Raw genomic sequence first — 52,207 nt, forward strand, 5'->3', positions numbered from 1 at the left:
CGTGGTCATGGACAATCTGCCGGTCCACAAGATCAGCGGCGTGCGCGAGGCGATCGAGAAGGCCGGTGCGCGGCTTCTGTTCCTCCCGCCATACTCGCCCGACTTCAACCCCATCGAGATGGCCTTCTCCAAGCTCAAGGCCCTGCTCAGAAAGGCCGCCGCCAGAACCGTCGACGAACTCTGGTCCGTCGTTGCCGATTGCCTGCCAGCCTTCACCGCCGAGGAATGCCGCCACTATTTCAAGGCCGCCGGGTATGACCCGGATTAAGTCGAATCTGCTCTAGGAGACAGGCGCGTTTCGCCGCAATACGCAGACTTACGTAGAAGCCGGCCGCGGCGCCGCCGAGCCGCCCCCGGCCTCCTCTTCGAAAAGGTTGTGAGCAACGCCCCCGTTGGAAGGGGGAGCGTTCGGCCGGTCCACCGCTTCGCGTTTGAGACGGCACCAACTCCAGCCGGGGCTCAAGACACGCTCGTGCGAACGCGCAAAGCGGCCCCAGCCCGCGCCGCTTCGCGTTTGAAACGGCACCGCCTCCAGCCGGGGCTCAAGACACGCTCGTGCGAACGCGCAAAGCGGCGCGGATATGGGCGCGCGCGGCGCGCTCTGCGTCCTCGGCGCGCTTTTCGCGTATCGCCGCCAGGATCGTGGCGTGCGCCTCTTTCGCCTGCCGATGCCGTGTCTCGCCTGGAGCTCGCACGGCTCCCCGTCGAGGACGCCGCGAACGCCTCAGCCCGCCAGCACCTTGCGGAAACGCGCCAGCACCACCGTCAGCGCCACCGCCGCCATCAGCGCCATGGCGACGAGGCTGCCGGCGACGAGATGAAGGCCGCTGCCGCGGTAGAGCACGGCTTGCGCGAAGGCCACGAAATGCGGCGAGGGGCTGATGATGCGCATCATCGTGCGCAGCCAGTCCGGCATCGATTCCAGCGGCGTCATGCCGCCCGAAAGCAGGAACATCACGATGATGACCGGAATGACCAGGAGGCCGAACTGCCCCATATTCGAGGTGAAGCTGGCAAGCAGCAGGCCGATGCTCGCCACCGCGATCACATAGATGCCGGCCCCCAGAAGATAGAGCCATAAAGAGCCCGTCACCGGCACGCCGATCAGGCCCTGGACGACGAAGACGAGGCTGAGCGCGGAGGCGGCGATGATGACGGCGCCGGTGGCGAGGATCTTCGACACGACCACCTCGTAGGGACGCACCGGCATCACCAGGACGTGCTCGATGGTCCCGTGCTCGCGCTCGCGGATCATCGAGGAGCCGGCCAGGATCAGCGTCAGGATGGTGACGTTGTTCATCAGCTGCATCACCGCGGTGAACCAGCTCGCCTGAAGATTGGGATTGAACCTGGCGCGAAACACCACGTCGACAGGTGCCGCGGCGCTCTCGCCCGGCGCCATGTAGGCGGCGATTTCTTCGTTCAGGAGACGGCTCAGGAAGGCGGCGCCGTTGCCTGCCTGGGCCACCGCGGTGGCATCGACCAGGATCATCAGCGAGGCCGTTCTGCCGGCCCGCAGATCGCGTTCGAAATCGGGTGGGATGCTGACGACGAGAACATAGGCGCCCTGGCTCTGCGCCTCGGCGGCCTGCGTCGGCGACAACAGCACGGGCGGATCGAAGAGCGGTGGCTGGATCGCGTCCGTCAGCCGGTGGGAGAGGGGGCTGCGGTCTTCGTCGACCACCGCCACGGAGAGGTCGCGGACCTCGGTGGTCACCGCGTTCGCCACCAGCCAGATGGCGGCGGTGAACACATAGACCATCAGCGCCAGCATCACCTTGTCCCGGCGAAGGGCGCGCAGCTCCTTGACGGTGAGGCGGCCGATGTTGCGCAGCGTCTGCATTTCAGCGTTCCTGCTTGCGCAGCGCCAGGGAGCCGGCAACGAGATAGGCGAGGCAGAACCCCGCGATGGCGAGGGCTTGCGCGGAGACCTCTGGCCAGCCGAAGCCCTTGACGAAGGTCCCCACCGATACCGGCTGGAACCACGCGCCGGGAAAGGCGAGACCGATGATGCGGCCGGCTTCGCTCATGGAGGAGACCGGGACGATGAGGCCGGAGAAGTTGACGGTCGGAATGATGGAGATGATCGCCGTGGCGAAGACCGCGGCGACCTGCGTCGCGGTGAAGCTGGAGACGAGTTGCCCGAATCCCGTCGACGCCACCACGTAGAGGAGCGACACCGCGGCAAGAGCCGAAAGGCTGCCCATGAACGGCACGTCGAAGAGCCACCGCCCGATCGCGAACAGCACCCAGAAGGAGAACCAGGCGATGGCGACATAGGGCAGTTGCTTGCCGATGAGGAATTCCGATTGCCGCACCGGCGTGGCACGGAAATTGGCGATGGTGCCGGTTTCCTTCTCGCGCACCACGCTGACGGCCGACATGATCGCGGGGATCACCATCAAGATGAGCATGATGGTGGAGGGCACCATGGCGTTGGCGCTCTTGAAGGCTTGATTGAAGCGGAAACGCGTCTCCACCTCGACCAAGGGTGCCGCGCCTTGCCCGTGCTCGGCGGCGTAGCGCGCGGCGTAGGCTTGCAGCACGCCGAGAGCGTAGGCTCGCGCGGTCTCGGCCCGGAAGGGCATGGCGCCGTCGATCCACAGTGACGCTTCCGGCACGTCGCCGCGCCTCAGCGCCCGTCCGTAGCCTTCCGGGATCTCCAGCGCCAGGGTCAGCTCGCCCCTGCCCATCCTCTCGTCGAGCCTCTCGCGTGTGGACCATGAGACAAGCTCCTGGAACTGCGGGATTTCGACGAATTCGGCGATCAAGCCGCGACTTTCCGGCGTGCGGTCCTGGTCGTTGACGGCAAAGCTCAGCCGCTCCACGTCGAAGGTGATGCCGTATCCCATCGTCAGAAGAAGCAGGGGCGGTCCCACCAGCGCGAAGAACAGCCTGATCGGATCGCGCATCAACTCCAGCGATTCACGCCAGCAATAGGCCCACAGCCGGGTGAGCCGCTGGTTGCGTGGCGAGCGCGGCCGGCTCTCTGCGTCGTAGACAGGCGCGCCCTCCTGCGCGTCCTCCTCGCCCCCTTCCTCTTCCAGGCAGTCGATGAAGGCTTCCTCCAGCGACGCCACCTGGCGCCGCGCGACGATGTCGGACGGTGCGCCCACTTCCAGCACCCGGCCGGCATGCATGAGCGAGATGCGGTCGCAGCGCTCCGCCTCGTTCATGAAATGGGTGGAGATGAAGATCGTCACCCCATCCTCGCGCGACAGCCGAATGAGCTTGCGCCAGAAATCGTCGCGGGCGATCGGATCGACGCCCGAGGTGGGCTCGTCGAGGATGAGAATGCGCGGCTGGTGGATGACCGCGACGGCGAGCTGCAGCCGCTGGCGGATGCCGAGCGGCAAGCCGGCCGGCAACATCTCGCCCACCTCCGCAAGCTCGAACTCCTCCAGAACCTCGCGCACCCGCGCCTCGCGGCGGCTGGCCGCGATGCCGTAGAGCGCGGCGTGCAGGCGCAGGTTCTGCAGCACGGTGAGCTCCGAATAGAGCGAGAAGCCCTGCGACATGTAGCCGATTTCAAGCCGCGCCTTGATGTCGGAGCTGGCCAGATGCGCGCCGAACAGCCTCGTCTCGCCCTCGCTCGGCTCCAACAGGCCGGTGAGCATCTTCATCGTCGTCGTCTTGCCACAGCCATTGGAGCCCAGAAATCCGAAGATCTCCCCCTCCGCGATGGTGAAGCTGACATTGTCGACGGCGGTGAAGTCGCCGAAGCGCTTGGTGAGGCCCTCCGCCTCGATGGCAGGCGTCAGATCCTGCGTCTCCGCGCGTGGCGGCAGGTAGACCGGCTCTTGCTTCTCGCCATGCGGCAGGAGGCGGATGAAGGCCGTCTCCAGCGTCTCGGCGCCGGTGCGGCTGCGCAGCTCCTTCGGGCTGCCTTCGGCGATGACGCGGCCCTCGTTCATGGCCGCGAGCCAGTGGAAGCGTTCCGCCTCCTCCATATAGGCGGTGGCGACGACGACGCTCATGCCGGGCAGGTGGTCGCGGATGCGATCGATGAGCTCCCAGAACTGCCGCCGCGACAAGGGGTCGACCCCGGTGGTGGGTTCGTCGAGGACGAGCAGGTCCGGATCGTGGATGAGCGCCGAGCACAGGCTGAGCTTCTGCTTCATGCCGCCCGACAGCTTGCCCGCCGGCCGGTCGTAAAACGGCGCAAGGCCCGTGGCTTCCAGCAGCATGTCGATGCGCGCGGCGCGTTCGGCTGCCCTCTGGCCGAAGAGCCGTCCGAAGAAATGAAGGTTCTCGCGCACCGACAATGTCGGATAAAGATTGCGCCCCAGTCCCTGGGGCATGTAGGCGAGCTGTGGCGCCAGGCGCCTTCGCGCCGCGCCCTTGCCGATATCCTCGCCGAGCGTGGAGACGCTGCCCTCCTGCAGGCGACGAACGCCGGCCAGGAGCGCCAGAAGCGTCGACTTGCCCACCCCGTCGGGGCCGATAAGCCCCGCCATGCAGCCCGCCGGCACCTTCAGCGTCACCTCTTGGAGCGCTGCCACGCGGCCGTAACGGTGGCTGACGCCGTTGAGTTCGGCGACGAAGCCCATGGCCTCACTCCGGCAGTTTGACGGCGAGGTCGGCGGGCCAGTCCTTTCCCGGCGCGGTGCGCACGAAGCCGAGGCCGCGCACGCCGGACTTCACGTATTGCTCGAAGCGCTGCAGCAGCTCGCGCGGGATGGTCAGCTTGACCCGGAACACCAGATCCTCGCGCTCCTCGGCGGTCTCCACGGTCTTGGGCGTGAATTGCGCCTCCGGCGAGATGAAGGTCACGCGCGCGGGGATGACGTATTGCGGGATCGGGTCGAGGACGATGCGCGCCTCGTCGTTGGCCGCCAGGACGCCCACCACGGGGGCGGGGAAATAGATCGTCATATAGACGTCGGTGAGGTCGAGCAGGGTGAAGAGCGCCGCCCCCGCCGGCACCACCTCGCCGGGCTCGTGCAGCCTGTAGAGCACACGGCCGCGGATAGGCGCGCGGATGGTCAGGTCCTCCACCGCGATTTTGAGCCTTTCCACATCCGCCTCGCCGGCGGCGATGGAAGCCTCCGCGTCGGCGATTTGCGCCTTGGCCATGGCGAGCGAAGCCTCCGCCGATTTGCGCGCATTCGTGGCGTCGTCGAGGACGCTCTGGCTGGCATGGCCCTTGGCGTTCAGCTGCACCATGCGCTCGTAGGTCGTCTGGGCGAGGTCCAGCCCGCTTTCCGCTTGCATCACCGACGCCTCGGCGACCTGCTTGGCGGCGCGCGCACGCTGCACGGCCGCCTGCGCGGCCAGAAGCTCGGCGCGGGTTTGGCGGTCGTCGATCTGGGCGAGGACGGCTCCCGCCTCCACGATCTCCCCCTCCAGGGCGTTCACCTCGGTCAAGCGGCCGGCGTACTTGGTGGCCACGTCGACGCTCTGCGCCTCGATGCGGCCATTGGAGCTGGCGACATCCTCATAGCGGTTCTTGCCGCCGAAGCGCTCAAGCAAAGCCTCAAACGTGGATTGCGCCTTGAGCGGCGTCACGGTCAGGACGATGGCGCAGGCCATCAACGGCGCCAGGAGGCGGGTTCGCAGAAAAGGAGACAAGGGCGGGCGCTCTTTGGCGGTTCAAACTGAAGGCAGGACGAGACCTAGCAAGATAGCGCAAGATAGCGCTCGCTTGCGGTGAGACCATGACGGCGCCGATCCGACACGAAAAAGACGCATCGGCCGAAGGTTTCCATCCGAGCGGAGAACGGGAAGCCCTCGCCCGCCGCCGGCGCGTGGCGAGCGATCCGCATAGGACCTGCGACAAAAAGTATCGATAAGCGCAGATTTCGGATAGAATTGCTCTAGATACGGACAATGAGACAGGGAGGCACCCATGACCGCAGGCCCACGGGTACTCCGCCGCCGGCTGCTTCTCGTCCTGTTTTTTCTTTCCGTTCTAGGCGTTTTCCTGGCGCCGTTACCGGTAGCGACTGCGGCGGAGGCAGACGATACGGCGACCGCCATGCGTCTCGCCGACCTGTTGCGCTCGGCGCGCACGGTGGTCTCGCGCAACCAGGACCTCATCAACGACCCTGCGGTGGGCGATAAGGGATTGAGTGGCGAGAAGGTGCTTGAGGACGCGCTCGCCCTCCATCAGGAGCGCACCGGCGAAGATCCGCGCGACAGCGATCCGCAGAGCCGCGAAGGCAGGCTCTTGCGCGCCCAGATGCAATCGATCGTGGAGGTGATGAGCGAGCACCAGGCGACCATCAACGCCAAGGATGTCGGCTTCAAGGGTTTCATCCCCGCCGTCTTCGCCCGCCTGGTCAATGAGAGGTTCGCCGACAAGGTCGGCGAGGAGGCTCGTGTGAAGGTGACGGCGCCGGAGCGGCTGGTGCGCAACCGCAAGGCTCGGCCCGACCAATGGGAGATTTCCGTCATCGAGGACGAGTTCGCCCAGGCCGACTGGCCGAAGGGGGAGCCCTTCAGCGAGGTGACGGAGGAGAACGGCAACGAGGCTTTCCGCATCCTCGTGCCGGAATACTACACGGCCTCCTGCCTTTCCTGCCACGGCGAGCCGGCCGGAGAGGTCGACATCACCGGCTATCCCAAGGAAGGCGGCCAAGAGGGCGATCTCGGCGCCGCGATCAGCATCACTCTGTTCAAATGACGCTGGCGGAGAAATCCGGCGTGGGGGCGGGCGGCGGCGCTGCCGAGCGCCCGCAGCGCTCCTCGCTGCTGTCGGCGCTGCGCCGACCCTCCATCCGCTTCCGCCTCGCGGCGATCGCCCTCCTCCTCGTCGGCGCGCTGGCGCTGACCAGCGGCCTCATCATTCGTGAACTCTATCGCAGCGCGCAGGCCAATATCGCCGCCACCCGCTATTTGGAGCAGATGGAGGCCGCCAGCGGCGCCAACGAGACCTTCGGCGACATCCGCTACTGGATGACGGATTTGGCCGTCAGCCAGCTCACCTTGTCGGAGCGCAACGCCAGGGAGGCGCGTCAGCGGCTCTCCCGCTACCTGCAGCGGCTCAGCGACTACGATCCGCAAGCCGCCGACGTCATCGGTCGCGAGACCGACGCTTATATGGCGATCGCCTCCGAGGCGGTCGACGCCTACACCGACAACAACCGCGTCATCGGCAACACGCTGCTTGCCCGGGCGCGCCAGCACAGCACCGTCGTCGATGAGCGGCTCAACGCGCTGACCGCCAGTCTGCACGCCGATTCCGCCGCCGCCCGCGATTCCGCCGTGGCGCGAGCGAACGGCGCCATCCGCACCTCGGTTTTGATCGTCGCCGGCGTCGGTCTCCTCGGCTTTCTCCTGACCCTTGTCGTCTTCCGCTCGATCGTCACGCCGCTGCGGCGCATCGACCGGGCGATGTCGGCGATGATTGAGGGCGATACCGACGTCGATATCCCGCCGGCCGGCCACGACGAGATCGGCACCATGGCGCGCACGCTCACCCTCTTTCGCGACAGCATCGCCGAGCGAACGCGCCTGGAGGAGAAGACGGAACGTCAGGCGCGGATGATGGAGACGGCGATTGAGACGATCTCCGAGGGCTTCGCCATCTTCGACGCGCAGGACCGTCTCATCATCGCCAACAGCCGCTACCGGAACATGTATGGCTCGCCCGCCGAGCCCGGCCAAAGCTTCGAGGAGATGCTGCAGAAGCTGATCTCGGACGGCATCGCCGAGATCAACGGCCTGCCCCGCGAGGAATGGCTGCGCCAGCGGCTGGAACGGCACCGTCGTGCCGAGGGCTTCTTCGAGCAGCGCTACGGCGAAGGCCGGTGGATGCGTGTCAGCGAGCGGCGCACGGCCGACGGGCACACGGTCGGCGTCTTCGCCGATATCACTGAGCTGAAGGATCGCCAGAGCGAACTGGAGGAGGCCAAGGAGGTCGCCGACGCCGCCAACAAGGCGAAGAGCCAGTTCGTCGCCAATATGAGCCATGAGCTGAGGACGCCGCTCAACGCCATCATCGGCTATAGCGAGATGCTGATCGAAGAGGCGGAAGACCTTGGCGAGAACGCCTTCGTTCCCGAACTTCAGAAGATCGGCGGCGCCGGACGCCACCTTCTCGGCCTCATCAACGACATTCTCGACTTCGCCAAAATAGAGGCGGGGCGGATGGACGTCCTCATCGAGCCTTTTCAGGTCGAGGGCCTGATCGAGGAGGTCGGCACCACCATCGCGCCCTTGATCGACAAGAAGGGCAACGTTCTGGAGATTGTCGCTGACGCCGATCTCGGCGAGATGCGTTCCGATGAGATGAAGATACGTCAGAGCCTGTTCAATCTGTTGAGCAACGCCTCCAAATTCACCGAGGCGGGGACGATCCGTCTCAACGTTCGCCCGGTCGTCGGCCCGGACGGTGCCGACTGGCTGGAGTTCGCGGTCTCCGATACCGGCATCGGCATGACGCCGGAGCAGAAGGGCCGGCTTTTCGAGGCCTTCACCCAGGCCGATGTCTCCACCTCGCGCAACTACGGCGGCACCGGCCTCGGCCTCACCATCACCCGCCAGTTCTGCCGTATGCTCGGAGGCGATGTCACCGTGGAGAGCGAACACGGCAAGGGCTCCACCTTCACGCTCTCTTTGCCGCGCCATGCCGAGATGCCGGTGGAGGAGGCCAAGCAGGCCGGCGAGAAGGGCGCCCTTGGCACCGTCCTCATCGTCGACGACGACACGGCGACCCGCGAGGCGCTCTCGCAAGTCTTTGCGGGCGAGGGCTACCGCGTGCTGACGGCGGCGGGCGGCAAGCAGGGGCTGCGCCTTGCCCGTGAGGAAAAGCCGACCGCCATCATCCTCGACATCATCATGCCCGATCCGGACGGCTGGACGGTGCTGCGTTCGCTGAAGCAGGATCCGGAGCTGCGCGACATCCCGGTGATCCTCGCCACCGTTCTTGGCGACCGCGATATGGGCCTTGCTCTGGGCGCGGCCGAGCACCTGACGAAGCCTGTCGATGCTTCCGAGTTGAAGCGGCTGCTCGGCCGGCTGGTGACGGAGGCGCAGGCCGCCGACGTGCTCGTCGTCGACGACGATCCCGGCACCCGCGATATGCTCCGCCGCGCCCTGACGCGCGAGGGCTGGAGCGTGCGCGAGGCGCAGGACGGCGTCGACGGCCTCGCGCAGGCGCTGCGGGCCCGCCCCGCCGTTATCCTCCTGGACCTGATGATGCCGCGCATGGATGGCTTTGAGCTGCTCGCCGCGCTCCGCCAGGAGGAGAGCACCCGCGACGTGCCCGTGGCGATCATCACCTCCAAGGACCTGACGCGCGAGGAACGGCGCTGGCTTGAAAGCAACACGCTGGAGGTCTTTCAGAAAGGAGCGTACAACCGTCTCACGCTGGTGGAGACGCTGAGGAACATGGTTGAGGCCGCGCGGCGGACACACGGCAAGGCAGAGCCGGCGTCCCGCGGGTCGCAATCGTAGCGAACGCGGTAGCGGAGGCGCCGGTGGCAAGAATTCTCTTGGTCGAGGACAACGAGATGAACCGGGACATGCTGACCCGCCGCCTGGCGCGCAGGGGTCACGAAGTCCTGACGGCGGCCGATGGCGCGGAGGGCCTGGCGAAGGTCGCCTCCGACCGCCCGGAACTCGTGCTCATGGATATGAGCCTGCCGGTGCTCGACGGCTGGGAAGCGACGCGCCGCTTGAAGGCTGACCCTACCACGGCCGGCATTCCCGTGATCGCGCTGACGGCGCATGCCATGGATTCCGATCGCGAGGAGGCGCTGGGCGCCGGTTGCGACGACTACGACACCAAGCCCATCGAGCTGCCGCGTCTGCTTGAGAAAATCTCGCGCCTGCTCGACAAGACAGCGCCCTCCGAGGCTTGAGGCACGGTGCGCGATGGAACGCCTGGCGACCGATCCCGACTTTGAGCGACGGGCAAGACTTGCCCTCGTCTGGGAGGATCTCGTCAATCCGGTCCGCGGCATCTCCGGCTACCAGGAGATCATCCTGGAGGAATGCCGCAAGCTGGGTGTCGATGAGCTCTCGTTCTTTTTCGAGAACGTTTTGAAGGCGGCGACGACGCTGTCGACGCTCGTCGACGGTCTGCGCGATCCCAAGCCTCGAGCCTCCGCCGCCGACATCAGGGCGCTCGCCGACGAGGAAGCCAAGCTCCGGCACGATCTGCGCACGCCGCTCAACGCCATCATCGGCTATACCGAGATGGCGGTGGAAGATATCGACGAATTCCCCGAGGCGGTCGACCTCTTGCCCGACATCGCCAAGCTCCTGCACGAGGCCCGCCAGCTCCTTGAGCGCGTCGACACCATCGTCGACCTCACCCGCGACGGCAGTGCCCCGGAGCCGGTGCCTGGCGCAGAAGGGGAGGCCGTCGTTGCCAAGCTTCTGAATACGCTTGCGCCGCAGGAAAGCCAGGCGCGGGTGCGCGAGGTCGGCCGCGTTCTCGTCGTCGACGACAATCAATCCAACCGCGATCTGCTTTCCCGCCGTCTGCGCCAGGATGGGCATGAGGTCACCTCCGTCGCCTCTGGCATGGAGGCGCTTGCCGTTCTCCAGGACGAGGCCTTCGACCTCATCCTCCTCGACCTTCTGATGCCGGGCATGAACGGGCTCGACGTGCTCCTGAGGCTGAAGGCGAACGAGCGCTGGTACCAGATACCGGTGATCGTCGTCTCCGGCCTCAACGAGACCGGGGCCGTGCTGAAATGCATCGAGGCGGGGGCCGACGACTACCTGCCGAAGCCGTGCGATATCGTGCTGCTGCGCGCCCGCATCAACGCCTGCCTGGAGCGCAAGCGGTGGCGCGAGCGCGAGCAGGCCTATCTGGTCCAGATCAGCGAGGAGAAGGCGAAATCCGACCGACTGCTGCGCAACATCCTGCCGGCGGCGATCGTGGAGCGGCTCAACGAGGGCGAGACCATCATCGCCGACCGCTTCGACGCCGTCTCCATCCTCTTTGCCGACATCGTCGGCTTCACGCCGGTCGCCGCCGCCATGACGCCGGCGCGTCTTGTCAACCGGCTCGACCGCATCTTCTCCGACTTCGACCTGCTGGCGGCCGACCTCGGTGTGGAGAAGATCAAGACCATCGGCGATGCCTACATGGCCGCCGCCGGCCTGCCGGAGCCGCGTCACGATCATGTCGAGGCGATGGCCGAATTCGCGCTCGGCATCCTGGAGAAGCTCCATAAGCTGAACCGCGATGGCGGTCTGGAACTGAGGGTGAGGATCGGCATCCATACGGGCCCGGTCGTGGCTGGCGTCATCGGCCGGCGCAAGTTCATCTACGACGTCTGGGGTGACACGGTGAACGTGGCCAGTCGCCTGGAGGCGAACGGGCTGCCGAACCGCATCCAGGTTTCGCCGGAGGTGCGCGAGGCGCTCGCCCACCGCTTCAGCTTCGAGGAGCGCGGCTTCATCACGCTGAAGGGCAAGGGCCGCACCACCGCCTTCTTCCTCTGTCGCTGAGCCGAAGCCGCGGCTCGGACGACGCCGGGCCGCTTCTTCGACGAAAGGATGAGGCCCTTGAACGGGCCGCCTTCATCTCACCGCCCGCAAGGCGAAGCGCGGCGAATATCCCGTTGATTTAGGTCAATTACCGTAATCGCGGGTTCGTGGCAGGAAACGTCTCCAAGAAATAAAAACTCTGGAAGAGTTGTATTCTAAGGGGAGGGGGGAGGCCATGTGGTCATGGAAGATGCCGGTGGCCGGCGTTTGCGCTGGCCTGGCGATGTTGCTTGCGGGTGGTGAGGCTTTCGCGGAGATCAAGATCGGCTCCGTGCTTTCCGTCACCGGTCCGGCCTCGTTTCTCGGCGATCCCGAGAAAAAGACTCTCGAAATGTATGTCGAGGCGATCAATGCGGCCGGCGGCGTCAATGGCGAGATGCTGGAACTCGTCGTCTACGACGATGCCGCCGATCCCAATGCCGCGCGCACCTTCGCGACCCGCCTGGTAGAGCAGGACGAGGTCGTCGCCGTCGTCGGCGGCAGCACCACCGGCTCAACGCTCGCCATGGCCCCCGTCTTCGAGGAGGCGGAGATCCCGTTCATCTCGCTCGCCGGTGCCATCCAGATCGTCGAGCCGGTGCGCCAATGGGTCTTCAAGACCCCGCATACCGACACCATGGCCTGCGAGAAGATCTTTACCGACCTGAAAGAGCGCGATCTGACCTCCGTTGCCCTCATCTCCGGCACCGGCGGCTTCGGCAAGTCGATGCATGCGCAATGCAAGAAAGTGGCGCCGGATCACGGCATCACCATCGTGCACGAGGAGACCTACGGGCCGCGCGACAGCGACATGACCCCGCAGCTCACCAATATCAAGAACGCCGATGGCGTTCAGGCGGTGGTTAATCCGGGCTTCGGCCAGGGGCCGGCCATCGTCACGCGCAACTACCGCCAGCTCGGCATTTCCCTGCCGCTCTATCAGAGCCATGGCGTTGCTTCCAAGCAGTTCATCGAGCTCGCCGGCGATGCCGCAGACGGCGTCAGGCTGCCCGCGGCGGCGCTTCTCATCGCCGACAAGCTGCCCGATGGCGACCCGCAGAAGCCGGTGGTGGTGAGCTACAAGCAGACCTACGAGGAAAAGACCGGCCAGGACGTCTCCACCTTCGGCGGCCACGCCTATGACGGGCTGATGATCCTGATCGAGGCGGCAAAGCGCGCCGGTGGCTTCGAGCCGGCCAAGGTTCGCGACGAGATCGAGAAGACCAGCGGCTTCGTCGGCACCGGTGGCGTCGTCAACATGTCGCCCAGCGATCATCTGGGGCTCGATCTCTCCGCCTTCCGCATGCTGGAGATTGAGAGCGGAGACTGGACGCTGGTGGAGTGAGCCGCGCCTTCCCCGGCGGGGAGGGCGCTGCCCGGCTCGTCGATGGAGCGGCGCGGCGAGGGTTGCATCGGATCGGCGGCATCTAGAGGCGCCGGCCGGGCCGATCCGTTCGGTCCGCCCGGTTGCGGGTTCCAATCGCTCGCGCCCGCCGCAGAAGCCCGCCGCAGAAGGATGAAGGTGACCATGGCGGAGAACCTGCAATTCGCCTTTTCGGGCCTAACCGTGGGCACCGTCTATGCGCTGGTGGCGCTCGGCTTCACCCTGATCTACAACGCCTCCGACGTCATCAACTTCGCCCAGGGCGAATTCGTCATGCTGGGCGGCATGACGACGGTGTTTCTCGCCATGGCGGGGCTGCCGCTGCCGCTGGCCGCGCTTGCCGCGATCGCCTCAACGGTCGTGGTCGGATTGGCGCTCCATCGTCTGGCGATCGAGCCGGCGCGCACCGCCAATCCCATCGTCCTCATCATGATCACCATCGGCGCGTCGATCTTCCTGCGCGGCCTCGCCCAGGTCGTCTTCGACAAGCGCTTCCACACCCTGCCGCCCATCTTCGGCAGCGAGCCGATCCGCATCGGCGGGGCCGCCATCCTGCCCCAGAGCCTGGTCGTGCTCGCCGGCGCCGTCGTCATCGTGGTGCTCTTGTGGGCCTTCGTCGACCGCACCTTGTTCGGAAAGGCCCTGATCGCCACCTCCGCCAACCGACTGGCGGCGCGCCTGGTCGGCATCGATACACGCCAGATCGTCGGCTTTTCCTTCGCCGTGTCGGCCGCCATCGGCGCGGCGGCGGGGATCCTGATTACGCCGATCACGCTGACCAGCTTCGACGTCGGCACCCTTTTGGCGCTGAAGGGTTTCGCCGCGGCCATGCTCGGTGGCATCGGCAGCGCCCTCGGCGCAGTGGTGGGCGGGCTGCTGCTCGGCCTCCTGGAGGCGTTTGCCGCCGGCTACCTCTCCTCCCAATACAAGGACGCCGTCGCTTTTCTCGTCATCCTCGCCGTCCTGTTCGCCATGCCGCAAGGTCTGTTCGGCAAGACGAGGGTGGAACGGGTCTAGGTCGTGCAGGACGAAACCCTCACGCCGGCCGCGCGCCCCATCCGCAGCCGCCTCGCCTCGCTGCGGCGGCACCCGCTCGCGCTGCCTGCGGCGCTGACGGTGCTTGTCGCCGTGACGCCCCTCTTCCTCGCCTCCAGCTATCATTACCGCATCGCCGCCCTGGTGCTGATCTTTGCGCTGGCCTGCCTCGGCCTCAACCTTCTCATGGGCTATGCCGGACAGATCAGCCTCGGGCATGCCGGCTTCATGGGCATCGGCGCCTATGCAGTGGCCATCGGCCCGGCGCATCTGGGCCTGCCATCCTGGCTTTCCCTTCTGGCCGGCGCGGCGCTATCGGCCCTTGTCGCTTTCATCGTCGGGCGCCCGATCCTGCGGCTGAAGCGGCACTATCTCGCCGTCGCCACCCTCGGTTTCGGGCTCTTGATCGCCATCGTCCTGACCAACGAAGCCGAGTTCACCGGCGGCCCGGACGGGATGGCGGTGGAGCGCATGCAGCTCTTCGGCTGGACGGCGAAGGGAACGGTGACCTGGTACTGGATTTCCGCCATCACCTTTCTCCTCGGGGCGAAGCTGGCGCTGAACCTCATCGACAGCCCGACCGGACGGGCGCTGCGGGCCATCCATGACGGCGAGGTGGCGGCGAGCGTGCTCGGCGTCGATGTGGCGCGAAAGAAGCTCGCCGCCTTCGTTCTCGCCGCGGTCTACGCCTCCGTGGCGGGCTCCTATCTGGCGCTGTTCAATGGCCATATCACGCCGGATGTGGCCGGTTTCCTGCGCTCCATAGAACTGGTCGCCATGGTGGTTTTGGGCGGCATGGGATCGATCCTGGGCTCGCTCGTCGGCACGGCGGTCCTCGTGGTGCTGCCGCAGACGCTGACGGTTCTGCACGACTACGAGCACATGGTGCTCGGCCTCATCATCATCTGCATTATGATCTTCCTGCGCGAGGGCATCGTGCCGACCCTTGCCGCGGCCCTCGGTGCGAGGCGGTCATGATCGTGCTGTCGACCGATCGGCTGTCGATCTCCTTCGGTGCGCTGCGCGCCGTCGACAGGGTGAGCCTTGAAGTCGAGGAGGGCCTCGTCTTCTCCATCATCGGGCCGAACGGCGCCGGCAAGACGACGCTTTTCAACGTCATTTCCGGCCTCTACGTGGCCGATGAGGGGCGCGTCCTCATCGCCGGCGAGGACGTGACCGCTCTGCCGCCGGACAAGCTCGCCCGGCGCGGCCTGTCGCGCACCTTCCAGAACCTGCAGATATTCTTCCGCATGACGGCGCTGGAGAACGTGATGGTCGGCTGCCATCGCCACGAGGCGACCGGCCTCATCGCCGATCTGTTGCATCTGCCGGCGGTCTTGCAGCAGAACCGCCGCAGCCGCGAAAGGGCCATGGCGGCCCTGGCGCGTGTCGGCCTTGCTTCCATGGCCGACCAGCCTGCCGGCGGCATGTCCTATGGCGCCCTCAAGCGCCTGGAGATCGCCCGGGCGCTCGCCAGCGAGCCGAGGCTTCTCCTGCTCGACGAGCCGGCCGCCGGCTGCAACGCCGTGGAGACGGAAGAGATCAAGGCGATCATCCGCGCGCTCGCCGCCGACGGCGTCACCGTGGTGCTGGTGGAGCACGACATGCGGCTGGTGATGAACGTCTCCGACTGCATTCATGTCCTCGCCGACGGCCATACGCTGGCCGAGGGCGCGGCCGCCGAGGTGCGCAATAATCCGGCGGTGATTGAGGCCTATCTCGGCGTGCACGGGACGCGGGAGGCGGCCCTTGCTGTCGGTTGAGGACCTGAAGAGCTGCTACGGGCGCATCGAGGCGCTGCACGGCGTCTCGGTCGAGGTCAGGGCCGGCGAGATCGTCTCCCTCATCGGCGCCAACGGCGCCGGCAAGACGACCTTGCTGCGCGCCATTTCCGGCGTCCAGGCGGTTTCCGCCGGCCGTATCGTCTTCGAGGATCGTCCGATCGAGGCGCTTGCCGCGCATAAGCGCGTGGCGCTCGGCATCGCGCAGGTGCCGGAGGGCCGGCAATTGTTCGAGCCGATCTCGGTGGAGGACAATCTCAAGCTCGGCGCCTGGACCCGGCGAGACGTCGATTTCAAGGCGGAGCTCGATCCCGTCTACGAGCTGTTTCCGGTGCTGTTCCAACGCCGCCATGCCGCCGCCGGTACCTTGTCGGGCGGCCAGCAGCAGATGCTGGCGATCGGCCGCGCCCTGATGGCGGGGCCTCGCCTCCTCCTTCTCGACGAGCCTTCGATGGGGCTCGCGCCGATTCTGGTGGAGCAGATCTTGGGTGCCGTCCAACGTCTGAAGCAAACCGGCCTGACGGTGCTCCTGGTGGAGCAGAACGCCAGCGCCGCGCTGGCCATTGCCGATCGCGGATACGTCGTTGAGACCGGGCGCGTCGTGGCGAGCGGCGCCGCCGCGGAGCTGCTGGCCGACAAGCGGGTGCGGGCCGCCTATCTCGGCGTGTGACGGGCCGATGCGGATATCGAGGCGGGGGATCGAGCGCTTTGAAGAAAATCCGCGATCCGGGCGCCTCGCGGCAACTGCGCCGTCCATGCATCTTCCTCGCAAGCATGCCGATGACGGCTTCGTCGATTTCGTCCGCAAGCATTCTGGCGCCGGGAAGCGCTGATGTTTCGTTGTCGATACAGCCAAAAAGCTGGAATTCTTCAAAGAAGAGGGCGGCAATACGCCGCCGTATCATGATGTGCAATCGCTTTGACTTAGCTCAATTACCTTTGAAAACGAACTGAACAAAATCGCCCGCTCGCGCACGATCGCTGAGCCGGTCGGGGAGGGACATCGAATGCGTTCATCACAGGAGGCCGCCGGCCCCACGCCGGCCGAGGCCAGGGAAGTGCGCCCCCTTACCGGCAACGAGGCGATCGCCCGCGGCGCCTGGGAAGCCGGCGTCAAGGTGGCCGCGGCCTATCCCGGAACGCCGAGCACGGAAATCCTCGAAGCGCTGGCGACCTATCCGGCCGAAGACCTGCACGCGCAATGGTCCACCAACGAGAAGGTCGCTCTCGACGTGGCGATAGGCGCTTCCTTCGCCGGAAAGCGCGCCTTTGCGGCCATGAAGCATGTCGGCCTCAACGTCGCCGCCGACGCGCTCATGTCGCAGACCTATATCGGCGTCAATGGCGGGCTGGTGCTCGCCGTCTGCGACGATCCCGGCATCCATAGCTCGCAGAACGAGCAGGACACGCGCATTTACGGCGCGCTCGCGACCCTGCCGGTGCTGGAGCCGAGCGATGCCCAGGAGGCGCTCGACTTCACCAAGCTGGCGTTCGAGCTGTCGGAGCGCTTCGACACGCCCGTCATCGTTCGCGGCACCACGCGCCTGTCGCACACCCGCAGCACCGTTGCCGTGGGCGAGCGCAGCGAGCCGGAGCCGCGCGGCTTCCTTGAGGAGCCCTCCAAGAACGTCATGATCCCGGCGCATGCCCGCTTGCGCCACGGTGCCGTGCTGGAGCGCGAAGCGCGCCTGAAGGAGTATTTCGACGAGGCGCCGATCAATCGCTGGGAGCCGGGCGAGGCGAGTTTCGGGGTGATCACGGCCGGCACCTGCTACCCCTATGTGCGCGAAGTGTTGCCCAATGCCAGCGTTTTGAAGCTCGGCGCCTCCTGGCCGCTGCCGGAGGGGCTCTTGCGCCGCTACTGCGAATCCGTCGGGCGCGTCTTCGTCGTGGAAGAGCTGGAGCCGGTGATCGAGAAGGAGATCCGGGCGCTCGGTTACGAGGTGGAGGGCAAGCGCTATTTCCCGCGCGCCGGCGAACTCTCGCCCGAGCTGGTGCGCGCCGGCTTTCAGGAGGCCGGCATCCTGCCGCCGCAGCCGCAGAAAAGCGGCTGGTCGGGCGAGCCGCTGGTGCGCCCGCCGGTGCTGTGCGCCGGCTGCCCGCATACCTCCGCCTTCATGGCGGTGCGCGCCTCCGGCGCGCGCGTTTCCGGCGATATCGGCTGCTACACCCTGGCCTGCCTCGATCCCTTGCGCGGCATCGATACCACCGTGTCGATGGGCTCCTCGATCGGCAACGCCATCGGCATGGCCAAGGCCGGCGAGCCCAAGCCGGTCGTTGCCACCATCGGCGATTCCACCTTCCTGCATGCCGGATTGCCGGCCTTGATCGACGCGGTCTACAACCGCGCCGATATCGCCGTCTTGTTGCTCGACAACCACATCACCGCCATGACCGGCGGTCAGGAGCATCCCGGCACCGGCAAGACGCTGCGCGGCGAGGAGGCGCCGAGCGTCGACTACGAGGCGCTGGTGCGTGCGGTGGGCGTCGATTGGGTGCGCGTCATCGATTCCTACGATCTCGCCGTCATGTACCAGGCGCTGCGCGAGGCGATCGCCCATCGCGGCGTCTCCGTCCTCATCGCCAACCGGCCCTGCGTGCTCGATCCCGTCAAGATCAAGGGACCGGCGATGCAGGTCGTCACCGCCGAATGCAATGCCTGCCAGTCCTGCATGAATCTCGGCTGCCCCGCCCTGACCTGGAGCGACGAGACCTTTGAGGATCGCCACAAGGTCAAGATCGACCAAGCGCTGTGCATCGGCTGCACCTTGTGCGCCCAGGTCTGCACCATCGACTGCATCAAGCCGGCCGCGGCGGTGAAGCAATGAGCGGCTCTCCGAACTCCGCCAGCGAAGCTGCCCCGGCGCCGGCCAGCCCGGCCGCCGCCGTCGAACCGTCGGCCGAGCCGCTCAACGTCCTCATCGTCGGCGTCGGCGGCCAGGGCGTCATCATGGTCTCCAAGGTGCTCGCGCTTCTGGCGCAGGCGCAAGGCTTCCAGGTCAAGCAGAGCGAGGTGCACGGCATGGCCAAGCGCGGCGGCGCCGTGTTCAGCCATGTGCGCTTCGGCCGTCAGGTCTGGTCGCCGACCATACCGAAGGGCGAGGCCGACATTCTCATCGCGCTGGAATGGGCCGAGGGCCTGCGCTGGCTGCCCTATCTGAAGCCGGAAACCGGCATCTTCATCTGCGACACCAAGCGCATCGTGCCCCCCTTTGCCTGCCTCAATCGCCGCCCCGGCGCGCCCTTGCGCTATTCGCGCGAGACGCCCGCGGACGTGATTTCGCAGGTCGGCGAAGGCTATGCCATCGATGCCACCCAGATGGCCGAGGAGCTCGGCAACGAGCGCGCCGCCAACGTCGTCCTTCTCGGCGCCCTGTCGACCGCCCTGCGGTTTCCGGCCGCCGATTGGGAACAGACGGTCGCCAAGTTCGTCCCGAAGAAGACGGTCAGCGTCAATCTCGACGCCTTCCGGCGAGGACGCGCCTGGATCGAGGAAGCGCGCGTCGTCACCCCGGCGGTGGAATCGCGCGCCGCGGAGGCGCCCGCTCCCGCCGACCCGGCCTATCGGGTGCGTCTCGACATCGTCGCTGCCTGGTGCAAGAGCTGCGATATCTGCGTCAAGATCTGCCCGGAGCGCTGCCTGCGCTTGAACGCGGAGCGCATCGCGGAGCTCGCCGAGCCGGAGAAATGCACCGGCTGCCGGCTATGCGAGTGGCTGTGTCCGGATTTCGCCATAAGGGTGCATCTGGAGGATATCTCCGCCATGGCCGCGGACGCGGCCTCGGAAGGTGCCCCGCGATGAACGTCGTCAGCGCCATGCCCGCACCTGCCGCCGATGTCAGGCTCCTGTCGGGCAACCATGCCTGCGCCCTCGCCGCGACCGCGGCCGGATGCAGGTTCTTCGCCGGCTATCCGATCACGCCGTCTTCGGAAATCGCCGAGCGGTTGTCTCTGGAACTGCCCAAGGTCGACGGCGTCTTCGTGCAGATGGAGGACGAAATCGCCGCGATGGCGGCGGTGATCGGCGCCTCCATGGGCGGCCTCAAGTCGATGACCGCGACCAGCGGCCCCGGCTTCTCGCTGAAGCAGGAAAATCTCGGCTACGCGGCGGGCGCCGAAATACCCTGCGTCATCGTCAACGTGATGCGCGGCGGCCCCTCCACCGGCATGCCGACCCGCCCCTCGCAGGCCGACATCATGCAGGCGCGCTGGGGCAGCCATGGCGACTATCCCCTCATCGCGCTCGCCCCGGCCTCGGTGCGCGAGATCTACGACGAGACCATCCGCGCCTTCGACCTGGCGGAATTGTACCGCACCCCCGTCGTGCTCCTCTACGATCAGGTGATCGCGCAGCTCTCCGAAACCGTCGCGCTCGGCGCCGCGCATCCTCGCGGGCGCGTGGAGCGCAAATGGGCGAGCGGCCCGGCCGCCGACTACAAGCCCTATGCCGCGGACGGCGACGCCATTCCGGCGATGCCGCTTCCCGGCGCCGGCTACCGCACCCACACGACCGGCCTGACCCATGCCGAGGACGGCTTCCCGACCCAGAACCCGGAAGCCGTCACCCGCAACCTGTCGCGGCTCTTCTCCAAGCTCGACGGGCGCCGTGACGCCATCGATTCCTGGGAGACGATCCACTGCGAGGACGCCGAGATCGTCATCGTCGCCATCGGCATCAGCGCCCGCGCGGCGATGCGCGCGATCGAGGAATGCCGCGCCAAGGGCGTGCGCGCCGGCCTCTTCCGCCCGGTGACGCTGTGGCCGTTTCCGCAAGCGGCGCTGCGCGAGGCCGCCGCCAAGGCGAAGGCGGTGCTCGTGCCGGAGATGAATACCGGCCAGCTTCGCCTGGAGGTGGAGCGGGTGCTCGCCGGGGCGCCGGTCAAGGGGCTCAATCTCTTCAGCGGCGAGGCGATCGCGCCGGCACAGATTGCCGCCAGCATCACCGCACTCGCCAAGGAGGTCCGATGAGTATCGATACGGCCGCGGCCTTTGACGTCACCGACTATCTGCGCAAGCAGATGATGCCGCATTTCCTGTGTCCGGGCTGCGGCCACGGCATGGCTTTGCGGGCGCTTTTGTGGGCGATCCACGACCTTGAGATCGACAAGGACGCTCTGGCGGTGGTCTCCGGCATCGGCTGCGCGGGAAGGCTTTCCGCCTATATCGACGCCAACACCTTTCACGTTACCCATGGCCGCCCCATCGCCTACGCCACCGGCCTGGCGCTGGCGCGGCCCGACCTGCACGTGGTGGTCATCACCGGCGACGGCGATTGCCTGGCCATCGGCGGCAATCATCTCATCCACGCCTGCCGGCGCAATTTGAAGCTCACCTGTCTGATGCTCAACAACGAGGTCTACGGCATGACCGGCGGGCAGGTGTCGCCGACCACCTCGCAGAGCCGGTTGACGACGACGACGCCGCTCGGCAACGCCGAGCCGCATTTCGATGCCTGCGCGCTGGCGACGGCGGCTGGCGCCGGTTTCGTCGGCCGCGAGGTGACGCGGCACGTTCCCAAGCTGAAGGAATTGATCAAGGCAGGTCTCCGGCACGAGGGCTTCGCCTTCATCGAGATCCTCTCCGACTGCACCGAAATCTTCGGCCGCAAGAACGAGATGGGCTCCTCGCCGGAGATGATGATGCGCCAGAAGAGCGAGCTGCGCCCCAGCGCCTACCGCGACACGGTGGACACGCCCTTCCGCGCCAACGATTTGCCGACCGGCATCCTCGCCAGGAACGATCGCCCCGAATACGGCGCCGCCTATCGAAGCGCCGCCGCGGCGGCGAGAAACGGAGCGCGGTGATGCAAGGCGCGCGAACCGAAATCCGCATCGGCGGCACCGGCGGCCAGGGGCTCATCCTGTGCGCCAAGATGCTTGCCGCCGCCCTTGCCGCCGACGGCAGGCGGGTGGCCCAGTCGCAGACCTATGAGCCGACCTCGCGCGGCGGCTTCTGCAAGGCCGACCTTGTGGTCTCAAGCGGCGAGGTCGATTTCCCGCTCGCCACGGCCGTCGACCATCTGGTGCTGCTCGATCAGCTCGCGGTGAAGCCTTCCTGGCCGTTGCTGAAGGAGGGCGCGCTGGTCATTGCCGATGAAAGGCTGTGCCCGAAACTGCCGCCCGGAGACGATAGCCGACATCACCTGCCGATCAGCCGCACCGCGCTGGAGCTGGGAAGCGAGCGCGTGGCGAACATGGTCGCGCTCGGTGCCTTGGTCGCCTTGAGCGGCATCTGCGCCCGGGGCCGGATCGAGGAGGCGGTTCGCAAGGCGACGCCGCGCGGCTTCCTCCATCTCAATCTGGATGCGCTGGCGGCCGGCTTTTCCATCGCCGCCGAGCCGATCCCGGCGGCCGCGTCGTAGAAGAGGCAAACTTCGGCCGCGCCTCTCTCGATAGAGGCGGGTCCGACCGAGAAGGGGGGAACCATGAGCATCGCGACGGCAGTTGAGGATGCGAAAGCCTTCATGTTCGATCCTGACATCGAAACCATGCCGCGCGCCCAGCTTGCCGCGCTGCAGCTCGATCGTCTCAAGAAAACGCTCGCCCACGCCTATGCCAAGGTGCCGGCCTTCAGACGGAAATTCGATGCGGCCGGCGTCGCGCCGGATGATCTGAGGACGCTTCAGGATCTGGCGCGCTTTCCCTTCACGGTGAAAACCGATCTTCGCGACAATTATCCCTTCGGGCTTTTCGCGGTGCCGCGCGAGAAGGTGCTGCGGCTGCACGCCTCCTCCGGCACCACCGGCAAGCCTACCGTGGTCGGCTACACCAGGGGCGATCTCGACACCTGGTCGGAACTGATGGCGCGCTCGCTCGCCAGCGCCGGGGCGGAACCGGGTGATATCGTCCATAACGGCTATGGCTATGGCCTTTTCACCGGCGGGCTCGGCGCCCATTACGGCGCCGAGCGGCTCGGCTGCACCGTGGTTCCGGTCTCCGGCGGTGGCACGGAGCGCCAGGTCACGCTGATGCAGGATTTCGCGGCCGACATTTTGTGCGCCACGCCCTCCTACGCGCTCAACATCGCCGAGGTCGCCGCCGGCATGGGGGTCGACATCCGCACGCTGCCCTTGCGCTTCGGCGTCTTCGGTGCGGAGCCGTGGAGCGAGGAGATGCGACGCGAACTGGAGGCCCGTCTCGGAATCAAGGCCGTCGACATCTACGGATTGTCGGAGATTTTGGGCCCCGGCGTCGCCTGCGAGTGCCATGTGGCGCAGGACGGCCTGCACGGCTGGGAGGATCATTTCCTCTTCGAGGTCGTCGATCCTGAGACGCTGCAGCCGCTGCCGATGGGCGCCACGGGCGAGCTGGTCATCACCACGCTCACCAAGGAGGCGCTGCCGATGATCCGCTACCGCACGCGCGACATCACGCGCCTCACCGACGAGCCTTGCGTCTGCGGGCGCACCCACACGCGCATCATGCGCGTGACCGGGCGCACCGACGACATGCTGATCATCCGCGGCGTCAACGTCTATCCCTCGCAGGTGGAAGCCGTGCTCATCGGTCTGCCCGACCTTGCGCCGCATTATCAGCTCGTGCTGACGCGCAAGGACGCGCTCGATAGCATCACCGTGGAGGTCGAGCTTGCCGCCGATGCGTCCTGCGATGAAGCCTCTCGCGCCAGGAAGGCCGGCGAGGTGCGCCATCACATCAAATCGATGATCGGGGTGACCTGCGATATCGTCATCAAGTCTTCGGGCGAGGTGCCGCGTTCGCAGGGCAAGGCGATCCGGGTGAAGGATCTGAGGAAGATAGCCTCCTGAACCGCTGTCACCTAGCCAGGAACGATTCCATCAAGGTGTGAGCACATCTAGGCTTCGGAGGCTGCCGCCTGGGTCGGTGGCCGGCGCATCTCCTCCACGACGGCGCGCCAGGCGAGTTGGCCGATCCCCGCGCCGCCCGCTTCGGCGAACCCGGCGAGACCCGGTAGCGTGTCGCCGCCGGCCTTCCTGAGCTTGTCCGCGAAGGCGGCCTCGCTCACTGGACGGTCCGGACTGCCCGTTGATACCAGGCAGGTCTGATCGAGCGCCACGCCGTCTTCCAGATGCACGATCACGCGCGAGGCCCGGTCGAAGCGCGGGTCTTTGGGCGGCGAGATTGGGCGGAGTTGAACGCGCTCGCGCAATCTGGCGACGACGGGATCGTCGAGGGAGGCGCTGGAGAAGGCGGTCTGGCCGCCTTCTTCGTAGCGGAGCGCGGCGGCGACCATGTGCTCCATGGAGAATTTGGCGCCCAGAATGGTCTGCGGGCGAGGGTTGCTGAGACCGAGAGCCAGGGGATGGCTCTGCACCTCGATATCGCCGACCTTGTTCACCTCGAAGGCAGGGTCGGTGGCGCATGCGAGCGCCGCCTCGACCGCGGAATGCCCGTGTTGGCAGCAGGCATAGAGCTTGTGATAGCCCTTGCAGATGGCCCAATCCTCCCGCAGACCTTCCGTCAGCGCCTCGGTGCGACCGGCACCGCCGAGGAGGTCGCCGAACACATCGAGCGGCGCTTCCTGGCCCGCATGGATGCCGATCTCGACCATCCCGGCCGCCTGCCAGCCGGCGACGGCTCCTGTGGCCGACCAGAGGTTGCGCGACAGGTAGCCTCGCGCCAGGTGAACCCGCGGCCCGATCGAGGCGAGCGTCGCCGCGGTTGCAATGCCCTGCGCCAGGGTCAGCGCCGGCGCACGGCGCGCCAGAAGCGTGGCGGCCATCGCGCCGATGGGGGCGAAGAGGGCGTGGGCATGCACCTTCGGCGTCGCGAACCGGAAGCATTCCGCGATCCGCGCGCAGATCTCGTAGCTGAGCACGAGACAGCGCACGACGTCGTCGACGCTGAGCTCCCACCGCTCCGCTTCCGCCAGAAGGGCCGGCAGCGTGTAAAGTCCCGCGTGACAGGTGACCGGGCGATAGCCCTCATCCAGTTCGCACCAGCAGCCGGCCAGCGAATTGAGGTAGATCGCGTCCTCGAACGTCAGTCGCGGCAGCCCGGTAAGGTACACGCTCGCTTCAGGACGGCCGTCGCGTTTCGTGGCGGCGGCAAGGGCCGCTTCGATCTCCGGCTCCCCAGCTGCCGACAGGATGGCGCCCACATCGTCGCTGATGACGCGCACGGCGCGCTGCCGCACCTGTGGCGGCAGCTCGTTTGCGGCGGTGGCGTGGCAGGCTTCGGCAAGTTCGAGCAAGCCCGCGGAAAATGCGTCCATTGGAAATTCTCGCGATCCGGTTCTGCGTGCGCCGTCCGCACATCGCACCCCGGCACCGGCGGGCCGGGATGCGCTGCGCTGAGATCAGCGGCTGATCGGCTCGTCCGCGTTGGCGACGACCTCGGCCCATTTGGCGATGTCGTCGCGGACAAGCTGCTGGAACTCGGCCGCCGGCATCGACATCGGCTCCGAACCGCGGCCGCGGATCTGCTCTGCCACCGCCGGATCGCTCGTCATCTCCGACAGAGCCGCGTGAAGCTTTTCCACGATCGGCTCCGGCGTGCCCGCCGGCGCGAACAGGCCGAACCAGGTCACCACGCTGAAGTCGGGCAGGGCGGCTTCGGCAATGGTGGGCACATCCGGCAGGGCCGGTGAGCGCTCAGGCCCGGTCACGCCGAGCGGCCTCAGCGCGCCGTCCTGGATATGGGGCAGGGAAGAGGGGATGTTGTCGAACATGATCGGCACGCGGCCTGCCAGCAGGTCGACCATCGCCGGGCCGCTTCCCTGATAGGGGATATGCGTCATCGCAGCGCCGGCCTGCAGTTTGAAGAGTTCGCCCGATAGATGCAGGGTCCCGCCGATCCCGGAGGAGGCGAAATTCACCCCGCCTTCTTCGTTCTTGGCGTATGCGATGAGTTCCTCAACGCTCTCGGCCGGAATTGAGGGATGGACGACGAGGACGTTCATGCTGCCGGCGATCGGCGCCACCGCCACCAGATCCTTGGCCGGGTCGTAGGGCATGTCGGCGAAGATGCTCGGATTGATGCCGATATTGCCCGCCGCGCCGAGCAGCAGCGTCGTCCCGTCGGGGTCCGATTTGGCGACGACGTCGGAGCCGATGTTGCCGCCGCCGCCGGGCCTGTTCTCCACCACGACATTCGCATCGAGAGCGCGAGAGAGATAGTCGGCGGTGAGCCTGCCGAAATAATCCGTCGCGCCGCCGGCGGCGAAGGGAACGATGATGGTGACGTCCCCGTCCGGATAGTCCTGAGCCATCGCCGGGGCGTGGGCCAGTCCGAACGTGGCCACGAACGTGGCGAGTAGGCGCCTGAGCTTCATGTGATTTCCTTTCATGTGTCTCACTGGGCGACGTTCTGTCGGAGCGTTCGCGCAGCCATTCCGTCGACGGGCCCGTTAGGAGGGGGGGACCAGGCTTTCGTCGACGATGCGTCGCAACGGCGTATCCGGCGCTGCCGACATCAGGTGATCGAGAAGGCCGTCCGGGTCGGCCAGTCGAGGCGCCAGTCGGGCGCATTCTGAGAACTTGTTGGCAAAGGCGTCGTCGGTCAGCGGGGCCTCCGGCGCCCCTGGAGGGTGGCGCGAGGCCGCCTCGAAGGTGCGACCGTCTTTCGTGCGCAGGCGCACGCGCGCCGGGCTCTCCGCGGGATAGGAGGCGGAAAGGTCCTCCGCCTCGCGAATCTGCGTCCGTCCCGCGAGCGCGGCGAGCTCCGCATCCTCCCGGTGCCGGGCATCGAAATGCGCCAGGCCGACGGTGCCGTGGGTGGCGGTGACTGCCATGAGATAGGGGAAGGAAAGCTGCGCGATCTCGAACGTGTCCCAGGCCAGAGGCGCGTGCGCCATGGCTGCCGCATAGGTCTCCACCTCGATGCCGGCGATCTCCTTCGCGCCGACCTGCTGCTCCGCCACGATGCTGGCAAGCGCTTCGATGGCGGAATGCACATGGCGGCAGCAGGGATACGGTTTGAGGTAGCTGCGGCAGATCGCCGGCCGCTCGCCGCCGACCGGACGTTCCGCGTTTTCCGGGCCTAGGCCCGCAAAGGCAAAGAGAAGGCCGCGGGGCCCCTCGAGAACGGCCCTGGGTCCGACAGCGAGCTCCGTTGCCTCGGCGAAGGCAGCGTGCACGCCGCATCGTGCTGCATGCGCGGGATGCAGTTTCTTGACGTCGCCGCCGCCCGCCAGATAGGCGAAGGTCCCTGACGACGCGCTGCCGGCAAGTCCGAGCGCCCGCTCCATGCGCTGTGCGTCGAGGCCGAGGAGCCGCCCGGCCGCCCCCGCCGCCCCAAGGACCCCGGCGACCGGGGTCAGCTGGAAGCCGCGCCTCATGGCCTGGGGGTTCATGATCTCGGCGGCCGTGACGCAGATTTCGTAGCCGCCCATGATGGCATCGATCACCTCGCCGAGGCTCGCATTGTTGCGGTATCCGACCGCCAGCGCCGCAGGGACGACAGCGGCTCCCGGATGCACCGAGCCTTCCCGGTTGCCGTCATCGTATTCCAGCGCGTGGCAGGCGGCCGCCACGGCGTAGGCGGCAGAAGCTACGCCGCCGCGCAAGCCGGTGCCGATCACCGGCACGGCGTTCGCCGCTTCCACCCTGCCTTCCAGGGTTTGGGCGAGCTCCAGGCTTTTGGCCACGCGCGGGCTCGTGCTTCCGGCAAGGATGCATGCGATCCCGTCGAGGGCCTGCATCGTTGCCACGCGCCGGGCGGCGGGCTCCAGATCGCTGAGGCGTGCGACGGCCGCGAAGGTCGAAAGCCTTGAGGTAAGGCCAGCCGAAGAGGCGTCGGGGCGCATCAACATGCCTCCCGCCGCGTCTCGGCGGCAGCCGCCGCAGCGGCGCGCCCGGCGATGAGACCGAGCCCCAAAGCCGCCAGGAGACCATTGCCGGAGACATACCCCGTGCTGCCTTCTCGTCCGCTGATGCCGGCGGCGGCTCCGCCTCCGGCAAAGAGGCCGGGTATGGGGCGGCCCTGCGTGTTGAGGACGCGCGCATCGGCGTCCACCGCCAGCCCGCCCTGGGTGTGGAACAGCGCCGGCACGATCCGCGTTGCGCGTAGCTCTCCCCCGAGCGCTCCGTTGCCCCACGCCGTGCGGCCGAACCGGTCGGCCGCGGTGCCTTCGGCGGCCTGGCGCGCGGCGAGAAGCGTCGCCTCCAGCGCAGCCGCATCCAGCCCGAGGCGGGCGGCGAGCGTTGCGGCGTCCTCTGCGGCGAGGGCCCCGCCCATCTCCACGAGCTTGCCGAACTCCTCCTGGTTGGCCGCGACCGCCTCGCAGATGGCCGCGTCGTAGATCACGTAGAAGGGGCCGGACCGGAGAAACTCCTTTTCGGCGAAGGCGGAATACCCGATGGATTCGTCGGCAAAGCGCGCACCGGCGCTGTCGACGATGATGCCGCCCTTCTCCACCAGCGTCCATGTCACCAGGACGCCATGCGGATCGGCGAGGGAGGCGTGCCCCTGATAGGCGCCCAGATTGCCGGTTGCCGCGCCAAGAGGCAGCCCCCAGCGCAGAGCCTCGCCTTCCGAGGTGGGAGCGCCGGCATATTCCGCCTCGCCGGCGGCAGGACAATAGCGGCGCACCAGCTCCCGGTCGCTGCCAAAGCCGTTGACGGCGAGAATGGTCGCCTTGCCGGCGATCCTGACGCGCTCGCCTTGGTTGTTCTCCGTTTCGGCGCCGAGCACGGCGCCGTCGGCCACGATCAGGGAGGTCGCGGGATTGCCGAAGGCGACCGGAATGTCCCGTCGTTCCGCTTCGCGCAAGAGGCCGTCCATCAAGGTTACGCCGCGCTTGTCGGGCGGTGCGTGCAGGCGGTGGACGCTGTGCCCGACATGGCGATAGGTGTCGATCAGCTCCAGCTCGACGCGGGCGGTATCGGCCAGCCATTCGACGAGTTCGGCCGAGACCTCCGCCAGGCGCCGCGTCAGATGCGGCGCGTCGTGCTCGCCGCTGACGCGAAGCAGGTCCGCGGCAAACCGTTCGGCATCGTCGACGATGCCCTTCTCGGCCTGGAAGCGGGTGCCAGCGCCGGGTATGGAGCCGCTCGACCGGCTGGTGTTGCCTGCGATGGCGTTCCCCTTCTCCACGACGGCGACCTCCGCCCCCGCCTCATGCGCCGCGATGGCCGCGGCCAGTCCGCAACCGCCCGCGCCGATGACCAGTACGTCCACTTCCACATCTGCTTCGATGGGCATCGGAGCGTTGAGCCCTGTCGTTTCACTCAAGATGTTCTCCACGCCCGGTCGCGATCCATCCTGCGGAAGCTGGACAACCGAGTTGAACATGCGCGGCGGGGAAGGCTCTGCTCATTGATACTCTTTCTCGTTCATGCCTATGCCGGGGTCTTGCGCGCCTTCGCGCCCATCGGGAGAGGTCCCGGATGCATCTGGCGAAATCGTCGTGGCGCGCGGCTAAACTGTCAACACATTTCTCCGTCTGAGAGAAAAGCCGAAGCTGAATTGGGAAGAGCGGTGGCTGGAAGCTCGACAGGAAAAGCGATTCTTGCAGAAGTTGCTGCGGGGATGAGCTCTTTCGGGTCAAACTGTTGACATTAATTCATCGCTGTCGCAAGAGGGCGACAGGGGGGTGAGTAGGCGGAACAGCGCTGGTATGCGTGATCCGCGGTCGGCCGCCGGGCCTTTCCGCACCGGCAGTGCCGTGATTTGGATGGCGTTGCAGGAGTTCCCCCGCATGACGCAGCGGTGCGATCGAAACGCGTTGCCTGAAGCCGCGGTCTCGTTGGCGCTCATGGCAGGCGCCGGGTGGGCCATGTGGCAGGCCTGGGGCTACGGCACCGGCAGTTTTCGCATGCCCGGGCCTGGCGGATATCCCTTTGTGCTTTCGGCGGGGCTTTTTGCGGCTGCGGCCCTCGCGCTGCTGTCGCCGCTCGTTCAGCTCGCCCGATCCCGACGTTCGGGTGAAACGCGCCGAACCCACCCGGCCGACAGCGGCGCTCCTGAACGCAAGCATTACGCCGCCATGCTTGTGGTCGTGCTGGTGGCTTGGGTGTTCCTGTTCCGCGAGGTCGGCTTTGCTGTCGCATCGGTGGCGTGCGTGGCTCTCGTCTGCTTGATCGGCGGGCAGAGGTCGCTTTTCCGGGCGATCCTCTTCGCCTGCATCCTGACCGCGATCTGCTATCTGCTTTTCGTCGTCCTGCTCGGCCTGCCGCTTTGACGCCGCCGCGCTGCCCCGCCATCCCGGACAACAGAAGCAAGCGCAAAGATGGATAACATCGTCCAGGGTTTCATGATGGCGCTCGGCCCCGAGCAACTGCTTTTCTGCTTTCTCGGGGTCCTCCTGGGCACGCTTGTCGGAACATTGCCGGGTATCGGCGCCGCCGCCTGCATCTCCATCGTCCTGCCGATGACCTTCGGGCTCGACGGACTGACTGCCCTGATCATGCTGTCGGGAATCTTCTATGGCTCCCAATATGGCAGCTCGACCGCCGCCATCCTGCTCAACATACCCGGCACGTCGACGGCGGCGGTGACCTGTCTCGACGGTTACCCCTTGGCGCAGAAGGGCAAGGCCGGCACGGCTCTCCTCGTCACGACGATCGCTTCCTTCGTCGGTGGCAGCATAGCGATTGTCCTGCTCATGGCGGTGTCGCCGGTGCTGGCGAATGTGGCGCTGCGCTTCGGCTCGGCGGAGTATTTCGCCGTCATGGTCCTCGGTCTTGTCGCGGCTCTCTCCATGGGATCTGGCAGCGCGGCCAAGGGCGCGGCGATGACCTTTTTCGGGCTTCTGCTCGGCACTTTCGGCATGGACATGACCACGGGCGCGATGCGCTACACCTTCGGCTTTCCGGAGATGACCGAGGGGATCGGTATCCTCGTCCTCACGATGGGTCTGTTTGGAATTTCCGAACTGCTGGAGAATGTCAGCCGCCGCCATGCGCCTTCCGCGCCAGCCGAATCCTACCGGCTGCGTGCCATGTTGCCCGACCGTCAGGAAAGGCGGCAAATGTACGGTCCGTGCGTGCGGGGAACGGCGGTCGGTTCGCTCATCGGGGCGCTTCCAGGCGCCGGACCGACCGTCGCGGCCTTCCTCGCCTATTCGCTGGAGCAGAAGATTTCGCGCACCCCCGAAAAGTTCGGCAAGGGCGCGATTGAGGGCGTCACGGCACCCGAGGCGGCCAACAACGCTGCCGTCCAATCGGCCTTCATCCCGACGCTGAGCCTGGGCATCCCCGGCGATGCGGTCATGGCCATTCTTCTTGCCGCCATGACCCTGCACGGGATCATACCGGGGTCGCAGTTCATGACCTCGCAGCCCGACTTTTTCTGGGGCCTGATCGCGAGCTTCTGGATTGGCAACGTGATACTGCTCGCACTCAACGTCCCCTTTATCGGGCTGTGGGCTCGCATCACGCGCGTGCCTCATCATTATCTTTCGGGCGTCATCGCCATCTTCATTCTCCTTGGCGTCTATAGCGCCCGCAACAGCCTCTTCGACGTCCTGCTGGCGATCCTCATCGGGGTCGTGGGCTGGGGCCTGACGCGCAATCGCTATCCGCTGGCGCCGCTGATTCTCGGCTTCGTCCTCGGTCCCTTGCTGGAGGAGCATTTCCGGCGCGTCATGCTGATCTCGCGTGGAGACCTCACGGCCCTTTGGGGGAGCGAACTTTCTCTGGGACTTCTTTTGACGGCAGCGGGCTTGGCTTTGGTGACCGCATGGCGTCAGCTGCGCCCTCGTCGCCGGTCTGCCTCACCGGTTGCCCCGTAGCGCCGGCAACTTGCTCCGCGCGACGCCGATCCGCAGAGCCGCCAAGGCAGGCTTCTGTGCGCCCAGATGCAATCGATCGTGGAGGTGATGAGTGAGCACCAGGCGACCATCAACGCCAGGGATGTCGGCTTCAAGGGCGTGGTCATCGGCCAGTTGCTGGTCTCCATCATCGGCGTCGGCGCGCTGTTCTCGCTTTACCAGCAGAATCTCCTGATGGCTCACTTCTGGGCGGGCATCGTCCTCCTGTTCACCTTTGCCTTGACCATGGCGGACCTGATCGGGCGGCTGGAAAGGCGCATCGAATACGAGGCACATGTGAGGAGCTGACAATGAGCGAAAGCGCACTGAGCGCCAATCCGACCGCCGGTTTCGTGATTGCCCCCAACCCGGTCCCGACCCTGCCGGTCGAAGGCACGAGCGAGCTTTTTCCGGTCAACCGCATCTTCTGCATCGGCCGCAACTACGCCGCCCATGCCGTGGAGATGGGACACGACCCCGACAAGGAGCCGCCCTTCTTCTTCGTCAAGCACGGCGCGGCGCTCATCACCGACGGAACCTTCCCCTATCCTGCCTTATCCTCCGACGTGCATCACGAGGTGGAAATGGTCGTCGCGCTGTCCAAGGGCGGCGCCGATATCGCCGTTGAGGACGCTCTCCAGCATGTCTATGGCTACGGCGTTGGGCTCGACATGACCCGTCGCGACCTCCAGGGCGAGGCCAAGAAGCTCGGCCGCCCCTGGGAGGTGGGCAAGAGCTTCGAAGCGTCGGCGCCCTGCGGCCCGCTCGTCCCCGCCAGCCGCATCGGCCACCCGGACCGCGGCAAGGTGGAGCTCAAGGTCAACGGCGAGACGCGGCAGGAAGGCGACCTCAACCAGATGCTCTGGAAGGTGCCGGAGATGATCTCGATCCTTTCGCGCTTCTTCACGCTTCAGCCCGGTGATCTCATCATGAGCGGCACCCCCTCCGGCGTCGGCGCCGTGGAGCGCGGCGACACGATGCTGGCAAGCATCGAAGGCGTGGGCGAAATCACCGTGAAGGTCGTCTGACGGCCGGCCCCAAGCGGCACGCCGCTGGCGCTAAGCCTGCCTCGACATCTCGGCGGCTTCGCCATCCCGTCTCGGCGCCGGCCTCGGTCGGGCGCCCTTCGTGCTCGGCTCCCGATTGCGACGGCCGTCCTCGCCGGCGTCGTCTGCAAGGTGCGCCGGTGCGTGGCGGTCGGCGCCTCCAAAATGGAAGGCCTCCGTCTGCAATAAAATGGCTCCGCCTGCCAATCTTGGTCGGACCTGGAGAAGAATTGCGTCGGATCGAGCAGGCCGGTGCAAGGAGGAGGGGATTTATTCATTATTGTCAACATAATGTGCGATACCGAAAAGTGTAGTTCATATATACATGTATCTTTTATGCGAGGATATATGCAACATATCTGTGTATTTCAAGAATGGATAAGTATTGTGAGGCCCTGGCAAATTTGAAAAGGCACGCCGACGCGTCTTGCCCCCACCGTCGCCGAGGAGGTGTGTGAGACTGCGCCGCTCGTACCGGGTCGCGCTGTCGATGCTTGCCCACACGAACGGGCGATCGCCGGACCGGGGAATCAGTCTCGGTATTGCTTGGCCACGCCGCCGGCACGCCTCGGCGACGTTCCCGAGCTCCCTGGCCATTTCCAGCACGCTCAGACGCTGCTGAGCCACCTTGCTCGCGGCATCCTGCAGCGTCGCCTTCTTCGCTGTCGATGATTGTCCCATGCGGCGATCCTCCTTGCCCAAAATAGCATGGCAAGAAGGTTAGGTGGACAGACAATGGAATTGTGGCGGCACGCCCGAAACCAATGTTCCTCAATGATATCAATGTATTGTGTGTTTGACGCGGCTGCGGGCCTGGTCGGCGGCGCAACTGGGGGACGATGCTTGCTGCCCTGATTTTCGACCCCGAGGGCACCTTGTCGAAAACCGAGGAGCTGCACCGAAAGGCCTTCAACGAGACTTTTGCCGCGGCGGGCTGCCTTGGTCGTGGAGCCGGCTGCTCGACCGCGAGCTTCTCGCCGTCGCCGGCGCCTGCGACGAGGAGCGGCTTGCCCATTTCGTCTCGGCCCATCCGCCCTCCTCGGCCGGTGAAGTCGACATCGCCACCGTGGTGACGCCGAGCCTCTACGCCGAGCATGAGGATTTCAGCGGCGCGCTAGCCGGGGCGTCAACCGAGCGGGCTCGAAACGAGAGGGGGCGGCGGAGAGGCCGGAGCCTCTGAGACGCCATTCAGAAACTCCACGAAGGCCTCAGCCACACGCGGCAGCGTCTTGCCCTTCAGCCATACCGCGTTCCAGCGCCTGCTTAGCGGAAAGCCTTCCACGTCAAGCAGTGCGAGGCGTCCGCTGGACAACTCCAGGCGCATGCTTGCCAGCGGCAGCACGGAAACGCCGAGATCGGCCATCACCGCCTGCTTGATCGCCTCGGTGCTGCCGAGCTCCATATAGGGCGTGATGCTCACGCCATGCTCGGCCAGATAGCGATCGAACGCCGATCGCGTTCCGGAGCCGGCCTCGCGCACCAGCCAGCGTTCCTTGACGATCTGTGCAGGTGCGATGCCACGCCCCGCAGCCATCGGGTGGCGCGGATGGGCCGCGACGACGATGAGGTTCTCCAGGAACGGACGCACTTCCACCGCAAGGTCGTCAGGCACCTTTCCCATGATAACGAAGTCGTCCTCATTGGCGACGAGCCGCTCAAGCAGGCGCTCGCGGTTGGTGACGATCAGACTGGGAACCACGGCCGGGTGATCGGCGATGAAGGCGCCCAAGAGGTGCGGAAGGAAGTATTTGGCGCTGGTGACGACGGAAAGCCGCAGCGGGCCAGCCATCGTGTCGGCGAGCGTCTCAAGCGACCGCTCCAGCGCTTGCAGGCGGCCGAGGATATCGGCACTGGCGGCGCGCACTTCCTGCCCGGCCGCGGTAAGGAAGAAGCGCTTGCCGATATGCTCGAACAGTTTGGCGCCGACATTGTCTTCCAGCCGCCTGAGCTGGATGGAGACCGCCGGCTGCGTCAGATGCAATTCCTCCGCAGCGCGGGTGAAATGGCCGTGCCGCGCCACGGCCTCGAACAGGCGAAGTTGCTGCAATGTGAGATGCATGGCCCCGTTTCTATCATAATAAAAAGTAAATCATTACCATTGAAACAATTAATTTTTGTTTATGCAAGCGAGCGCCTATTTGCCGGTCGTGACCGACCTCACCTGGAGGGATCGGCAGCAAAGGGGGCATCTAATGCTAAAAAGCTATCAAGCAGGCGTGCGCGAATATCGGGAGACCTATTGGGATCCCTATTACACGCCCAAGGACAGCGACATCCTGGCGGCGTTCAAGATCGTCCCGCAACCGGGCGTGCCGCGCGAGGAGGCCGCTGCCGCGGTGTGCGCGGAATCGTCCACCGCCACCTGGACCACGGTGTGGACCGACCTGCTCACCGACCTCGACTATTATAAGGGCCGCGCCTATGCGATCGAGGACGTGCCCGGCGACGATGAAGCTTTCTACGCTTTCATCGCCTATCCGATGGGCCTTTTCGAGGAAGGCTCGATCGTCAACGTCTTCACCTCGCTCGTCGGCAACGTCTTCGGCTTCAAGGCGGTGCGTGCGCTCAGGCTGGAGGATGTGCGCTTTCCGCTCTGGTTCGTGACCACCTGCGACGGTCCGCCCCACGGCATCCGGGTGGAGCGCGACAAGCTCGACAAATACGGCCGTCCGCTGCTCGGTTGCACCATCAAGCCCAAGCTCGGCCTGTCGGCGAAGAATTACGGCCGCGCCGTTTACGAATGCCTGCGCGGCGGGCTCGACTTCACCAAGGATGACGAGAACGTCAACTCGCAGCCCTTCATGCGTTGGCGCGACCGGTTCGAGTTCTGCCAGGAGGCGATCGAGAAGGCCGAGGAGGAGACCGGCGAGCGCAAGGGCCACTATCTCAACGTCACCGCGCCGAATATGGAGGAGATCTACCGCCGCGCCGAGTTCGCCAAGGAAATCGGCTCGCCGATCATCATGAGCGATTATCTCACCATCGGTTGGGCGGCGCATTCAAGCCTGTCGCGCTGGTGCCGCGACAACGGCATGCTCTTGCACGTGCACCGCGCCATGCACGGCGTCATCGACCGCAATCCGCGCCACGGCATCAATTTCCGCGTGCTGGCGAAGCTCTTGCGCCTGCTGGGCGGCGACCACCTGCATTCCGGCACGGTGGTCGGCAAGCTGGAAGGCGACCGCGAGGCGACGCTTGGCTGGGTCGACTTGATGCGCGAGCGCCACGTTGAGGAAGATCGCAGCCGCGGCCTCTTCTTCGATCAGCCATGGGGGCAAATGGCGCCGGTGATGCCGGTCGCCTCCGGCGGCATCCATGTCTGGCACATGCCCGCGCTCCTGTCGATCTTCGGCGACGATGCGGTGTTCCAGTTCGGCGGCGGCACGCTCGGCCATCCCTGGGGCAACGCCGCCGGTGCAGCCGCCAACCGCGTCGCGCTGGAAGCCTGCGTTCAGGCGCGTAACGATGGCCGCGAGGTGGAGCGCGAGGGCAAGGACATTCTCACCGCTGCCGCCAAGACCAGTTCCGAACTGAAGATGGCGATGGAGACCTGGCGCGAGGTCCGGTTCGAGTTCGACGTCGTCGATAAGCTCGACGCACCGCACCGCTGAGCCGCCTGTCTCACCTGCAACGCCAAATCTGGACCGATCACCATGACCGAGATGAAAGACTATTCCTCGCGTATCTCCGACCCGAACAGCCGCAGGCTGGGGACCTTCTCCTACCTGCCGCCGATGGATGCGGAAGCCCTGCGCAAGCAGATCAACTACATCGTGGAGCGCGGTTGGACCCCGGCCATCGAGCACACCGAGCCGAGCCACGCCACAGGCCATTATTGGTATATGTGGAAGCTGCCGATGTTCGGCGAGACGGATATCGAGCGTGTCCTTGACGAGATCGAGGCCTGCCGCGCCGCCAATCCGGGCCATCACATACGCCTCATCGGCTACGACAACATCGCCCAGACGCAAGGCACCTCCATGGTGGTGCATCGCGCTCCCATCAACGTCTGACGACAGGCGGCCGGCGTCCGCGCAGCCACATCGCCCGGCTGCGTTCTCCGCCGGCCGCCTGCCGGCCACACAGGACAGATGCGATGAACGAGATCCAAAGCACCCCCTACCGGGTCGCAGCCCAGCCCTATTATCGTCCCCTCGCCAACGAGGTCGACCTCTACGAGGCCGCCTATGCGGTGCGCATGCCGGTCATGCTGAAAGGGCCGACCGGCTGCGGCAAGTCGCGCTTTGTGGAGTATATGGCGTGGAAGCTGCAACGGCCGCTGATCACGGTCGCCTGCAACGAAGACATGACCGCGGCCGATCTCGTCGGCAGGTTCCTCATCGACATCAACGGCACCGTCTGGCGCGACGGGCCGCTGACGCTGGCGGCGCGAATCGGCGCGATCTGCTATCTCGACGAGGTCGTGGAGGCGCGGCAGGACACCGTCGTCGTCATCCATTCGCTCACCGATCATCGCCGGACCTTGCCGCTGGAGAAGAAGGGCGAGGTCGTGGAGGCGCATCCGGACTTCCAGGTCGTCATCAGCTACAATCCCGGCTACCAGAGCCTGACCAAGGACCTGAAGCCTTCGACCCGCCAGCGGTTCGGCGCCATGGTGTTCGACTTTCCCGCGGCGGAGACGGAAGTGGAGATCGTCGCCCATGAGGCCGGTGTCGAAGCGCAGACGGCGGCAAAGCTGGTGGAGGTGGCGCAGCGCAGCCGCAACCTGCGCGGCCACGGCCTCGATGAAGGCATTTCCACCCGTCTTCTCGTCTATGCAGGCCGGCTGATCGCCATGGGCATTCCCGCAAGCGACGCCTGCCGCATGGCGCTGGTGCGTCCGATCACCGACGACCCGGACATGCAGGACACGCTCGATGCGGCGATCGACACCTTCTTCGGTGTGTAGGCGCCCATGACACCGGATGGCAAAAGACGATCAGCATGAGCACCCAAGCGCAGGCGTATCAAGCCGAGCTCGTTGCCACCCTGCCTGAGCTCGCCGATCTGGCTGCGGCCACCTACAGCGACGCGGTGCGGCAATTGTCGCCGGCCGCGCTGGAGGATCTCTTCGAAGGGGCGTGCGGCCTCGCCCGGCTCGGCAAAGGCAGCGCCGTCGTTGCCGCCTATCTCGGCGCCATGCCGACGGTGGCGCAAGAGTGCGGCGAGGGGGCGATCCGCGATTGCCGGCTTGCCGTGATGAAGCTCGCCTCCATGACCTCCGGCGAGGTTCTGACGCTCGTTTTTCGCAGCCTTGCCATCGCCGCCAGCCGAATGAGCGACGCCGCCCTGCTGACGGTCTATCTGCAGCTTCTGCACCGGCTGGCCGCTCGCGCGCCGCGCGGGCTGCGGCCTATGCTCGGTCATATCGACGAACTGCTCGGCAAGCTGACGCTGTCGGGGCTGCGTGCCTGGACGGAGTTCGGCGCGGAGGCCCATCACCGGGATGTCGCGGCCCAGACCAGCTATTTCGGGCTCCAGTCGCAGGAAAGTCGCGCCGTCTTGGAACGCGAACGGCGCGGCACCTTGTTCGTGGACAGCCATAGGAGGCTCTCTGCCTATCTGCGAGCTTTCTGGGGGCGCGATTTCGCGCTGCGGCCGACCATTTCCCACGAGGGTGGGCCGTCTTGCTTCATCGAGGCGGGGCGGTTGCATCTGCCCGACGCCACCGATGCCCACGGCGCCGTCTGCGGCCTCGACACCTACCGCGCCATGGCTGCGCATATGGCGGCCCACCTCGTCTCCACCAAGCGGCCGCCGTCTGGCGAGGGATTGTCGCCGGCGGAACGTTTCCTCATCGGTTTCCTGGAGGACGCGCGCGTGGAGCACCTGGCTGCCTGCCGCTTTCCCGGTATGCGCCGGCTATGGCGGGCTCTGATGCCGACCGAACTCGCCGATCCTCCGCCCCACCCCACGGTCGGGCTCCTGGAACGGTTGGCGATGGCGCTGCTGGAACCGGGGGCCCGGACCGGCGATGCTGAACTCGACGCCTTCGCCGAAGGCTTTCACGCCCAGATCGGTGCCGATGAGCCGGGGCTTTCCTTCATGCTCGGGCGGTCGCTGGCCGACAAGCTCACGGCACGCAAAGCGATGCCGAGCCTGCGTATGCTGGAGCGCCTGCGTCTGCCATGGCGCGACGACAATCGCTTCCTGTGGGAGCCGGAGCATTTCGAACGCCTCGACCAATTCGGTGGGGAGCCGGACCCCGAAGCGTCCATCCGCCGCCGGGTCGGACTGATGGAATTCATCAACGAGATCGACGTGGAGAATGCCGGCGAGGATGCGCAGGAGGTCTGGGTGCTCGGCTCGGAGCTTTTTCCTTACGAGGATGAGGGCGTCTCCTACAATCAGCGCGAGGGACGGCCGCAGGTCTCCGCGCCGGTGCACTATCCAGAATGGGACTACCAGATGCAGCTCGCCCGTCCGAACTGGACGACCCTGCGTGAGCATGCTGCGAGCCGGGGAGCCCCCGCCGTGATCGACCAGATGCTGGCAGAGCAAAAAGCCATCGGCCAGCGCATCCGCCGCATCGTCGACCAGCTTCGCCCGCAGGGCCTTGAGCGCGTGCGCCGGTTGGAGGACGGCGATGAGCTCGATCTCGGCGCCGCCGTCGACGCCATGGTGATGCTGCGTCTCGGGCGGCAGCCGGATGCCCGCATCACCATGCGCAATCTCATTCGCCGCCGCGATCTGGCAGCTTTGATCCTGATCGACCTTTCTCAATCGACCAATGAGGTGGTGCATGGCTCGACCCGCACGGTGATCGATCTCACCCGCGAGGCCTGCGCGCTGCTGGCCACCGCCATCTCCGGCATCGGCGATCCCTTCGCCATCCACGGCTTCGCCTCCAACGGCCGCCAAGATGTGCGCTACGTCCGCTTCAAGGACTTCGACCAGCGCTTCGATGCCGACGTCAAGGCCAGGCTTGCCGGCATGTCGGGCGGATTGTCGACGCGAATGGGCGCGGCGATGCGGCATGCCGGCCGCTACCTGGCGCAGCGGCGGGAGAGCCATCGGCTGTTGCTGATGATTACCGACGGCGCACCCGCCGATATCGACGAACGCGATCCGCAGCATTTGCGCATGGACACCAAGAAGGCGGTGGAAGACCTGCGCGCGGAGGGCGTGCGCACCTATTGCCTCAGCCTCGACCCGCTGGCCGATCGATATGTGGAGCGCATCTTCGGTGCCGGTGAGTTCGCAGTGATCGACCATGTCCGCCGCCTGCCCGAACGGCTGCCAACGCTCTTCGGTAGCCTGACGCGCTGACGCGACGGCTTGCGATGCCGTGCCATCATCCGGGAGCGAGGATGAAGACGCGGCAGACGGAGCCGGTGAGACCTCATCGCGCTTCGCCGGTGGGGAGGCGTGTCGCCTCGCGCGTCCGTCCGGCCGCGCTCATAGGCTTCGGCAAGGCCGCGTTCACGCAGGGTGGATTCGGCTCGCACGTTCTGCTGAGCGAACTGCTGAAAGAGCATGAAGTAGTCGGGCGCCACCACCGCCGGATGAGCGCCTTGCGCTTCGGCCCTTCGGTTGCGCGAAAGTAAAGGCACCGCCGAAGGCATGGCCCTTATCAACGAAGCCTACCGCGAAAACCTTGAAGTCGCCGCCGCGATCTACAACGGCCCCCGACAGATGATGGGGCTTGGCAAAGACGTGCATACGATCATGGCGGGCAACATCGCCGGGTTGTGGGCACCTGACGGTTGGAAGGCGCTTAACGAAGGCTTGGACGTGCAGAAGACCTTGAAGAACTACTAACCACTTATCGGCGACATTCACGGGGCGTACTACAACCCCGCCGTCGTAGCCGAAGCCGAAGCGTCGCGGGTCGAAGTCTAACTTACTCGGGCTTGCCCAATTACGGGCAAGAGCAAGGCTAAGTGCCAACTACCGCGCCTTCGGGCGCGGCTTTTTACATGAACTTCTTCCGTAAACGGAACGCGCGAACGTCGCTGGCATCCAAGTTGAACCATTCGCCATTCATGCGCTTATCCTTGAAGCGATTGTGCCAATAAGCTTCAATGCCGCTAGGGTCGTCGGTTTCTATGCTGTGAATTGGCTCAAGAACTTCGGCAAGCTGTAGGCCAATTTCATACTGCCGTCGGTCGATAGAATTCGTCTTGCCGATTTTGTAGAAATTACCAGATTTTAGCATGTAGACATAGCCGGTCGCGACGGGGCCAAGACGCTCAACAACGTCTTCTTCGTTGCTTGCCGGTGGCAATGCCTCGATTGCTTCGGACAGAATTTTTGCGGCTTCTTGGCCAAGCCCATGCTGTCTTACATGGTCTAACGCGGCAACCAGCCTATCTCGCCTTAAGCCGATGTGATTGGCCAGAGTGGAGTGCGACGGAAAGGAATCGTTCGCGCGCCTCTCAATACGAATATCACCTTCGGTTGGGACGCGGCCAAGCTTCGCGATCAAGGACACGTAAGCATTCAATACGTGTTCTTTGTCGAACTGCCCTTGAAATCCGTTTGCGGTTAAGCCTGCGTCCTTGAGTGCGTCACCCCACCGCGCCCAATGCAGCCCATACCATTCATGGCGTTTGACCCCGGTGACTGCCTCGAAACGCTGCCGACCGGGTGCGCTGCCTTCCGCGCGGGCAATCCGCTTAATGTGTTCTACAATTTCTTCTTTTGTTACCGCCATGGGACGCTTCGACATGAATTCTTCGTGACTACACCTTAGTGCCGGTCGCGGCAAACGTCACGCCTGAACCCCAGTTCGACTTGGGGTAGATTGTGGGTAGAGCTTCCGTTCCCGGCAATTTATCAATAAAATCAATGATATGTGGTAGCGGAGGAGGGACTTGAACCCCCGACACGCGGATTATGATTCCGCTGCTCTAACCAACTGAGCTACTCCGCCGTCTGGCGACCGGCGCCATTGCGGCAAGGGCCGAAGCGAGCCTTCTGCCATGTCCGAAGCGGTGCAAAGCCCCGAACGAGCCAGGGATATACGGTCGGGCGCCTGGGGCGTCAAGCGAGGCGATCGCGACCCCCGATCGGCCCCGGCGCAGGCCTGAGGGCGGTCAAGGCGGTGCCGCCGCGGTGCCATGCGAGCAAGCGGCCTCCGCGCGGCCTCAGCCGATGAGGACGCCCGTGCCGGCCCCGACCGAATAGAGCAGGAAGGCGACCAGCGCCGCCGGCTGCGCCGGCCGTTTGCGATGGAAAGTCTGCGGCTCGCGCCAGATGGCGAAGCTCGCATAGGCGGCGGCCGGCAGGAAGAGGGCGCCGAGCCAGACGGCCTTGGGAAGTCCCGCCGCCGGCAGGGCGAGAAGGATGAGGGCGGCGGCAAGATAGATCGCCGGCAGCACCTGGCTCGCCTTTTCCTTGCCGAGCTGGACGACGAGGTTGCGCTTGCCGGAGGCCTTGTCGGCCTCGTAGTCGGGGAATTCGTTCACCCACAGGAAGGCGGCCACGATGAGGCCGAGCGGCAGGGACAGGAGGAAGACCTCGGCGGAGAGTTGATGGGTCTGGATGAGATAGGTGGCAAGGGCGATCAGCGGCCCGTAGACGACCATCACCGCCGCCTCGCCGCCGCCGCGATAGGAAAGCTTCAGGGGCGGGCCCTGATAGGACCAGCCGAGCAGGGCGCCCGCCAGGCCGAACCACAGGACGGCCGGCTCGCGTGCCACGACGATGAAAATGCCGAGGAGGCCGGCGAGCGCCGTCATGGCGATGGCGATCTCCCAGGTCTGGCGACGGGTGAGGAGATCCTCCACCAAGACCCGCTTGCCGCCTGAGAAGGGCGTGCGGTCTTCCGGCGCCACGCGCAGATCGGTGCCCGAATCGTAATCATAGATGTCGCCGGTGGCGTTCTTGGCCGCTTCCAGGGCGAAGACGGTTATCGCCGTGGCGATCAGCCAGCCCCAGTGAAGGCCGCCCTCCACTGAGGCGACGGCGGCGCCCAGATAGATGGAGGCGAGCGAAGTCAGGCTGATCTTCGGATCGGCAAGGCGCGAGAAGCCACCCCAGAAATCGCCGTCCCGCCCGATATCGGTCTCGCTCATGCCGAGCTCTCCTCTTGGCCTGTCGTCTTCTGTTTTCGCCGCGCCTCGGCCCGCTCGCGGAAGGCCTCGACCGAGCGGACGTAGAACTGGCGCACCAGCGCCTCGCGGAAGCCGCCGAGAAAGGCGGGAGCGAGCGTAAAATCGACGCTCATGGTCACGGCGGTGCGCTCCGGCTCCAGCGCCTTGAAGAACCATTCATGGCGAAGGCTTCTGAAGGGCTTGTCGTAGGAGCGGATGAGGATGTGCTCCGGCGGGTCGAAATGCGCATAGCTGGTGAAGGCGACGGTGAAGCCGGGAATGCCCACGCGCTGGCGCACGGTCAGATCGTTGCCCTGCCGCTCCACGATGCGCGCCTCCAGGAAGCCCGGCAGGAACTGCGCATAGCTCTCCACGTCCGAAACCATGTCGAACACCTCCTGGCAGGAAAGCTCGACGGTTAGCTTTGTGTCGAAATGCCCGGCCATTCCGTCGGTCAGCCGAGGCCGCGCATCGGCTCGGCCGCGGGCCGGCTCTGCGCCCAGGCGCGCGCCAGCTCCGCCAGCTGGCTCTGCGCCTCCGCGATGGCGCCCTGCCGCTCGGCCGCGCCCATGCGCGTGCCCTCCGCATGGACAAAGGCGACGTCGGTGACGCCGATGAAGCGCATCACCTTCTTCATATAAGGGACCTGGAAGTCGGAGGCGGGGTCGGCGGAAAGGTAGTAGCCGCCGCGCGCGGTGACGATCAACGTGCGCTTGCCTTCCAGCAGGCCCTCAACCCCGCCGGGCCCGTAGCGGAAGGTCCTTCCCGCCCGCAGCACATGGTCGATCCAGGTCTTGAAGTTGGCCGGCACGGTGAAATTGTGCATCGGCATGGAGAACAGGTAGCTGTCGTGCTCGTAAAGGTCCTCAATATAGGCTTCCGACGGCGCGATGGCGGCCTGCATCGCGGCGTCGCGTTCATGCGGCTGCGCGAGGTCGGCCTTCACCCAGCCCGCATCCAGAAGGGGCGGCGGCTCGGCGACGAGATCGCGCAAGGTGACGCCGATATCCGGCTGCAACGCCTTCAGCTGTTCCACGAAAGCGTTGGAAAGGCGGCGGGTGACCGACGCTGGGTCGGGACTCGCCTCAATGTGTAGAAGTCGCATGGTCTGGCAGCGTGGGGCTCGTTGTCTCGACCTATCGCTGCAAGGCTCGCATGTCGGCGGGCTGATCGGCAAGGCGGGCCGACTTGTCCTCCTCGGCCTTCGCCGCCTCCGCGGCGGGTGCGTGTCCGACCCCCTGGTGGCAGGTGATGCAGGTGATGCCTGCGTTGACGGCCTGCTCGTGTGCCATCTTGGCGCCCTGGTTCTGCTCCTCCAGCGTCATTGCCTCCACCGCATGGCAGTTGCGGCAGGTCTCCGAATCGGTCCGCGTCAGATAGTCGATGACCTTTTGCGACATCTCCTCGCGTTTGGCCTCGTAATCCTCGCGCGTGGCGAGCTTGCCGGTGAGATGGCCCCACACGTCCCGGGTGCCGGCCGCCGCCTTGCCCCAGAGAAGATCATACCAGGGATGCTCGTCGACATGGCAGGCGATGCAGGGCACCCGAACGCCGGAAGGATTGGCGAAATGCGCCTCCTGCTGATAGGTCTCCTGCGGCCAGGTCATCTCGTGACAGGCGATGCAGAACTCATTCGTGCCGGTGCGTTGCACCACCTCGGTGGTGACGCCGGCGACGGCCAGCCCGGCGATACCGCCGAGGGCCAGCACTCCGATCCAGGATCCCCATTTCATCGCGCCCTCGCTTAAAGCTTGTCTTAGCGAGCCCCCCAAGGCTCGGCCCGCCGATACTAACATCTAATGGAAAGGTATGACCGCCTGCACAAGCAGGAAGTGCGGCCGCAGGTCGCTCGCGGCTCTGGTGGGATTGCCGCCCGGCTCAGCCCTCGGGCTGCTCCGCGCCCGCGCTCTCCTGCATCCAGGCGTGCAGCGCCTCCAATTCGGCCTCGCTGAGCTTCTCCACCATGCCGCCGGTCGGCTGGTGCTCGCTGATCCCGGTGTTGAAGGCGGCAAGGTCGAGCGCCCCCATCTCTTCCTTGGAGGGGGCGAGCGTGCCGTGACAGACGGCGCATTTGACCTTGAACAGGGCTTCCATCTCCTGCGCCTCCTGGGCGCTCGCCGGGCTGGGTATGAGGAAGGCGGCGGCGATGGCAAGAACGGGCAGGCTCTTCGACAGGTTCATGGCTTTTCCTTTGTACGAAATGACTTAGTTTGCCTTATCCCGGATATGGCTTGCCGGCCTTGGCCCATCAAGCAGCACCCCGGTGCGACCGATCCGCGTCCCCCGGGGCCGGCCGCTATTTGGCCTCGGAGACGAAGACGCCGTCCCAGCCGGGAGGTGGCGGCTGCCGCTGGAAGGCTTCCAACCGCTCTTCGTAGACGTCATAGAAGCCGCCGAGCCGCGCCGGCGCCAGGTCGCGCAGCCTGGCAAGGGCGGCCTTGGCCGGAGCGACGTTCGCCTGCGCATAAAGCGTCAGCATCTCCTCATGGGCTTGCCGCAGACGCTGATAGGCGGCCGCCTCCGCCATCTCCTTCTCGTCGAGGAGCGTGAAGACCTGCAAAGGGGCGGCGCGGCCGACGACGCGCACCCGGTCGACCTTGAGAAGCATCAGGTCGCAAACGCCCTCGGCCGTCTCTTCCGAGAGGATCAGCGGCAGCGAGAATTGCTTGCACAACCCTTCCAGCCGCGCGGCGATGTTCACCGCATCGCCGATGGCCGAATAGTTGAAACGGGTACGCGAGCCGAGATTGCCGACGCAGCAGGGGCCGGTATTGAGGCCGATGCCGACGCGTATCTCCTGTCGGTGCGTCTGGTTGAACGCCTCCAGGGCCCGCAGCATGCGTATCGCCGCCGTCGTGGCGCGCCGGCGATGCGCGGCGACGTTGAGCGGTGCGTTCCAGAAGGCCATGATGGCGTCGCCGATATATTTGTCGAGCGTTGCCTCCTCCGCCAGAAGGACGTCGGTCATCGGCGTCAGATAATCGTTGAGAAGGCTGGTCAGCGCCTGCGGATCGAGCCCCTCCGACAGGCTGGTGAAGCCGCGGATGTCGCAGAAGAGGATGGTCAGCTCCCGCGTCTCGCCGCCGAGCGTCAGCCTGTCGGGCTCCTCCGCCAGGCGCTCCACCAGGGAAGGCGCGAGGTAGTGCGAAAAGGCGTTCTTGACGAAGCGGCGCTCGCGCTCGGTGAGGACGAGCAGGACCGCCGTTGCCGCCACATGCGTGGCCGCGACGGAGCTGGCTGGCAGGATCGGGTCGATGAGAAGGCCGTGCCGGATGAAGGCGTACCAGGAGACGCCGACGGCCGCCGCCGCGACGAAGGCCGCAAAGACGGCGCCGATTGCCGGGGCGATGAAGGGGACGGCCAGAAGCACCAGCAGCGACAGGAAAAGGGCAAGGCTCACCTCCGCGCCCGGCGCCCAGTCGGGACGGGCCAGAAAGCTGCCGGAGAGCATCTGATCGATGGCCTCCGCATGGACGAAGACGCCCGGCACGCCGGCGGCAAGCGGCGTGGAGACGAGATCGCGCAGCCCCACCGCGCTGGTGCCGATGAGGACGATCCGCCCTTCGAGCGTCTGGCGCAGCGCGGCATCGCCCGCGGGCGCCTCAAGGATGCTGGCGGCGGCAAGCGTCGCTTCCGGGCCGGCGCCCGAATAATACAGAAAGAGCCCGCCATCCGGCCCGGTCGGCACCGCCAAGGCGCCGACCTTGATCGCCGTCATCGCCGGGGCGCCGGTATCGGCCTCGCCGCTGGCGCCGGTGGAGCGCACGACGATGCTCCCGGCGCCCTGGGCGACCCTTAGCGCCTCCACGGCGAGCGCCGGATAGAGCTGGCCGGCCGCATGCTCCACCACCGGCAGGCGCCGCACGATCCCGTCGGCCGCCGGCGGGAAGGAGAAGAAGCCTATCCCCGTCGCCGCCGCATCGAGCTGCGGCAGGTTGGCGATGGCGCCGCTCAGCGCCGGCAGATAGGCCTGGGGGTCGGTCCCGGCGAGGGCGAAGCCGGTCTTGGGGGGCGGCGGCGGCGCCCTGCTTTCCTGGGTGAGGACGAGGCCGGTCACCACCGGGTTGCGGGCGATGGCGGCGGCGAAGAGGGCGTCGTTGTCGAGCCGGTCCGCGTTCTGCGGCAGCTCGATCCTGGCGCCCGCCTGCCTCAGCGCGGCGACCGCGTTCTTCAGCGAGGCGCGGTCGGTCTCCGGAAAGACGATGTCGAAGGCGATCGCCGCCGCTCCCGCTTCGCCGATGCGCTCCACGAGACGGGCGAGCAGCGAGCGCGGCCAGGGCCATTGCCCGAGGGCCTTTAGGGAGGCCTCGTCGATGTCGACGACGACGACCGGAGCCCCGGCGGTCTCGCGCGGCGCCAGCCATTGGTAGCCGTCGAACACCAAGGCGCGCAGCCGCGCCAGGGAGGTGGGGCCCGCCGACCCTAGAGCGATGACCGCCACCATCGCGGCGAGGCCGGCGGCCCAGACCGCCGCCAGACGTCGCCTTTGCCTCATCTTCCGCACGCGTGCCATTTTCGTCACAGGACTTCGGATTCGCCAGTGGATGCGGGCGATTCGTAAATGAAATGTAGCCTTTCCGCCGATGTCCGGCGAATGTTTCCAGACGGGGAAGCGTTCGACATGGCGGAGCTGATGCACAACATGCTCAGGCCGATCCGCGCTCTTGCGCTGTTGGGAATGGTATTTGCGTTGGCGCTGCCGGCACTGGCCGACACCCAGGGCAATGCTTCGATCACCTATGAGGACGTTCTCGCGCGCCCGGACGATCTGGCGCTCACCTATGCCTATGCGCGCCAGGAAGCTGATCGCGGCCGTCTGGAACAGAGCGCCGGCGCCCTTGAGAGGCTGCTTCTACTGGAGCCCAACTGGGATACGGCACGCCTCTTCTACGCCATCGTGCTCTATCGCCTGGACGATTTGAAGGGGGCCGAGCGCGAGCTGCTCATTCTCAAGGACCGGCCGCTGAGCGCCGCGGACGCGAGCGAGGTCGCCCGCTACCTGGCGCTGGCGCAATCGGGGCAGAAGACGACCCGGTTCACCGGGGCGCTCTCCTTCGGCGCGGCGGTGGACACCAATCCCGCCTTCGCCTCTTCCGCCGATAACGGCTTCACCGCCGGCACGCTGGTGCCGCTGACAGCGCGGGAGCGGGTCGACGGCGCCTTCGTCGCCGCCGCAACGATGCGGGTGGAGCACACCTTGCCGACAGGGCAGGGCGATTTCGTTTTCGCCGAGGTCGATGGCTGGCTGAACGAGCAGTTCCATGTCGACCAGGCTAGCTTCCTCACGGGCCGGGCCGAGGCGGGGGCGACGCTCGTCTTCCGCGACCTTGCCGTGACGCCGGCGGCGCGTTTCGGCGCCTATGTGCTCGACGACGACCTCTTCTACGACGAATACGGCGGCACGCTGAAGGCCAGCTACGTCGTCAATCCGCGGCTGAGCGTCTTCGCCAAGGGCGCCGCGCTCTGGCAGGACTACCATCGCACCTCGCTTTCCTCCGTCGGCAGCGCCCGCGACGGCTGGGAGATAAGGGCAGGGGGCGGCCTCCTCGTCCGCCCGTCGCAGCGGCTCAATTCCTCGCTGGCCGCCTATTTCCTCAACAAGAACGCCGCCAGCGCCAGCTTCAGCTATCGCGGCCTGGAGCTGCATGGCAGGCAGGTCGTGCTCCTCGGTAGCGGCCAGTACGTGCTGGCTGAGGGCCAATATTGGCGTGTCGACTACGAGCGGCCGGATCCGGCGGTGTTGCCGGGCGTGACGCGCAAGGACGATCGCTTCCGCGCCCGCCTTGCCTACGGATTGCCGCTTGAGACCGCCTTCGGAGCGGTTGGCGTGGAGCTGCCGCAACCGATCGGCGAGATGAACTTTCAGCTTGGGGGCGAGTATTACCGGCAGAATTCCAACATAGCGAATTACGATGGCGATAACTGGTCCGGCGACGTGCTGGTGACCAAGCGATTTGCCTTCTGAGGCGGGAGCTGGCGATGGCGAGAAGGCCGAAGGGCGGAAGGGAAAAGTTGCGCAAGCTGGCGCTGGCCTTGAGCGTCAGCGCCCTGGCGCTCGGCGCCGGCGAGGCGCTCGCGGCGGCCAAGATCGGCACCAGCGCCGCCGTGCGCGGCGACGTCTTCGTGCGCGGTGGGCAGACCAGCGACCAGCGGCGCGCCCAGGTGCGCGAGAGCATCTTTCTTGAGGACCGGGTGCTGACCAAGCAGGAGAGCGCGCTGCAGATCCTCCTCATCGACCAGTCGATCTTCACCGTCGGCGAGAACTGCGAGATGGTGATCGACCGCTTCGTCTACGATCCCGATGCCGGGGCCGGGGCGATGAGCGCGCGCGTTGCCAAGGGCGCCTTCCGCTTCATGAGCGGCCAGATCGGCCAGAACAACCCCACCAATGTCTCCATCCAGACGCCGGCCGCCACCATCGGCATCCGCGGCACCGTGGTGGAATCCATCGTCGGCGCCGATGCGCGCGCCATCGCCGATGCGCTCGGCTTGGCCTCGCCGCCCGGCTGCGAGCCCGGCGAGGCGGTTCTTTCGGTCCTGCGCGGTCCCGGCCGCGGGCACAACACCTTGGAAAATTCCGGCATCATGGATGTCGGCAACGCCGCCGGCTCGCAGACCGTGACGCAGGCCAATTGGGCGGTCTACACGCCCTGTCCCGGAGCGCCGCCCTCGCGGCCCTTCCGCATGCCGGACGAGATGCTCGCCTATCTCAACCTTTATCTGCGCTCCACGCCCTCCGGCCCGCCGGTCAACCCGCTCGCCATTGAGGGCAGCGGCGGCGGCCAGAGCGGCCAGTCGCTGTTCAATCAGCCGGCGCCGGGCCCCGGCAGCCAGAGGTACAAGTTCAACGAGGCGCAGACCGACAGTCAGCTGCCGCCTCCTCCGCCACCACCACCACCTCCTCCTCCGCCACCACCACCACCTCCTCCTCCGCCGCCGCCACCGCCGCAACTGCCGCCACCTCCGCCTGTGGGCGGTGACGACATCATCATCGACTAGGTTGCGGCCTGCGGCGGCTCTGCGGCGCGCGGGGAGCGGGCAGAATGCGTGACGGGGCTCACGGGCGCGTCTTCTTCAGGCCCAGCTTGGTGCGGTGCGGCGGCGTCAGCTTCTCGGCGGGCCCGCGATGATAGTCGCGCTGCCATTTGCGCGCGGCGGCCTCCGAGCGCGGCATTTTCAGCTCGGCGTTGAAGGCGCGCCGCGATTGCGCCCAGGCGCGATGGGCGCTGGCGAGCTCCGGCTCTTCCTCAAGCGAGCGGCGGCGCGGCTGGAAAGTCTCGATCTCGCCGCGCCGGATCGGGAAGAAGGCGCAGATCGGCTCGCCCTTCTCGAAGAAGACGGTCGTATGGGCGCGGGTGAAGCGCCAGTTCATGGTGAAGGTGGCGATCGCCCAGTCGGTTTCCACGACGCCGTTGAGCGGTTGGATATCCGCCTTCGGGCGGTTCGGCGGCCCCATCACCCATAGGTCGAAGCCGGGCGGGGTTCGGATGAGGACGGGCAGGGTGAAGGTGAGGATGCCGTGCCCGAAATGGCTGATCGCCGGGCGCTTTTCGTCGCCGTAGATGATCTGCACGGCATCGAGGCCGGGCCCGCCGTCCCAGCTGGCGGAGAATACGGCGGGGTTCAACACCTCCCAGCAATGCTGGTTGGCGATGGTCAGCGGCAGGCAGCGATAGGCGAAGCGCTCGCTCGTCTCCTCCATCCATGCCCGCTCCAGCGGCGCCGGCTGGATGCTCACCTCGCTGCCATCGGTGACGAAGAAGTCGATGAAGAGCTCGCTCATGGCGCCCCAACCGTGCTTTTGTGCACGATAGGCGAGCCGGCCGGCGCTGTCAGCTTGGGGCGCGGCAAGGGGCCAGCGGAGCACGGTCTACCATGCCAGCGGCGGATTTTTCTTTGACTGGCGCGAGCAGTCGGACAAGAACTGCGCCCAAAGTCCTTTGCAGGGAGTGAAGCATGCGTGAGATCGGACATTTCATCGGCGGGCGGCAAGTCGCGGGCCGCAGCGGCCGTTATGGGGAGGTGTTCCTGCCGATGACGGGCGAGGTGCAGGCCAAGGTGGCGCTGGCCGGCAAGGACGAGCTGCACGAGGCGGTCGAAGTCGCCAAGGCCGCCCAACCCGGCTGGGCGGCGCAGAACCCGCAAAAGCGCGCCCGCGTCCTGATGAAGTTCCTGGATCTGGCGCACAAGGAGTTCGACAGCCTCGCCGAGCTTCTGGCCAGGGAGCACGGCAAGACGGTGCCCGACGCCAAGGGCGACATCCAGCGCGGCCTGGAGGTGGTGGAGTTCGCCTGCGGCATCCCGCATCTGATGAAGGGCGAATTCACCGAGAATGCCGGTCCCGGCATCGACATGTATTCCATCCGCCAGCCGCTCGGCGTCGTCGCCGGCATCACCCCTTTCAACTTCCCGGCGATGATCCCGATGTGGAAGTTCGCCCCGGCGATCGCCTGCGGCAACGCCTTCATCCTGAAGCCGTCGGAACGCGATCCCGGCGTGCCGATGCGCCTTGCCGAGCTGATGATGGAGGCCGGCCTGCCGGCTGGCATCCTCAACGTCGTCAACGGCGACAAGGAGGCGGTCGACGCCATCATCGAGGACCGCGACATCAAGGCCATCGGCTTCGTCGGCTCCTCCGCCATCGCCGAGTACATCTATGCCGGTGGCTGCGCCGCCGGAAAGCGCGTGCAGTGCTTCGGCGGGGCGAAGAACCACATGATCGTCATGCCCGACGCCGATATGGACCAGGCGGTCGACGCCTTGATCGGCGCCGGCTACGGCTCGGCTGGCGAGCGCTGCATGGCGATCTCCGTCGCCGTTCCGGTGGGCGAGGAGACGGCGAACCGGCTGGTGGAGCGGCTGGTGCCGCGCGTGGAGAGCCTGAAGATCGGCCCCTCCACCGATCCCGACGCCGATTTCGGGCCCTTGGTGACGGCCGAGGCGGTGAAGAAGGTCCGCTCCTATGTCGATCTCGGCGTGGCGGAGGGGGCCGAGCTCCTCGTCGACGGGCGCGGCTTCACCATGCAGGGCTACGAGAACGGCTTCTATATGGGCGGCTGCCTGTTCGACCGCGTGAGCCCTGACATGCGCATCTACAAGGAGGAGATCTTCGGCCCCGTCCTCTCCGTGGTGCGCGCCAGGGATTACGAGGAGGCGCTGGATCTGCCGACCAGCCACGAATACGGCAACGGCGTTGCCATCTTCACCCGCGACGGCGATGCGGCGCGCGATTTCGCCTCCAAGGTGGAGGTCGGCATGGTCGGCATCAACGTGCCGATCCCGGTGCCGCTCGCCTACCACACTTTCGGCGGCTGGAAGCGCTCCGGCTTCGGCGACCTCAACCAGCACGGCCCCGATTCCATCCGCTTCTACACCAAGACCAAGACCATCACCTCGCGCTGGCCCTCTGGCGTCAAGGAAGGCGCCGAATTCGTCATCCCGACGATGCGCTAGGCAAGGGCGGTCCGCCCCGCGCCTTTCTCGCTGTCGTCATGGCCGGGCCCGACCCACGGCTGTCCGGTTTAATTTCACGCCCATTGCAGGAGCATTTGGTTGGGGTCCTTGGACGGCTCTGGGGGTGGCTCGATCAGGCGGTCGATGCGCTTTTTGTGCATGAGGTTGGCGCGCACGAGCCTGGCGAAGGCGAGCGGGCTTTGAATGGCGTTCTGGGCGGCCTGGGCGAGGCGCAGGATGAGGAAGGCGATGAGCGCCACGGCGATCTGGATGCGCACGGCGTTCTCGCCGCGCCCGAGAAAATGCCTGATCTTGAGCGTCTGCTTGACCCACCGGAAGAACAGCTCGATGGCCCAGCGCCTTTTGTAGAGGTCG

At 66.3% G+C, this 52,207-nt stretch carries 46 protein-coding genes, 1 tRNA gene and 1 pseudogene; 29 read left to right on the forward strand and 19 right to left on the reverse strand.

Annotated features, from left to right (window positions below):
- Positions 1-268, forward strand: a 268-nt coding sequence (locus Q331_RS0115625) for a transposase (protein WP_026381444.1), incomplete at its 5' end; no start/stop codon positions are given.
- A gap of 456 nt (positions 269-724) precedes the next feature.
- On the opposite strand, the gene Q331_RS0115630 is transcribed toward Q331_RS0115625, so the two are convergent.
- The 3 genes from Q331_RS0115630 to Q331_RS0115640 are packed head-to-tail and all read right to left on the reverse strand — an operon-like array spanning position 725 to position 5,571.
- Entirely contained in the window at positions 725-1,843 is a 1,119-nt protein-coding gene (locus Q331_RS0115630; RefSeq protein WP_026381445.1) for an ABC transporter permease, read from the reverse strand.
- A gap of 1 nt (position 1,844) precedes the next feature.
- The gene (rbbA, locus tag Q331_RS0115635) at positions 1,845-4,550 is read right to left on the reverse strand and encodes a ribosome-associated ATPase/putative transporter RbbA (protein WP_026381446.1); all 2,706 of its coding nucleotides are present in this window, start codon (positions 4,548-4,550) and stop codon (positions 1,845-1,847) included.
- Positions 4,551-4,554: 4 nt separating this feature from the next.
- On the reverse strand, positions 4,555-5,571 hold the full coding sequence (locus Q331_RS0115640) for an HlyD family secretion protein (protein ID WP_026381447.1): 1,017 nt from the start codon (positions 5,569-5,571) through the stop codon (positions 4,555-4,557).
- 277 nt (positions 5,572-5,848) lie between these two features.
- Between Q331_RS0115640 and Q331_RS0115645 the strand changes: the two genes are divergently transcribed.
- The 16 genes from Q331_RS0115645 to Q331_RS0115720 all read left to right on the forward strand — a co-directional run bounded on the left by Q331_RS0115645 (position 5,849) and on the right by Q331_RS0115720 (position 23,392).
- Positions 5,849-6,625 carry a Tll0287-like domain-containing protein gene (locus Q331_RS0115645; RefSeq protein WP_026381448.1) on the forward strand — a complete coding sequence of 259 codons (777 nt, stop codon included), beginning with the start codon at positions 5,849-5,851 and terminating at the stop codon, positions 6,623-6,625.
- Entirely contained in the window at positions 6,622-9,399 is a 2,778-nt protein-coding gene (locus Q331_RS0115650) for a response regulator (RefSeq protein ID WP_051631242.1), read from the forward strand. The genes Q331_RS0115645 and Q331_RS0115650 overlap by 4 nt, the downstream gene beginning before the upstream one ends.
- Before the next feature lie 23 nt (positions 9,400-9,422).
- Positions 9,423-9,806, forward strand: a complete 384-nt coding sequence (locus tag Q331_RS0115655; protein ID WP_026381450.1) for a response regulator — start codon at positions 9,423-9,425, stop codon at positions 9,804-9,806.
- Between the two features lie 13 nt (positions 9,807-9,819).
- Positions 9,820-11,409: an adenylate/guanylate cyclase domain-containing protein gene (locus Q331_RS0115660; protein ID WP_051631243.1), complete on the forward strand. Its 1,590-nt coding sequence runs from the start codon at positions 9,820-9,822 to the stop codon at positions 11,407-11,409.
- A 229-nt stretch (positions 11,410-11,638) separates the two neighbouring features.
- Positions 11,639-12,772: an ABC transporter substrate-binding protein gene (locus Q331_RS0115665; protein ID WP_051631255.1), complete on the forward strand. Its 1,134-nt coding sequence runs from the start codon at positions 11,639-11,641 to the stop codon at positions 12,770-12,772.
- 183 nt (positions 12,773-12,955) lie between these two features.
- Positions 12,956-13,828: a branched-chain amino acid ABC transporter permease gene (locus tag Q331_RS0115670; RefSeq protein ID WP_026381453.1), complete on the forward strand. Its 873-nt coding sequence runs from the start codon at positions 12,956-12,958 to the stop codon at positions 13,826-13,828.
- A gap of 60 nt (positions 13,829-13,888) precedes the next feature.
- Positions 13,889-14,824 (forward strand): branched-chain amino acid ABC transporter permease, encoded by a 936-nt coding sequence (locus tag Q331_RS0115675; protein ID WP_034492650.1) that lies wholly within the window; start codon positions 13,889-13,891, stop codon positions 14,822-14,824.
- Complete coding sequence (locus tag Q331_RS0115680; RefSeq protein WP_026381455.1) at positions 14,821-15,609, forward strand: ABC transporter ATP-binding protein; 789 nt, start codon at positions 14,821-14,823, stop codon at positions 15,607-15,609. The genes Q331_RS0115675 and Q331_RS0115680 overlap by 4 nt, the downstream gene beginning before the upstream one ends.
- The gene (locus tag Q331_RS0115685; protein ID WP_026381456.1) at positions 15,596-16,297 is read left to right on the forward strand and encodes an ABC transporter ATP-binding protein; all 702 of its coding nucleotides are present in this window, start codon (positions 15,596-15,598) and stop codon (positions 16,295-16,297) included. Before Q331_RS0115680 ends, Q331_RS0115685 begins: the two co-directional genes overlap by 14 nt.
- A gap of 38 nt (positions 16,298-16,335) precedes the next feature.
- On the forward strand, positions 16,336-16,581 hold the full coding sequence (locus Q331_RS23955; protein ID WP_169738527.1) for a hypothetical protein: 246 nt from the start codon (positions 16,336-16,338) through the stop codon (positions 16,579-16,581).
- Positions 16,582-16,634: 53 nt separating this feature from the next.
- On the forward strand, positions 16,635-18,455 hold the full coding sequence (gene iorA, locus Q331_RS0115695; RefSeq protein ID WP_026381457.1) for an indolepyruvate ferredoxin oxidoreductase subunit alpha: 1,821 nt from the start codon (positions 16,635-16,637) through the stop codon (positions 18,453-18,455).
- Entirely contained in the window at positions 18,452-19,429 is a 978-nt protein-coding gene (locus Q331_RS22065) for a 2-oxoacid:acceptor oxidoreductase family protein (protein ID WP_051631244.1), read from the forward strand. The genes iorA and Q331_RS22065 overlap by 4 nt, the downstream gene beginning before the upstream one ends.
- Positions 19,426-20,595: a 2-oxoacid:acceptor oxidoreductase subunit alpha gene (locus Q331_RS0115705; RefSeq protein ID WP_026381458.1), complete on the forward strand. Its 1,170-nt coding sequence runs from the start codon at positions 19,426-19,428 to the stop codon at positions 20,593-20,595. The genes Q331_RS22065 and Q331_RS0115705 overlap by 4 nt, the downstream gene beginning before the upstream one ends.
- The gene (locus Q331_RS0115710) at positions 20,592-21,431 is read left to right on the forward strand and encodes a 2-oxoacid:ferredoxin oxidoreductase subunit beta (RefSeq protein ID WP_026381459.1); all 840 of its coding nucleotides are present in this window, start codon (positions 20,592-20,594) and stop codon (positions 21,429-21,431) included. Before Q331_RS0115705 ends, Q331_RS0115710 begins: the two co-directional genes overlap by 4 nt.
- Positions 21,431-21,988: a 2-oxoacid:acceptor oxidoreductase family protein gene (locus tag Q331_RS0115715; protein WP_026381460.1), complete on the forward strand. Its 558-nt coding sequence runs from the start codon at positions 21,431-21,433 to the stop codon at positions 21,986-21,988. Before Q331_RS0115710 ends, Q331_RS0115715 begins: the two co-directional genes overlap by 1 nt.
- A 63-nt stretch (positions 21,989-22,051) precedes the next feature.
- A complete protein-coding gene (locus Q331_RS0115720) occupies positions 22,052-23,392 on the forward strand; it encodes a phenylacetate--CoA ligase family protein (protein WP_026381461.1) in 1,341 nt (446 codons plus the stop codon).
- A gap of 47 nt (positions 23,393-23,439) precedes the next feature.
- On the opposite strand, the gene Q331_RS22070 is transcribed toward Q331_RS0115720, so the two are convergent.
- The 4 genes from Q331_RS22070 to Q331_RS0115740 form a co-directional block, all read right to left on the reverse strand.
- Entirely contained in the window at positions 23,440-24,819 is a 1,380-nt protein-coding gene (locus Q331_RS22070) for an MmgE/PrpD family protein (protein ID WP_051631245.1), read from the reverse strand.
- An 84-nt stretch (positions 24,820-24,903) separates the two neighbouring features.
- A complete protein-coding gene (locus Q331_RS0115730) occupies positions 24,904-25,878 on the reverse strand; it encodes a Bug family tripartite tricarboxylate transporter substrate binding protein (protein WP_245615692.1) in 975 nt (324 codons plus the stop codon).
- Positions 25,879-25,953: 75 nt separating this feature from the next.
- Positions 25,954-27,357: an MmgE/PrpD family protein gene (locus tag Q331_RS22075; RefSeq protein ID WP_084175097.1), complete on the reverse strand. Its 1,404-nt coding sequence runs from the start codon at positions 27,355-27,357 to the stop codon at positions 25,954-25,956.
- On the reverse strand, positions 27,351-28,778 hold the full coding sequence (locus Q331_RS0115740) for an FAD-dependent oxidoreductase (RefSeq protein ID WP_245615694.1): 1,428 nt from the start codon (positions 28,776-28,778) through the stop codon (positions 27,351-27,353). The genes Q331_RS22075 and Q331_RS0115740 overlap by 7 nt, the downstream gene beginning before the upstream one ends.
- A gap of 385 nt (positions 28,779-29,163) precedes the next feature.
- On the opposite strand from Q331_RS0115740, the gene Q331_RS22080 reads away from it, so the two are divergent.
- The 4 genes from Q331_RS22080 (at position 29,164) to Q331_RS0115760 (ending at position 32,324) form a co-directional block, all read left to right on the forward strand.
- Positions 29,164-29,727, forward strand: coding sequence for a tripartite tricarboxylate transporter TctB family protein (locus tag Q331_RS22080; protein WP_084175098.1), 564 nt, complete (start codon positions 29,164-29,166; stop codon positions 29,725-29,727).
- A gap of 72 nt (positions 29,728-29,799) precedes the next feature.
- Entirely contained in the window at positions 29,800-31,278 is a 1,479-nt protein-coding gene (locus Q331_RS0115750) for a tripartite tricarboxylate transporter permease (RefSeq protein ID WP_210164974.1), read from the forward strand.
- 66 nt (positions 31,279-31,344) lie between these two features.
- Positions 31,345-31,605 (forward strand): hypothetical protein, encoded by a 261-nt coding sequence (locus tag Q331_RS0115755; protein ID WP_026381466.1) that lies wholly within the window; start codon positions 31,345-31,347, stop codon positions 31,603-31,605.
- Between the two features lie 2 nt (positions 31,606-31,607).
- On the forward strand, positions 31,608-32,324 hold the full coding sequence (locus Q331_RS0115760; RefSeq protein ID WP_051631247.1) for a fumarylacetoacetate hydrolase family protein: 717 nt from the start codon (positions 31,608-31,610) through the stop codon (positions 32,322-32,324).
- Between the two features lie 567 nt (positions 32,325-32,891).
- Here Q331_RS0115760 and Q331_RS24200 read toward each other — a convergent pair.
- Positions 32,892-33,023, reverse strand: a pseudogene (locus tag Q331_RS24200) (IS481 family transposase); the annotation flags it as partial.
- A 445-nt stretch (positions 33,024-33,468) separates the two neighbouring features.
- Complete coding sequence (locus Q331_RS22085; RefSeq protein WP_051631248.1) at positions 33,469-34,401, reverse strand: LysR family transcriptional regulator; 933 nt, start codon at positions 34,399-34,401, stop codon at positions 33,469-33,471.
- Between the two features lie 133 nt (positions 34,402-34,534).
- Here Q331_RS22085 and Q331_RS0115770 point away from each other — a divergent pair, with 133 nt between their 5' ends.
- From Q331_RS0115770 to Q331_RS0115795, 5 genes are all read left to right on the forward strand, one after another.
- Positions 34,535-35,953 (forward strand): form I ribulose bisphosphate carboxylase large subunit, encoded by a 1,419-nt coding sequence (locus Q331_RS0115770; RefSeq protein ID WP_026381468.1) that lies wholly within the window; start codon positions 34,535-34,537, stop codon positions 35,951-35,953.
- A gap of 42 nt (positions 35,954-35,995) precedes the next feature.
- Positions 35,996-36,355, forward strand: coding sequence for a ribulose bisphosphate carboxylase small subunit (locus tag Q331_RS0115775; RefSeq protein ID WP_026381469.1), 360 nt, complete (start codon positions 35,996-35,998; stop codon positions 36,353-36,355).
- A gap of 83 nt (positions 36,356-36,438) precedes the next feature.
- On the forward strand, positions 36,439-37,251 hold the full coding sequence (locus tag Q331_RS0115780; RefSeq protein WP_026381470.1) for a CbbQ/NirQ/NorQ/GpvN family protein: 813 nt from the start codon (positions 36,439-36,441) through the stop codon (positions 37,249-37,251).
- 35 nt (positions 37,252-37,286) lie between these two features.
- On the forward strand, positions 37,287-39,611 hold the full coding sequence (locus Q331_RS0115785; RefSeq protein WP_026381471.1) for a nitric oxide reductase activation protein NorD: 2,325 nt from the start codon (positions 37,287-37,289) through the stop codon (positions 39,609-39,611).
- 294 nt (positions 39,612-39,905) lie between these two features.
- Complete coding sequence (locus Q331_RS0115795; protein ID WP_026381473.1) at positions 39,906-40,103, forward strand: hypothetical protein; 198 nt, start codon at positions 39,906-39,908, stop codon at positions 40,101-40,103.
- 154 nt (positions 40,104-40,257) lie between these two features.
- Here the strand turns inward: Q331_RS0115795 and Q331_RS22090 are convergent, their stop codons facing one another.
- The 8 genes from Q331_RS22090 to Q331_RS0115835 all read right to left on the reverse strand — a co-directional run bounded on the left by Q331_RS22090 (position 40,258) and on the right by Q331_RS0115835 (position 46,874).
- The gene (locus Q331_RS22090) at positions 40,258-41,013 is read right to left on the reverse strand and encodes a GIY-YIG nuclease family protein (RefSeq protein ID WP_034492644.1); all 756 of its coding nucleotides are present in this window, start codon (positions 41,011-41,013) and stop codon (positions 40,258-40,260) included.
- Between the two features lie 127 nt (positions 41,014-41,140).
- A tRNA-Met gene (locus Q331_RS0115805) sits at positions 41,141-41,217 on the reverse strand.
- A 214-nt stretch (positions 41,218-41,431) separates the two neighbouring features.
- Positions 41,432-42,361 (reverse strand): prenyltransferase, encoded by a 930-nt coding sequence (locus tag Q331_RS22095; protein ID WP_051631250.1) that lies wholly within the window; start codon positions 42,359-42,361, stop codon positions 41,432-41,434.
- Positions 42,358-42,825, reverse strand: coding sequence for a type II toxin-antitoxin system RatA family toxin (locus Q331_RS0115815; protein ID WP_026381475.1), 468 nt, complete (start codon positions 42,823-42,825; stop codon positions 42,358-42,360). The genes Q331_RS22095 and Q331_RS0115815 overlap by 4 nt, the downstream gene beginning before the upstream one ends.
- Positions 42,826-42,833: 8 nt before the next feature.
- On the reverse strand, positions 42,834-43,484 hold the full coding sequence (locus Q331_RS22100; protein ID WP_084175100.1) for an FMN-dependent NADH-azoreductase: 651 nt from the start codon (positions 43,482-43,484) through the stop codon (positions 42,834-42,836).
- Positions 43,485-43,515: 31 nt separating this feature from the next.
- Positions 43,516-44,112, reverse strand: coding sequence for a NapC/NirT family cytochrome c (locus Q331_RS22105; RefSeq protein ID WP_051631252.1), 597 nt, complete (start codon positions 44,110-44,112; stop codon positions 43,516-43,518).
- Positions 44,113-44,257: 145 nt separating this feature from the next.
- Positions 44,258-44,560, reverse strand: a complete 303-nt coding sequence (locus tag Q331_RS0115830; RefSeq protein WP_026381476.1) for a c-type cytochrome — start codon at positions 44,558-44,560, stop codon at positions 44,258-44,260.
- A gap of 115 nt (positions 44,561-44,675) precedes the next feature.
- On the reverse strand, positions 44,676-46,874 hold the full coding sequence (locus Q331_RS0115835) for a CHASE2 domain-containing protein (protein ID WP_026381477.1): 2,199 nt from the start codon (positions 46,872-46,874) through the stop codon (positions 44,676-44,678).
- A 126-nt stretch (positions 46,875-47,000) separates the two neighbouring features.
- Between Q331_RS0115835 and Q331_RS0115840 the strand changes: the two genes are divergently transcribed.
- Entirely contained in the window at positions 47,001-48,344 is a 1,344-nt protein-coding gene (locus Q331_RS0115840) for a porin family protein (RefSeq protein WP_034492647.1), read from the forward strand.
- A 14-nt stretch (positions 48,345-48,358) separates the two neighbouring features.
- A complete protein-coding gene (locus tag Q331_RS0115845) occupies positions 48,359-49,378 on the forward strand; it encodes a FecR family protein (protein ID WP_026381479.1) in 1,020 nt (339 codons plus the stop codon).
- A gap of 58 nt (positions 49,379-49,436) precedes the next feature.
- Here the strand turns inward: Q331_RS0115845 and Q331_RS0115850 are convergent, their stop codons facing one another.
- Positions 49,437-50,162: a DUF6065 family protein gene (locus Q331_RS0115850; protein WP_026381480.1), complete on the reverse strand. Its 726-nt coding sequence runs from the start codon at positions 50,160-50,162 to the stop codon at positions 49,437-49,439.
- 173 nt (positions 50,163-50,335) lie between these two features.
- On the opposite strand from Q331_RS0115850, the gene Q331_RS0115855 reads away from it, so the two are divergent.
- Complete coding sequence (locus Q331_RS0115855; RefSeq protein WP_026381481.1) at positions 50,336-51,832, forward strand: CoA-acylating methylmalonate-semialdehyde dehydrogenase; 1,497 nt, start codon at positions 50,336-50,338, stop codon at positions 51,830-51,832.
- 74 nt (positions 51,833-51,906) lie between these two features.
- Here Q331_RS0115855 and Q331_RS0115860 read toward each other — a convergent pair.
- Positions 51,907-52,207 (reverse strand): IS4 family transposase (locus Q331_RS0115860; RefSeq protein ID WP_026381482.1); only part of this gene is annotated, 301 nt, incomplete at its 5' end.

The sequence above is a fragment of the Afifella pfennigii DSM 17143 genome (assembly GCF_000688515.1).
Taxonomy (GTDB): Bacteria; Pseudomonadota; Alphaproteobacteria; order Rhizobiales; family Afifellaceae; genus Afifella; species Afifella pfennigii.

What these genes read in the sequence shown, in the direction of transcription:
- Q331_RS0115760 (WP_051631247.1), top strand. Translation starts at nt 31,608, where the DNA reads ATGAGCGAAAGCGCACTGAGCGCCAATCCGACCGCCGGTTTCGTGATT.
- Q331_RS0115855 (WP_026381481.1), top strand. Translation starts at nt 50,336, where the DNA reads ATGCGTGAGATCGGACATTTCATCGGCGGGCGGCAAGTCGCGGGCCGC.
- Q331_RS0115630 (WP_026381445.1), bottom strand. Translation starts at nt 1,843, where the DNA reads ATGCAGACGCTGCGCAACATCGGCCGCCTCACCGTCAAGGAGCTGCGC.
- Q331_RS22095 (WP_051631250.1), bottom strand. Translation starts at nt 42,361, where the DNA reads ATGAGCGAGACCGATATCGGGCGGGACGGCGATTTCTGGGGTGGCTTC.
- Q331_RS22085 (WP_051631248.1), bottom strand. Translation starts at nt 34,401, where the DNA reads ATGCATCTCACATTGCAGCAACTTCGCCTGTTCGAGGCCGTGGCGCGG.
- Q331_RS0115650 (WP_051631242.1), top strand. Translation starts at nt 6,622, where the DNA reads ATGACGCTGGCGGAGAAATCCGGCGTGGGGGCGGGCGGCGGCGCTGCC.
- Q331_RS0115840 (WP_034492647.1), top strand. Translation starts at nt 47,001, where the DNA reads ATGGCGGAGCTGATGCACAACATGCTCAGGCCGATCCGCGCTCTTGCG.
- Q331_RS0115795 (WP_026381473.1), top strand. Translation starts at nt 39,906, where the DNA reads ATGGCCCTTATCAACGAAGCCTACCGCGAAAACCTTGAAGTCGCCGCC.
- Q331_RS0115780 (WP_026381470.1), top strand. Translation starts at nt 36,439, where the DNA reads ATGAACGAGATCCAAAGCACCCCCTACCGGGTCGCAGCCCAGCCCTAT.
- Q331_RS0115665 (WP_051631255.1), top strand. Translation starts at nt 11,639, where the DNA reads ATGCCGGTGGCCGGCGTTTGCGCTGGCCTGGCGATGTTGCTTGCGGGT.
- Q331_RS0115645 (WP_026381448.1), top strand. Translation starts at nt 5,849, where the DNA reads ATGACCGCAGGCCCACGGGTACTCCGCCGCCGGCTGCTTCTCGTCCTG.
- Q331_RS0115775 (WP_026381469.1), top strand. Translation starts at nt 35,996, where the DNA reads ATGACCGAGATGAAAGACTATTCCTCGCGTATCTCCGACCCGAACAGC.
- Q331_RS0115710 (WP_026381459.1), top strand. Translation starts at nt 20,592, where the DNA reads ATGAGTATCGATACGGCCGCGGCCTTTGACGTCACCGACTATCTGCGC.
- Q331_RS0115720 (WP_026381461.1), top strand. Translation starts at nt 22,052, where the DNA reads ATGAGCATCGCGACGGCAGTTGAGGATGCGAAAGCCTTCATGTTCGAT.
- Q331_RS0115680 (WP_026381455.1), top strand. Translation starts at nt 14,821, where the DNA reads ATGATCGTGCTGTCGACCGATCGGCTGTCGATCTCCTTCGGTGCGCTG.
- Q331_RS22090 (WP_034492644.1), bottom strand. Translation starts at nt 41,013, where the DNA reads ATGTCGAAGCGTCCCATGGCGGTAACAAAAGAAGAAATTGTAGAACAC.
- rbbA (WP_026381446.1), bottom strand. Translation starts at nt 4,550, where the DNA reads ATGGGCTTCGTCGCCGAACTCAACGGCGTCAGCCACCGTTACGGCCGC.
- Q331_RS0115770 (WP_026381468.1), top strand. Translation starts at nt 34,535, where the DNA reads ATGCTAAAAAGCTATCAAGCAGGCGTGCGCGAATATCGGGAGACCTAT.
- Q331_RS0115785 (WP_026381471.1), top strand. Translation starts at nt 37,287, where the DNA reads ATGAGCACCCAAGCGCAGGCGTATCAAGCCGAGCTCGTTGCCACCCTG.
- Q331_RS0115845 (WP_026381479.1), top strand. Translation starts at nt 48,359, where the DNA reads ATGGCGAGAAGGCCGAAGGGCGGAAGGGAAAAGTTGCGCAAGCTGGCG.
- Q331_RS0115705 (WP_026381458.1), top strand. Translation starts at nt 19,426, where the DNA reads ATGAACGTCGTCAGCGCCATGCCCGCACCTGCCGCCGATGTCAGGCTC.
- Q331_RS0115670 (WP_026381453.1), top strand. Translation starts at nt 12,956, where the DNA reads ATGGCGGAGAACCTGCAATTCGCCTTTTCGGGCCTAACCGTGGGCACC.
- Q331_RS0115850 (WP_026381480.1), bottom strand. Translation starts at nt 50,162, where the DNA reads ATGAGCGAGCTCTTCATCGACTTCTTCGTCACCGATGGCAGCGAGGTG.
- Q331_RS22070 (WP_051631245.1), bottom strand. Translation starts at nt 24,819, where the DNA reads ATGGACGCATTTTCCGCGGGCTTGCTCGAACTTGCCGAAGCCTGCCAC.
- iorA (WP_026381457.1), top strand. Translation starts at nt 16,635, where the DNA reads ATGCGTTCATCACAGGAGGCCGCCGGCCCCACGCCGGCCGAGGCCAGG.
- Q331_RS22105 (WP_051631252.1), bottom strand. Translation starts at nt 44,112, where the DNA reads ATGAAATGGGGATCCTGGATCGGAGTGCTGGCCCTCGGCGGTATCGCC.
- Q331_RS0115755 (WP_026381466.1), top strand. Translation starts at nt 31,345, where the DNA reads ATGCAATCGATCGTGGAGGTGATGAGTGAGCACCAGGCGACCATCAAC.
- Q331_RS22080 (WP_084175098.1), top strand. Translation starts at nt 29,164, where the DNA reads ATGCGTGATCCGCGGTCGGCCGCCGGGCCTTTCCGCACCGGCAGTGCC.
- Q331_RS22065 (WP_051631244.1), top strand. Translation starts at nt 18,452, where the DNA reads ATGAGCGGCTCTCCGAACTCCGCCAGCGAAGCTGCCCCGGCGCCGGCC.
- Q331_RS0115660 (WP_051631243.1), top strand. Translation starts at nt 9,820, where the DNA reads ATGGAACGCCTGGCGACCGATCCCGACTTTGAGCGACGGGCAAGACTT.
- Q331_RS0115750 (WP_210164974.1), top strand. Translation starts at nt 29,800, where the DNA reads ATGATGGCGCTCGGCCCCGAGCAACTGCTTTTCTGCTTTCTCGGGGTC.
- Q331_RS22100 (WP_084175100.1), bottom strand. Translation starts at nt 43,484, where the DNA reads ATGCGACTTCTACACATTGAGGCGAGTCCCGACCCAGCGTCGGTCACC.
- Q331_RS0115815 (WP_026381475.1), bottom strand. Translation starts at nt 42,825, where the DNA reads ATGGCCGGGCATTTCGACACAAAGCTAACCGTCGAGCTTTCCTGCCAG.
- Q331_RS0115835 (WP_026381477.1), bottom strand. Translation starts at nt 46,874, where the DNA reads ATGAGGCAAAGGCGACGTCTGGCGGCGGTCTGGGCCGCCGGCCTCGCC.
- Q331_RS0115830 (WP_026381476.1), bottom strand. Translation starts at nt 44,560, where the DNA reads ATGAACCTGTCGAAGAGCCTGCCCGTTCTTGCCATCGCCGCCGCCTTC.
- Q331_RS0115715 (WP_026381460.1), top strand. Translation starts at nt 21,431, where the DNA reads ATGCAAGGCGCGCGAACCGAAATCCGCATCGGCGGCACCGGCGGCCAG.
- Q331_RS22075 (WP_084175097.1), bottom strand. Translation starts at nt 27,357, where the DNA reads ATGTTGATGCGCCCCGACGCCTCTTCGGCTGGCCTTACCTCAAGGCTT.
- Q331_RS0115730 (WP_245615692.1), bottom strand. Translation starts at nt 25,878, where the DNA reads ATGAAGCTCAGGCGCCTACTCGCCACGTTCGTGGCCACGTTCGGACTG.